Source organism: Cupriavidus sp. FW305-46 (assembly GCF_058787075.1).
Genome location: NZ_JBYSZI010000054.1, coordinates 1 through 48,170 on the forward strand (window position 1 = coordinate 1; position 48,170 = coordinate 48,170).

Here is a 48,170-nt window from a genome sequence, read left to right on the forward strand (position 1 = left end):
ACCCTGGCGAGACCCCGGCCCCGGCATGCGCAATGCGCACAGCCTCCGCGGCCCGCCCCACCGCTCTAGCGCATGTCCCTTCTTCACCAGGCCCGCTTCTTCATCACCGTGAACCACCTGCGCGACCTGCCCGCCACGGCCGTGCCGGAGGTGGCGTTCGCCGGCCGCTCCAACGCCGGCAAGTCCACGGCCATCAACATCCTGTGCAACCAGAAGCGGCTGGCGTTCTCGTCGCGCACCCCCGGGCGCACGCAGCACATCAACTATTTCTCGGTGGCGCCGGTCAAGGCGCCCGACCCGCTCGCCTTCCTGGTCGACCTGCCCGGCTACGGCTATGCCGAGGTCTCGGGCTCGGCCAAGTACCACTGGCAGGGACTGCTGAGCGACTATGTGCAGACGCGCCAGCAACTGTCCGGCCTGATCCTGATGATGGACGCGCGCCGTCCGTTCACGGATCTCGATTGCCAGATGGTGGAGTGGTTCCTGCCGACGGGGCGCCCCATCCACGTGCTGCTGACCAAGGCCGACAAGCTGACCAACAGCGACAACGCCAAGGCGCTGCGCGAAACCCGCAAGATGCTGCAGGGCTACGCCGAGCAGATGGAAACACCGGTGCCGATGACGGCACAGCTCTTCTCCAGCCTGAAGCGCCGCGGCATCGAAGAGGCGCAGGGCGTGATCGCCGGCTGGCTCAACCTGCCGGAAGCGCAGAAGGCCGAAGCCCGGTCCGCAGCGGAGAAGAGCGAGCCGCCTGCTGCCGATCCCGCAGTGTAATCACCAGGTCAGCACGCAAAAAAAGCCCCGCTGCAAGCAACGGGGACAAACTTTCCCGCCGCTGGGGCGGGTACCCGCTCAGGGAGGAGTAGCGGGAGACACCGCGCCACGCAGGGCGCAACGCAAAGTGTCCGCGAGTATGATAGCGGGCACGCTCAAAAGTTTAGTTTTTCTTCGGCCAGCGGCTTTGGACCGCGCTTTGCCGCGCGCGCCGTGCTTGCCGGCCCGCTTTCCTGTCCAGCCCTACAGTCAAGAAGCCCGCCATGTCCACCTTCCCCGAATACCGCCCGCGCCGCATGCGCCGCGATGATTTCTCCCGCCGCATGATGCGCGAGCATCGCCTGTCGCCGGACAACCTGATCTACCCCGTCTTCATCCTCGAGGGCCAGAACCAGCGCCAGGCGGTGGGGTCGATGCCGGGCGTCGAGCGCGTGTCGGTCGACCTGCTGATGCCGGTGGCCGAAGACTGCGTCAAGCTGGGCATCCCGGTGATCGCGCTGTTCCCGGTGATCGAACCGTCGCTGAAGACGCCGGACGGCATCGAGGCCACCAACCCCGAGGGCCTGGTGCCGCGTGCCGTGCGCGCGCTCAAGGACCGCTTCCCCGAGCTCGGCGTGCTCTGCGACGTGGCGCTCGACCCGTACACCAGCCACGGCCAGGACGGCGTGCTGGACGACAACGGCTATGTCATCAACGATGTGACCGTCGAGATCCTGGTGCGCCAGGCACTGGCACAGGCCGAAGCCGGTGTCGACATCGTGGCCCCGTCCGACATGATGGATGGCCGCATCGGCGCGGTGCGCACTGCGCTGGAAGACAACGGCCATATCCATACGCGCATCATGGCGTACTCGGCCAAGTATGCGTCGGCGTTCTACGGCCCCTTCCGCGACGCGGTGGGCTCGGCCGCCAACCTGGGCAAGGGCAACAAGATGACCTACCAGATGGATCCGGCCAATACCGACGAAGCCCTGCGCGAAGTGGCACAGGACATCCTGGAAGGCGCCGACATGGTGATGGTCAAGCCCGGCATGCCGTACCTGGACATCGTGCGCCGCGTGAAGGACGAGTTCCGCTTCCCCACCTACGTCTACCAGGTCAGCGGCGAGTACGCGATGCTCAAGGCCGCCGCGCAGAACGGCTGGCTGGACCACGACAAGGTGATGATGGAATCGCTGCTGGCCTTCCGCCGCGCCGGCGCCGACGGCATCCTGACCTATTTCGCGCGCGACGCCGCGCGGCTGCTGACGGCCTGAGCGGCCAACCGACAGAGCGCCTATGGAACTGCTAGGCTTCTCGGCCAGCCAGGTACACCCGCTCGCCTCGCTCACCGACGCGGGCAACTTCCTCGGCGGCAATGCCGCGTCACTGTTCGTCTGGGCGGATTTCTCCACCGAGGAAGTCACCGCCGCGCCGGATGCCTGGCGCGAGAGCGTGCGCAAGCTTGCCGGCGCGCCGATCCTGGACCTGCACCTGGCCGACGCCACCAATGCCGCGCATCCGTCGTATTTCGACACGACCAATGCGTACGACATGGTGATCTTCCGCAAGCTCACCTTCGAGACCAGCCGCGCCATCGCCGAGGCCGAGCCGCAGGACCCTGCGGCCGGCACGGCGAAGCCGTCCGCTGCCGAGTCCGCCGCCCGCCAGAAGCGCTATCCGCCCGGCTTCCTCCCGGCACTGGCCAAGATCGACACCCAGCCGGTCACGTTTTTCGTGTTCGACACGGTGCTGGTCACGGTGCGCTCGGGGCAATCGCGCACCGTTGACCAGGTGCGCCAGCGCCTGGTCGAGCTATGCCAGGCACCACGCCCGCAGGCCACGCCCGTGCGCGGCAACGGCCAGCCGCTGCTGCACGGCGTGCGCCCGCCCAGCCGGCCCGAGGACCTGATGCTGCGCCTGCTCAATGCAATGGTCGACCGTTACCTGGAACTGCGCGCGCCGCTGACGCGCCAGCTCGACCGCTGGCAGCGCGCGCTGCTCAATTCGCGCCGCAGCTTCTCAAGCTGGGAGGGACTGCTGGATGCCCGCATCCAGCTGCGCAAGCTGGAGCACCTGAGCGAAGAGCAACGCGACGCGCTGCAGGAATTCCGCGACAGCCTGCTCGACAACCGCTACAGCAGCGACCAGCCCGGCGGCCCGGCCAATGCGCCGGGGCGTGACGAGGTGCTGCTGGTGCGCATCAACGACGTGATGGAGCATATCCAGCGCGTGCTGGCGCACGCGCGCCGGCTGGAGGATTCGATCGAGTCGGCGGTGCAGATCCACTTCTCCGCCGTGGCGCACCGGACCAACCGCACCATGCGCGCGCTGACGCTGATCACGGCGCTGTTCATGCCGCTGACACTGATCACCGGTGTCTTCGGTATGAACTTCGACCGCATGCCCTGGCTGCGCGAGCCGCACGGGTTCTGGTGGTCGATCGGCCTGATGGGCGCCGTGGCGCTGGGGCTGGCCGCGCTGTGGGCGCTGGGGCGGCGGCTGGAACGGTAGCCGCAGCGCAGCACCAAGGTACGCCTCAGGTGCTGGTACGCGTGCCGAAGGCCCGCTCCAGGCTTTCCAGGAAGCGGTTGGCCGACTGGTAGCCGATCACGCGCACCGGGCGCTCGCGCCCGTCAGGCCCGAACAGGATGATGCCGGGCGGCCCGAACAGGCCGAAGCGCTTGAGCAGCGCCTTGTCGTCGGCATTGTTGGCGGTCACGTCCGCTTGCAGCAGCACGATCTCGGACAGCCGCGCGCGCACGCGCGGATCGACGAAGGTCATGCGCTCCATTTCCTTGCAGCTGACGCACCAGTCGGCGTAGAAATCCAGCAGCACCGGCTTGCCTGCGGCGGCGGCCTGCGCCACGCGGGCATCGAGCTCGGCCACGCTGCGCACGCGCTCGAAGCGCACCGCCTGCGCGCCGGCAGCGCCTTCTGCGCCACCGCGTCCCACGCTCAGGTGCGACAGCGGCTGCAGCGGATCGCGCCCGCCCGAGGCCACGCCGATCAGCACGATGGCCGCTGCGATCGCGAACAGCACGCCCACGCCCTTGCCCACCCGCGCCAGGTTGCGCGGATCCGGGCCCAGGCCGTCAAAGGCGCCCAGGAACACCGCCGCCACCAGCAGCAGCGCCGCCAGCGCCAGCATCGAGGCCCAGGCCGGCAGCACCGGCCCCAGCATCCACAGCGCCACGCCCAGCAGCAGGAAGCCGAAGAAGCGCTTGGTGACCTCCATCCAGCGCCCGGCCCGCGGCAGCAGGTTGCCCGCGCCCACGCCCACCAGCACCAGCGGCACGCCCATGCCCAGCGCCATGGCGAACAGCGCCGCGCCGCCGATCACGGCATCGCGGGATTGCGCGATATAGGCCAGCGCCCCGGCCAGCGGCGCAGTGACGCAGGGCCCGACGATCAGCGCCGAAATCGCGCCCATCGCCGCCGCACCCGCCACCTGGCCGCCCTGGCGGCGGTTCGACGATTCGGTCAGGCGGGTCTGCCAGCGCTGCGGCAGTTGCAGCTCGTACAGCCCGAACATCGACAGCGCCAGCGCCACCATCAGCGCCGCGAACAGGCCCAGCACCCACGGTGTTTGCAGTGCGGCCGACAGGCCCTCGCCCAGCAGCCCGGCAGCCACGCCAACCGCGGTGTACACCACCGCCATGCCCAGCACGTAGGCCAGCGACACCACCAGCGCACGGCCGCGCGTGACATGCTCGCCCACGACGATCGAGGACAGGATCGGCACCATCGGCAGCACGCACGGGGTGAACGTCAGCAGCAGGCCCAGCCCGAAGAACAGCGCGGCGATCAGGGCCAAGTTGCGGCTCGCCAGCGCGCCGGCGATGCGGTCGCTGTCGTCGGCGCGCAGCACCGCGGGGGCGGCTGGCGCAGGGGCAGGCACGGCCGCCGGCGCATCCGAGCGCCCGCGCTTGCCGAACAGGTCGGCAAGCCCGCTGCCGCCGACCTTGTACACGCTCTCCATCGGCGGATAGCACAGGCCCTTGTCGGCGCAGCCCTGCGAGGTGACCGTCAGCGACCACTTGCCGTCGGCCGGAGCCGCCTCCACCGGCACGCGGATGACCACGCTGTCGCGGTAGGTCTCCATCTCCTTGCCGAAGGTCTCGTCGAACTTGACCTTGCCGGGCGGATACGCCGGCGTTCCCAGTTTCACGTCGGCGGGTTGCGCGGCAAAGGCGAAGCGCTCGCGGTACATGTAGTAGCCGGGGGCAACCTCGAAGCGCACCTCGACCGTCTTGTCGTCAAGCTGGCTCGCGGCGAAGCGGAAGGCCTGCTCCGGCGGCAGGAAGTCGTCTTCGGTGGCGGCATGCACGCCGCCCGCCAGGCACACCCAGGCCAATGCCGCCAGCAGCGCTGCGGCAATATGCCGCGCCCAGTCCTGCCCGAGCGCGCGCTCCGGAAGTGCCAAACCAATGGTCATCTCGCTGTTTCCTGTCTGTCTTGAACTGGGGGGCCGGCGTACCTGCTGCTGCGCTGCGGGCGCGGTTGCCCCTACTTTGCCGGCGCTGAGGCGGTCTCGGTCTCGCTACGGACCCAGGCCAGGTACGGCGCGTAACCAGCCGTCACCGGCCACGCTATGAGTTCCGGCACGTCGTAGGGGTGATGTTGCCGGATCACGGCCTCCAGCGCAGCGTAACGTGCACGCGTGGTCTTGATCAGCAGCGGCCACTCCTGCGCGCGCTCCAGCTTGCCCTGCCACCAGTACTCGGACTCGACCGGCGCCAGGCGGTTCACGCAGGCGGCGGCGCGCGCCTGCAGCACTACCTGCGACAGGTGCGCGGCAGTCTCGGCATCGGGGGCATTGGTGATCACGACGATCACCTCGGCCGGGTCGGTATGACTTTGCATCGACACTCTCCTTGCGGCGTCCCAAAAACAAAAGAGCCAGGCGGATGCCTGGCTCGATTGTAAAGCGGTGTGCCCGGACCCGTCGCAGCGACGGGTCGGGAAACCAACCTTATTCCGCGGCTTCTTCAGCCGGGGCTTCGGTGATTTCCGGACGATCCACCAGTTCGACCAGCGCCATCGGCGCATTGTCGCCCTGACGGAAACCGAACTTCAGGATGCGGGTGTAGCCGCCCGGACGGGTGGCGTAGCGCGGGCCCAGTTCGGTGAACAGCTTGGTGACCATGTCGCGGTCGCGCAGGCGGGCGAAAGCCAGGCGGCGGTTGGCAACGGTGTCCTTCTTGGCCAGCGTGATCAGCGGCTCGACAACCTTGCGCAGTTCCTTGGCCTTGGGCACGGTGGTCTTGATCAGCTCGTGCTGGAACAGCGAGTTGGACATGTTGCGCAGCATCGCGAGACGGTGCGACGAGGTGCGGTTCAGTTTCCGCAGACCATGACGGTGACGCATGATGATTCCTTTCAGTTAAGTGTTTGACCAGCTCTTCTATCGTCCGATGCGGCTGGACGCGGGCCGGTAGTCATACGAGCCCTGGCGAGAAGCCAGGGCGGTTACCGCGGTGCGGGACCAATGCCCCGCGCCACAATTACTTCTCCAGACCTGCGGGCGGCCAGTTCTCGAGCTTCATGCCGAGGGTCAGGCCACGCGAGGCGAGGACTTCCTTGATCTCGTTGAGCGACTTGCGACCCAGGTTAGGAGTCTTGAGCAGTTCGTTCTCGGTACGCTGGATCAGGTCGCCGATGTAGTAGATGTTCTCGGCCTTCAGGCAGTTGGCCGAACGCACCGTCAGTTCCAGGTCGTCGACCGGGCGCAGCAGGATCGGGTCGATCTGCGGCGTACGGCTCGATGCAGCTTCGGCTGCCGACTCGGTGCCTTCCAGCGCTGCGAACACGGACAGCTGGTCGACCAGGATACGGGCCGACTGGCGGATCGCTTCCTCGGGCGAGATCACGCCGTCGGTTTCGATGTTCATCACCAGCTTGTCCAGGTCGGTACGCTGTTCCACGCGAGCGGATTCAACCGCGTACGAGACGCGGCGCACCGGCGAGAACGAGGCGTCCAGCACGATGCGGCCGATGACCTTGCCCGACTCGTCGCCGAACTTGCGCACGTTGCCCGGCACATAGCCGCGGCCTTGCTCGACCTTGATCTGCATGTCCAGCTTGCCGCCGGCCGACAGATGGGCGATCACGTGGTTCGGGTTGATGATCTCGACGTCGTGCGGCAGCTCGATATCGGCAGCCGTGACCACACCTTCGCCATCCTTGCGCAGCGACACCGTGACTTCGTCGCGGTTGTGCAGCTTGAACACCACGCCCTTCAGATTGAGCAGCAGGTTGACGACGTCTTCCTGCACGCCGTCGATGGTGGAATACTCGTGGACCACCCCAGCGATCGTGACTTCGGTCGGTGCATAACCGACCATCGACGACAGCAGCACGCGACGCAGGGCGTTACCGAGCGTATGGCCGTAGCCGCGCTCGAACGGCTCCATCACGACTTTGGCGTGATGGTCGCCCAGAGGCTCGACGGCGATGATTTTTGGCTTGAGGAGTGCTGTTTGCATTAGGTTGTCCTTTTCAATACCCTCGGCTCGTTACACCGATAAGGCTGACGTTTGGAACCTGAAAATCCCATCGCGAGATGGGCGAAGCCCGACCGCGCGTACAGCGCGTCGGGCTGGAAGGGAAGCTTTGCGGCGAACGCAAGCTCTGGGCCGTTCCGCTCGCGTGATTAACGCGAGTACAGTTCGACGATCAGGCTTTCGTTGATGTCGCCCGAGATATCGGCGCGATCCGGCACTTGCTTGAAGGTGCCTTCGAACTTCTTCGAATCCACGGCCACCCAGGTCGGGAAGCCCGACTGCTCGGCCAGCGACAGCGATTCAGCGATACGGACTTGCTTCTTCGACTGTTCGCGGATGGTGACGACGTCGCCAGACTTGATCTGGGCCGACGGCACGTTCAGGGTCTGACCGTTCACCAGAATCGCCTTGTGGGACACCAGCTGGCGCGCTTCAGCGCGGGTCGAGCCAAAGCCCATGCGGTACACGACGTTGTCCAGGCGCGATTCCAGCAGTTGCAGCAGGTTTTCGCCGGTGTTGCCCTTGCGGCGGTCGGCTTCGGCGAAGTAGCGGCGGAACTGGCGCTCGAGCACACCGTAGATGCGCTTGACCTTCTGCTTTTCACGCAGCTGGTTGCCATAGTCGGAGGTGCGTGCACCCGAGGTGCGGCCGTGCTGGCCCGGCTTGCTGTCCAGCTTGCACTTGTCGGCGAGCGAGCGACGGGCGCTCTTCAGGAACAGGTCGGTGCCTTCACGGCGGGAAAGTTTGGCCTTCGGGCCGGTATAACGTGCCACGTTGTCTTCCTTTGATCGATCGCGACGCCTTCAAGACGCGCCGCGAGTCCGTCAACGCAGTACCTCCGCAGTGCATTTCTGCACCCGGGAGACCGTGACGGACGGTGGGCTTATTAAGCGCGTCCCGTTGCCGGTACGACGCTGCAAGCATTTACGGTGCGCCGGCATGGGAATGTGCCGTAAGAGACATTCCCTCGACGCAAAACGAAAACCTGCCGCATTAAAATGCAGCAGGTCAACGCGCCATATTACCATATCCGAAACCGGCAGGTAAACCCACCGGGCCCGGACACACCAACGCTCAGATGCGGCGGCGCTTCGGCGGACGGCAGCCGTTGTGCGGAATCGGCGTGACGTCTTCGATGATCGCGATCTTGATGCCCAGCGCGTTCAGCGCGCGGACAGCCGATTCACGACCCGGGCCGGGGCCCTTGATGCGCACTTCCAGGTTCTTGATGCCCTGGTCTTGCGCCACGCGGCCGGCGTTCTCGGCAGCAACCTGGGCAGCGAACGGGGTCGACTTGCGCGAACCCTTGAAGCCCTGGCCACCGGCGGTCGCCCACGACAGGGCGTTGCCCTGGCGGTCGGTGATCGTGATGATGGTGTTGTTGAACGAGGCGTGGACGTGCGCAATGCCGTCGGCAACGTTCTTCTTGACCTTTTTACGCGCGCGAGCGGCGTTATTCGGACCTTTTGCCATTAGTTTCTTCCTCTGCCTTCGGCTTTACTTCTTCAGAGCCACGCCGGCCTTGCGCGGACCCTTGCGGGTGCGGGCATTGGTCCGGGTACGCTGACCGCGCATGGGCAGGCCCTTGCGGTGACGCATGCCACGATAGCAACCAAGGTCCATCAGACGCTTGATGTTCATCGTGGTTTCACGACGCAGGTCACCCTCGACCGTGACCTTGCCCACTTCGTCACGAAGCTTTTCCAGGTCGGCGTCGGTCAGATCCTTGACCTTCTTGTCAAACGGTACACCGGTGGCCTCGCAAATCTTGCGAGCGCGCGAGCGGCCGACACCATAAATGGCCGTCAGGCCGATTTCGGTGTGCTTGTGGTTCGGGATGTTAACCCCTGCGATACGTGCCATTCGTCAATCCTCTTTCCGATTAGCCTTGGCGTTGCTTGTGGCGGGGATCCGACGAGCAGATCACGCGCACGACACCGTTGCGCTTGATGATTTTGCAGTTGCGGCAAATGCGCTTAACAGAAGCCAGCACTTTCATAATTTTCCTCTTCCTTCAATTCCTGTTCGCTCACTTCGTCCGGAAGACGATTCGTGCGCGCGACAGATCATATGGGGTCAGCTCGACCGTCACCTTGTCACCCGGAAGAATCCGGATGTAGTTCATTCGCATCTTGCCGGAGATATGGCCCAGTACTACATGGCCATTTTCCAACTTGACCCGGAACGTCGCATTGGGAAGGTTTTCCAGGACCTCCCCCTGCATCTGGATGACGTCGTCTTTTGCCATACCTAGCCTGTACCGATCCGAAGTCAGCGCAAGGTCAGATTACCCTTGAAATTCGCCTTCTTCAGCAGCGACTCATATTGCTGCGACATCACGTAAGACTGAACCTGAGCCATGAAGTCCATCGTGACGACCACGATGATCAGCAGCGAGGTTCCGCCAAAGTAGAACGGAACGTTCCACCGCAGCACCAGGAATTCCGGCAACAGGCAGACCAGTGTGATATAGACCGCACCAGCCAGCGTCAGGCGCACCAGAATCTTGTCGATATAGCGCGTCGTCTGCTCGCCCGGACGAATGCCCGGAATGAAGGCACCGCTTTTCTTCAGGTTGTCTGCCACTTCACGGCTGTTGTACACCAGGGCCGTGTAGAAGAAGCAGAAAAATACAATCGCAGCAGCGTACAGCAGGATGTAGACCGGCTGGCCCGGCGACAGCGTGGCAGCCAGGTCCTTGATGAACCCGCCAACCGAACCCGTCGCGTCGGACGTGAACCAGCCCGCGATCGTCGCCGGGAACAGGATGATCGACGATGCGAAGATCGGCGGAATCACCCCTGCCATGTTCAGCTTCAGCGGCAGGTGCGACGACTGGCCGCCGTACACCTTGTTGCCGACCTGACGCTTGGCATAGTTCACCAGGATCTTGCGCTGGCCCCGCTCGACGAACACCACGGCGAAGGTCACACCGATCACGATCGCCACGATGAAGATCGCCGCGATGATGCTCATGGAACCCGTGCGGACCAGTTCGAACAGTCCGCCGATCGCGTTGGGCAGGCCCGCCGCGATACCGCCGAAGATGATGATCGAGATGCCGTTGCCCAGACCACGCTCGGTGATCTGCTCACCCAGCCACATCAGGAACATCGTGCCGGTCACCAGCGTAATCACTGCCGTGGCCCGGAACATCAGGCCCGGATCCAGCACCAGCCCAGGCTGCGACTCCAGCGCCACCGCAATCGACAACGCCTGGAACGTGGCCAGGACCACGGTGCCGTAGCGCGTGTACTGCGTGATCTTGCGTTGCCCTGCCTGCCCTTCCTTCTTCAGCGCCTCCAGCTGCGGCAGCACGATCGTCAGCAACTGCATGATGATCGACGCCGAGATGTACGGCATGATGCCGAGCGCGAAGACGGTAAAGCGCGACAGCGCCCCGCCCGAGAACAGGTTGAACATCCCGAGGATGCCACCCGACTGACTCTGGAAAAGCTTCGCAAGCTGCTCCGGATCGATACCGGGCACCGGAATATGAGCGCCGATGCGGTACACGATCAGGGCCAGCACCAGGAACATCAGCCGGCGCTTGAGGTCGCCGTACTTCGCCGTGTTCCTGGCTTGCGCGCTTGCATTGGGTTTCGCCGTGGCCAAACGATGCTCCGACTATAACTGCCTATGCTGCGATAAATGCCTGTCAGGCTGCGATCTGGCCGCCGGCGGCTTCGATCGCGGCCTTGGCGCCAGCGGTGGCGCCCAGACCCTTGATCGTCACCTTGCGGGTCAGTTCGCCAGCCTTGATGACCTTGGCGCTCTTGACCAGCTCGCCCACCAGGCCAGCTTGCTTCAGGACCAGCAGGTCGACTTCGGCCGCTTCCAGGCGCTCGATGTCACGCAGCGTGACTTCGGCGTTGAACGCCTTGGTCAGCGAGGTGAAGCCGCGCTTGGGCAGGCGACGATACAGCGGCATTTGACCGCCTTCGAAGCCCACCTTGTGGAAGCCGCCCGAACGCGACTTCTGACCCTTGTGGCCGCGACCGGCAGTCTTGCCCAGGCCGGAGCCGATACCGCGGCCGACGCGACGCTTGGCGTGCTTCGAACCGGCGGCCGGTTTCAGGTTGTTCAGTTGCATCTTGCTCTCCGAGTTCCCGGTATCAGGCCAGAACCTTGACCAGGTACGAGACCTTGTTGATCATGCCGCGCACAGCGGGCGTGTCCTGCAGCTCCGACACCGAGTTGATGCGGCGCAGGCCCAGGCCACGAACAGTGGCGCGATGATCCTCGCGCGTGCCGATCAGGCTGCGCACGAGTTGCACTTTTACGGTTTTCTGCGACATTGCGTTCACCTTAACCCAGGATGTCTTCGACCGACTTGCCACGCTTGGCGGCGATTTCGCCCGGCGTGCTCATCTTCTGAAGGCCGTCCAGCGTGGCGCGAACCATGTTGTACGGGTTGGTGGAGCCGTGCGACTTGGTCACCACGTTGGTGACGCCCATCACTTCGAAGATCGCGCGCATCGGGCCGCCGGCGATCACGCCGGTACCTTCCTTGGCGGGCATCATCAGCACCTTGGCGGCGCCGTGCTTGCCAACGACTTCGTGTTGCAGCGTGCCGTTCTTCAGCGAGACCTTGACCATCTTGCGACGGGCTTCGTCCATTGCCTTCTGAACAGCAACCGGCACTTCCTTGGCCTTGCCCTTGCCCATGCCGATGCGGCCATCGCCGTCACCAACCACGGTCAGCGCAGCGAAACCGAGAATCCGGCCACCCTTCACCACCTTGGTGACGCGGTTGACCGAGATCATCTTCTCGCGGAGGCCGTCGTCGCGTTCGTCCTGTTGGACTTTTGCTTGCATCTTTGCCATGACGTATCTCTCTCTATGCGCTTAGAACTTCAGGCCGGCTTCGCGAGCGGCGTCTGCCAGGGCCTTGACGCGGCCATGGAAACGGAAGCCGGCGCGATCGAACGCGACAGTTTCCACGCCGGCAGCCTTCGCCTTCTCGGCGATGCGCTTGCCAACCACGGTGGCGGCAGCGGCGGTAGCGCCCTTGCCATCCAGTTCCTTGCGCACTTCCACCTCGGCGGTCGACGCGGAAGCCAGCACCTTGGTGCCGCACTCCGAGAAAACCTGGGCGTAAATATGCGAATTCGTACGGAACACGGTCAGACGATTGACTTTCATCTCCGCGATCTTGGCGCGGGTCTGACGTGCACGGCGCAAACGAGCGTCTTTCTTGTTCATCATTGCACCCCTTACTTCTTCTTGGTTTCCTTCAGGATGACGCGCTCGTCCGAGTAACGCACACCCTTGCCCTTGTAGGGCTCAGGCGGGCGGTACGCGCGGACTTCCGCGGCAACCTGACCGACTTTCTGCTTGTCCGCACCCTTGATGATGATCTCGGTCTGCGTCGGCGTTTCCGCCTTCACGCCTTCCGGCATCTCATGGATCACGTCGTGCGAGAAACCAAGCTGGAGCTTCAGCGCAGCGCCTTGCAGCTGGGCACGATAGCCCACGCCGACGAGGTTCAGCTTGCGCTCGAAACCGGTGGTTACGCCCTTGACCATGTTGGCCACCAGAGCACGCATGGTGCCCTGCAGAGCATTTGCTTCACGCGATTCGTCAGCCGGGCTGAAGGTCAGCGTGTCGTTTTCGACATTGACCTTGACCAGGCTGTGAATCGGCTGCGACAGCGTACCGAGCGGGCCCTTTACGGAGAGCACGCCAGCCGCCACGTTCACTTCCGCGCCCTTGGGGAGCGCGATGGGAGCCTTACCTACACGGGACATGGTTCTCTCCTTAAGCGACGTAGCAGAGAACTTCGCCGCCCACGCCAGTGGCGCGAGCCTTGCGGTCGGTCATCAGACCCTGCGGGGTCGAAATGATCGCCACACCCAGGCCGTTCATCACTTGCGGGATGTCGCTGCGGCCCTTGTACACGCGTAGGCCGGGCTTCGAGACGCGCTCAATGCGCTCGATGACCGGACGGCCGGCGTAGTACTTGAGACCGATGCTCAGTTGTGCCTTGCCGCCATCTTCCTGGACGGCGTAGTCGTCGATGTAGCCTTCGTCCTTCAGGACCTTGGCGATTGCCACTTTCAGCTTCGACGACGGCATGACAACCGACGCTTTCTGCACGCCCTGGGCGTTGCGGATGCGCGTCAGCATATCGGCGATAGGATCGCTCATGCTCATACTGTTTCTCCTGTAGCCTGTGCGTAATTACCAGCTGGCTTTCGTCAGACCCGGGATTTCGCCCTTGAAGGCGATTTCGCGGATCTTGTTACGCGCCAGGCCAAACTTGCGGAAGGTACCGCGGGGACGACCGGTGATCGCGCAGCGGTTACGCTGGCGGGTCGGGTTCGCGTTGCGCGGGAGCTGTTGCAGCTCGAGACGCGCGCTGTAACGCTCTTCTTCCGACTTCTCTTGGTCGTCGATAATGGCCTTGAGGTTGGCGCGCTTGGCGGCATACTTCGCCACCAGCTTGGCGCGCTTCTTCTCACGTTCAATCAGAGCCAGTTTAGCCACGGTTACCCCTTAATTGCGGAACGGGAACTTGAACGCACCGAGGAGTGCCTTGGCTTCCTCGTCGTTCTTTGCCGTCGTCGTGATGCTGATGTTCAGACCACGCAGTGCGTCGATCTTGTCGTACTCGATTTCGGGGAAAATGATCTGCTCTTTCACACCGATGTTGTAGTTGCCACGACCGTCGAACGACCGGCCCGACACACCACGGAAGTCACGCACGCGCGGCAGGGCCACGGTAACGAAACGATCGAGGAATTCGAACATGCGCTCGCCGCGCAGGGTCACCATCGCACCGATGGGGTAGCCCTGACGGATCTTGAAGCCGGCGATAGCCTTCTTGGCCTTCGTCACGACCGGCTTCTGACCGGCGATCTTGGTCAGGTCGCCGACGGCGTTCTCAATGATCTTCTTGTCATTGATGGCTTCGCCAAGACCCATGTTCAGGGTGATCTTGGTGATGCGCGGCACTTCCATGACCGACTTGTAGCCGAACTGTTCGATCAGCTTCGGCACAACCTGTTCTTTGTAAAACTCTTGCAGACGTGCTGCCATGCTCAACTCCTATACGTGCCCAGAATCAAGCTGCCACGACGGCGCCGGTGGTCTTCAGCACGCGCACGCGCTTGCCGTCTTCCACCTTGATGCCGACGCGCGACGGCTTGCCATTGGCATCCACGAGCGCAACGTTGGAAATATGCAGGGGCATGACCTTGTCGACCACACCACCGGTAGTGCCCAGCATCGGGTTCGGGCGGGCATGCTTCTTGGCGATGTTCACGCCTTGCACCGCAACCTTGTCGCCCAGGACAGCTTGCACGGTACCGCGCTTGCCCTTGTCCTTGCCGGTCAGCACAATGACTTCGTCGCCTTTGCGAATCTTGTTCATGGCGGCTCCTTACAGCACTTCCGGAGCGAGCGACACGATCTTCATGAAGCGCTCGGTACGGAGTTCACGAGTCACCGGCCCGAAGATACGGGTGCCGATCGGCTCGAGCTTGTTGTTCAGCAGGACGGCGGCGTTGCCGTCGAACTTGATCAGCGAACCGTCAGCGCGGCGCACGCCCTTGGCGGTACGCACGACGACGGCGTTGTAGATGTCGCCCTTCTTCACGCGACCGCGCGGCGCTGCGTCCTTGACGGTCACCTTGATGATGTCGCCAACGCTTGCGTAGCGGCGCTTGGAGCCACCCAGCACCTTGATGCACAGCACTTCGCGCGCACCAGTGTTATCGGCTACTTCGAGCCGGCTTTCTGTCTGAATCATGGTGTTTGTCTTCCCAACTTAATCCGTCAGGTGCAAAAAGCGCCCATCGGTCAGTCTTGGTCCCGTCGGCTCCGGCATTGCGCCAGCTCCGTATGGGTTGATCAACTTTGAAGTCGGTAGGAACCAGGCGATCTCAACTATTTGTTGAGGGCGCTCGGTCCTGGCTCGCTTCACAGGCCCGCCCGGGTGGTAATGCAAAGGCGAACGCAACAAAGCGGAAGTCCAGGATTATAGCTACATAATCCTGGACTTGCAAGTCAAGCTAAGAACGTGTTGTTCTTAGATGACGCGTGCAGCCTCTACCAGCCGGGAAACCACCCAGGACTTGGTCCGCGACAGCGGACGGCCTTCCTGGATCTCGACCTTGTCGCCTTCCTTGTACTGGTTGGCTTCGTCGTGTGCGTGGTACTTCTTCGAACGCAGCACGTACTTGCCGTACAGAGGATGCTTGACGCGGTTTTCCACCAAGACCGTAACGGTCTTGTCCATCTTGTCGCTCACGACACGGCCGACCAGGGTACGGCGAAGCGACTTTTCCGTTTGTGCAGCTTCAGTCATTTCGCGTTTGCCTTTTGAGTCAGCACGGTTTGCACACGCGCGATGTCCTTGCGAACCTTCTTCAGCTGGCTGGTGTTCTGCAGCTGTTGGGTCGCCTTTTGCATGCGCAGGCTAAATTGGGCCTTCAGCAGCTCGGAGAGCTCCTGGTTCAGCCCGGCGGCGTCCTTGCCGCGAAGTTCGGATGCTTTCATCCCTGCTCTCCTTACGTCCCGACCTGGCGCACCACGAAATTGGTGGCGATCGGCAGCTTGGCGGCCGCGAGGCGGAACGCCTCACGTGCCAGGTCTTCGCTCACGCCATCCATTTCGTACAGCATCTTACCCGGCTGGATTTCAGCCACGTAGTACTCCGGATTGCCCTTACCGTTACCCATACGGACTTCGGCAGGCTTCTTCGAGATCGGCTTGTCCGGGAAAATCCGGATCCAGATGCGGCCGCCACGCTTGATGTGGCGGGTCATCGCACGACGTGCCGACTCGATCTGACGAGCGGTCAGGCGGCCACGGCCCATGGCCTTCAGGCCGAATTCGCCGAAAGACACGGCGTTACCACGGGTAGCCTTACCCGTGTTGCGGCCTTTCTGCTCCTTGCGGTATTTTCTGCGCTTCGGTTGCAGCATCGTTATTCTCCACTCTTCGCATCTGCGCCAGGCGCAGCGCGGCGACCGGCACCGGCACCGCCGCGGCGGTTGCCACCCGGACGGCCTTCGCCTTCACGGCGGCGGCCTTCCGGACGACCCGGGCGACGACGACGGTCGTCCTGCGGCTCTTCCACCACCGGCGCGTCGTTGCGGCCGAGGTGATCACCCTTGTAGACCCACACCTTGACACCGATGATGCCGTAGGTGGTTTCTGCTTCGGAGAAGCCGTAGTCGATGTCGGCGCGCAGGGTGTGCAGGGGCACACGGCCTTCGCGGTACCACTCGGTACGTGCGATTTCGATACCGTTCAGACGGCCGGCGCTCATGATCTTGATACCCTGGGCGCCCAGGCGCATCGCGTTCTGCATGGCGCGCTTCATGGCGCGGCGGAACATGATGCGGCGCTCGAGCTGCTGGGTGATCGAATCGGCGATCAGCTGAGCATCGGTTTCCGGCTTGCGGATTTCCTCGATGTTCACATGCACGGGCACGCCCATGCGACGCTGCAGCTCAGCCTTGAGCAGTTCGATGTCCTCACCCTTCTTGCCGATCACCACGCCCGGACGCGAGCTGTAAATGGTGATGCGTGCATTGCGGGCGGGGCGCTCGATCACGACGCGGCCAACCGATGCGTTCTTCAGCTTCTTCTTCAGGAAGTCCCGAACTTCGATGTCTTCCTTCAGCATGCCGGCGAACTTCGTGTTGCTGGCGTACCAGCGCGAAGCCCAGTTACGGCTGACAGCCAGGCGGAAGCCAGTCGGATGAATCTTCTGTCCCATCGTGACTCCTTAGTTGCCGAGCGTCACAGTGATGTGACAGGTTTGTTTCTCGATGCGGTTGCCGCGGCCCTTCGCCCGTGCGGTGAAGCGCTTGAGCGAGGTTGCCTTGTCGACGAAGATCGATTTGACCTTCAGTTCGTCGATGTCGGCGCCTTCGTTGTGCTCAGCGTTGGCGATGGCCGATTCGACCACCTTCTTCACGATCCCGGCAGCCTTTTTCGGGCTGAACGTCAGGACATTGAGCGCGCGCTCGATCGGCAGACCACGGATCTGGTCAGCGACCAGGCGCGTCTTCTGGGCGGAGATGCGGGCACCGCGATGAATCGCTTTCACTTCCATGATGGCACCTTACCTCTTCGCTTTCTTGTCAGCCGCGTGGCCCTTGAACGTGCGGGTAATCGCAAATTCACCGAGCTTGTGGCCAACCATGTTTTCCGTAACGTACACCGGCACGTGTTGACGGCCGTTGTGAACGGCGATCGTCAGGCCAATGAACTCCGGCAGAATGGTCGAGCGACGCGACCAAGTCTTGATGGGCTTCTTGTCCTTGCCGCTCGATGCGACTTCCACCTTCTTCAGCAGGTGGGCGTCGCAGAACGGACCCTTTTTAGCGGAACGAGTCATATCTTTAGCTCCTACCTACCGATTAACGCTTGTGGCGCTTCTGGACGATCATGCTGTCCGTGCGCTTGTTGCTGCGGGTACGGTAACCCTTGGCCGGGGTACCCCACGGCGAAACCGGATCGCGACCAGCAGCGGTCTTGCCTTCACCACCACCGTGCGGGTGGTCGACCGGGTTCATCACGACACCACGGACCGTCGGGCGGATACCGCGCCAGCGGGTCGCACCGGCCTTGCCGATGACGCGCAGGCTGTGCTCTTCGTTGCCCACTTCACCGATGGTGGCGCGGCACTCGATGTGCACGCGGCGCACTTCACCGGAGCGCAGGCGAACCTGGGCGTACAGGCCTTCACGAGCCAGCAGCACGGCGGAACCGCCGGCGGCACGTGCGATCTGCGAACCCTTGCCCGGCAGCATTTCCACGTTGTTGATCGTGGTACCGACCGGAATGTTGCGGATCGGCAGGTTGTTACCGGCCTTGATCGGCGCTTCCGAGCCGTTCAGCAGCTGCTGGCCGGCAACCATGCCCTTGGTGGCGATGATGTAGCGGCGCTCGCCGTCGGCGAACAGCACCAGCGCGATATTGGCGCTGCGGTTCGGATCGTATTCCAGGCGCTCGACGCGGGCGGGGATGCCGTCCTTGTCGTTGCGCTTGAAGTCGACCACGCGGTAGTGGTGCTTATGACCACCGCCCTTGTGGCGGGTGGTGATATGACCGTTGTTGTTACGGCCCGACTTCTGGAATTGCTTTTCCAGCAGCGGAGCGTGCGGGGCGCCCTTGTGAAGGTCCTTGTTGACCACCTTCACCATCGAGCGACGACCCGGGGAAGTCGGCTTGGTCTTGACGAGTGCCATGATTACTTGGCCTCCGCTTCAAAATTGATTTCCTGACCCGGCTTCAGCGAAACGTAGGCCTTCTTCACGTGGTTGCGACGCCCCATGAAACGGCCAAAACGCTTCTGCTTGCCCTTCTGGTTCAGGATCTGAACGGACTGCACCTCGACCTTGAACAACAGTTCGACGGCGGCCTTCACTTCTGCCTTGTTGGCATCGCGGGCCACTTCGAACACGACTTGTTCATTCTTGTCGGCGACCAGGGTTGCCTTTTCGGAAACCACCGGCGCGAGCAGCACCTGCATCAAACGATGATCGTTCTTGGCTACTTGCGTCATTTCAGCAACTCCTCGATCTGCGCGACGGCTGCCTTGGTCACCAGCACCTTCTTGTAGTGCACGAGCGACAGCGGATCAGCCTGGCGCGGCTCGACAACTGCCACGTGCGGCAGGTTGCGCGAAGCCAGGTAGAGGTTTTCGTCGAGGCTGTCGGTGATGATCAGCACCGAGTCCAGGCCCATGGCCTTGAACTTGTCGGCCAAGAGCTTGGTCTTGGGCGCGTCGACAGTGAAACCGTCCACCACGTTGATACGACCTTCACGTGCGAGCTGCGAGTAAATCGAGCGCATGCCGGCACGGAACATCTTCTTGTTGACCTTCTGGGTGAAGTTCTCTTCCGGCGAATTCGGGAAGATACGGCCGCCCCCGCGCCACAGCGGCGAGGAAGACATACCGGCACGAGCACGGCCCGTACCCTTCTGGCGCCACGGCTTCTTGGTCGTGTGCTTGACCTCTTCACGATCCTTCTGCTTACGGTTACCGCTGCGAGCGTTGGCCTGGTAAGCGACGACGATCTGGTGAACGAGGGCTTCGTTGTAGTCACGGCCGAACACTTCGGGCGAAGCGTCAACGCCCGCGCCGATCTGGCCATTGTCCTGGAGGAGCTTGAGTTCCATTACATGCGCTCCTTAAGCTTTGGCTTTGGCCTTGACGGCCGGGGTAACGATGACCTTGCCGTTCTTGGAGCCGGGGATGGCGCCCTTGACCAGCAGCAGCTTGCGCTCTGCGTCGATCTTGGCGATTTCCAGGTTCTGCACGGTGCGGGTGACATCGCCCAGGTGACCGGTCATGCGCTTGCCCGGGAACACGCGGCCCGGATCCTGCGCCATACCGATCGAGCCCGGCACGTTGTGCGAGCGCGAGTTACCGTGGGTGGCACGGCCGGAGGCGAAGTGATAGCGCTTGATGGTACCGGCGTAGCCCTTACCGATGGTCACGCCCTGCACGTCGATCTTCTGACCGACTTCGAACAGGTCGACCGACAGCGAACCGCCAGCTTGCAGTTCGGCAGCCTTGGCTGCATCGATACGGAATTCGCGGATGATTTCGCCGGCTTCCACGCCGGCTTTGGCGAGATGACCCGCCAGCGGCTTGGTAACGCGGCTTGCGCGTCGTGCGCCGAAGGTGACTTGAACCGCGGTATAACCGTCGGTCTCGTCCGTCTTGATTTGCGTCACGCGGTTGTCGCCGACCTCGACCACGGTAACGGGAATTGCTTCACCGTCGTCCGTGAAAATACGGGTCATGCCAACCTTGCGACCTACAAGGCCAAGGCTCATGGTTTGCTCCATTCCCAGCTGCGATTGGCCGGGGCTGATTGATACACGAAAACTGTGTTTGCTGTGGGCTTGCGCTAAAGAAGACTGCGCGCGGCCAAAGTGGCCAGCCCACTACCCGAGGAAACGGGTAGCCTTACACTATATCGCAGCGGTTTGGAAAGGGCAATATGAATTGCGGATTCGCCCGCAGTGTTGTAGGCAGGCGCGCCGCAGTAGTGGCGCTTGCGTTGCTTGGAGTGTGGTGTGGAGGCGACGGCTGGTAGTTGAAGTGCCGTGAAGCTCATCCGGGGATGGTTGCTCAGGCGGCGAGGCGCACGAAATCGCCGCCATAGAATACCAGCGGTTCGCCCTCCCCTGCCTCGAATGCCTCGACGGCGCCGACGATCAGCAGGTGATCGCCTACCGGGTCGGCCCGCTCCACGCGGCAGGCCATGGTCGCCAGCGCCTCGTCCAGGTAGGGCACGCCGCGCTCGCAGCGCCCGTGGGCGACGCCCGCGAACTTGTCCGCCGCCGGCGTGGCGAAGCGGCGCGCCAGTTCGCCATGGCCGGCACGCAGGATGCTGACGCCGAAAGGCGCGCCGGGCACGAACAGGCCCGCATTCGGCGAGTGCAGCACCAGGCTCCACAAGATCAGCGGCGGCGCCAGCGACAGCGAGGCAAACGAGTTCACCGTCAAGCCGACGGGCCGGCCCCGCGCCCCGCAGGCGCCGATAACGGCCACGCCAGTGGCATAGCGGCCGCAAACCCGGCGCAGTTCGCGGGGATCATGGACGGAAGTGGCAGGCGTGGCGGCGTGCATGTCAGGCGGCCTCGGCAACGTACTGGTTGATCAGCTGGTGGCAGGCCTGTGGATCCAGCCACCACGGGAAATAGTCCGGCGGATTGTCGAAGCCGTTGGCGATGCGCGCGGCCAGTGCCGGCGCCTGCCCCGCGGCGCCCAGCAGCGCCAGGATATGCGGCGGCGGCGGGGTCAGCAGCGAGTTGGTCCACGCCACCACATCACCCGCGTACTGCCAGTACTGGTCGAAGGTGCGCTCCATCCAGTCCTGGTCGAAGGGCTGGTCGCCGCGTGCCAGGATCGCATCGAGATAGACCTTGCAGCATTTGGCGGCGTTGTTCGAACCCTGCCCCGTGATCGGGTCGTTGACCACCACGGCATCGGCCATGCCGAACACCTGCCGCCCGGACGGCAGCGTCAGCACCGGCTTGCGCACCGTTGGCGCAAAGCGCCCGGCAAGGGTGCCGTTGTCGTCGGTCAGCGCGACCCGCTCGCAGCGCTCGGCCTCCCATGGCAGGTAGGTCTGCAGGATGCGCAGGCTTTCGGCCAGGTGCTGCGCCGGCGTGCGCGCCTCGGCCCAGCGGTCCATCGGGCCGCCCGGGATTCCTTCGAACACCATGATCTCGCACGGCCCCGACAGCGTCAGCGCGGGGAAGACGAAGTACTCACCCACGCCCGGGATCAGGTTGAAGCAAACCCGCGAGAACGGCGTGCGCGGCTGCATGCCGGTCACATAGGTCAGCGCCAGCGCGCGCTGCGGCTTGTCGAACGGGCTGCGGGAGGCATCGCGCTCGAAGCGGCTGACGATCTCGCCCTTGCCGGCGGCCAGCAGCACCAGGTCATGCTCGCGGGTCAGGCCCTCCAGTTCATCCAGGCCGACATCGGCGATGCGCAGGTCGCCGCCGCGTGCAACGAAGGCCTCCATCCACGCGGGCATCTTCAGGCGCTGGTCCACCGCCTGCGCCGGGCGGTCCAGCGGCGCGGCCCAGTCGATCGCGCGGGCACCGGCCTGCTCGGGATGCGGCACGGCCAGGCCGATGCCCTCCACCGGCGGGCAGGCATCGTCCCACCAGTTCAGCCCGAGCTCGCGCTCGGCCTGCAGCGCGCGGTCGAACATGCACTGGCTGGACATGACTTTCCCGCCGCGGATCTGCTCGGGGGTCCGGTTGGACAGCAGCGTGACCCGGTAGCCGTTGGCTTGCAGCCCGAGGGCCATTTGCAGGCCCGACTGGCCGGCTCCGACGATGGCGATGCGTTGGCTCATGATGTTTTCTCCTGAAGGGTCGTTCGACGGCGTTCAGCCGGCCAGCTTGCCGATGGCGGGCACGTTCTGCTCCGGCCCCATGGCGGAATAGCCGCCGTCGACGGCATAGTCGGCACCGGTGACGAAGCTGGCATGGTCGGAACAGAGGAAGAGCACCACCTGGGCCACCTCGTCGGGCTCGCCGACGCGGCCCAGCAGGTGGAACGGCGCGGCCACCGCATCGGTGCGGGCACGGTTGCCGCCGCTGACCTCGTCCATCAGCCGGCACCAGGTCCAACCCGGCGACACCGCGTTGACGCGGATGCGGTCCGGCGCCAGGTCCATCGCCATGCTGCGCGTCAGCTGCGCGATGGCGGCTTTCGACACCGGGTAGAGCCAGCGCCCGGTCTGCGCCACGTTGGCAGAGATGCTGGTGAAATTGACGATCGCACCGCCGCCGCGCGCCCGCATGTGCGGGTGCACCGCCTGCGCCAGCATCACGCCCGACACCACGTTGGCGTCGAGCGCCGCCAGCCAGTCGGCACGATTCGAGCGGAAGCCGTCATCGAGATAGGTGCAGGCCAGGTTGACCAGGCAGTCCACGCCGCCAAAGCGCTGCACCACCTGCGCCACGGCATCGCGAACCTGCTCGTCACGCGTGATGTCGGTGGCGATGAAGAGCGCGTTCGCCCCCAGCTGCGCGGCCACGCGCTCGCCATTGGCGGCATCGATGTCGAAGATCGCGACGCGCGCGCCGGCCTCGACAAAGGCCCGCGCCACGCCGGCGCCGATCAGCGTGGCGCCGCCGGTGACAATGGCGACCTTGCCCTGCAGTCCTTTCATGCTTGTCTCCTGTGCCGGCAACAGCCGGCGATGGTTGCGGGCGGGCCTCTGCGGGGCCCGTTCCGGATCGATGCCGCGGGCGCAGCCTACTTGCCTTCGCTCTGCTGCCAGCGCGCCATCAGTGTGTTCGACGGCAGGGTCTCGTCCAGCAGCTTGCGCGCGGTCTCCACGCCCGCGACCGGCAAACCCGCCGGGTCCAGCTTGCCGACCTGCACCAGCACGCTGGCCTGGTCCCAGTAGATATGCTCGTGGTACAGCTTGTCGCCGCGGAACTTGACGATGGCGATCAGCGGGATCTCCACGCGCTTGCCGGTGGGCGGCACGCCGGGCAGCATCCAGTCGATCTCGCAGCTATGCGTGAAGCAGAACAGCATCTCGTCGACGATCTGCGTGGCCCCGACCGTGCGCGACAGCGGGATCAGCGTGGTGTCGGGCGGATTGCTGTGCACGAAATGGTGCTGGTAGAAGCGCTGCAGCTGCGCGTAGCCGACCCCGCCGGTCATGGTCGGGATATGGTTCACATAGGGCTGCGGCACCATCGTCGCCATGGTGGCGTCGACATCGCGGGTGGCAAATTCGTATTCGCAGTGCTTGTCCCACAGCGCGGAGAAATCGTAGTGCGGACCCATTTCACCGCGCAGCGCCGCGATCGAGCGCTGGTGCGCCATCAGCGCCGAGGGCTTGTCGAAGTGCTCGCCACCGGTGCGGGCAAAGGCATGGTCGACGCCAGCGTAGACGTAGACCTCGATGTTCTCGCGCCCGGCCAGGGCTGCGCGGATCGCAGCCTGCGCCTGCGGCGGGCAGAATCCGTCTTTCTCGGCGATATGCAGCACCAGGCGGCCGCGCACGCTGGCGGCTTCGCCCAGCGCGTGCTCGATGCCCACGCCGTAGTACGCCACCGCACAGGCCACGTCTGGCAGCCTGCAGGCCGCCAGGTAGGCCAGCTTGCCGCCCAGGCAGAAGCCCAGCACGCCGGTCTGGCCGACGCATTCCGGCCGCGCACGCAGCGCTTCAAGCGCGGCGCCCACATCCTGCACGCCCGCGGCTTCGTCGAACTGCTGGTACAGGCCCAGCGCCCGCTGGAAATCCTCGCCGCGATCGGTCAGCTCGATCCCGGGCGCGATGCGCCAGAACAGGTCGGGCACCAGCACCGTATAGCCCTCCTCGGCGTAGTAGTCCGCCACCTGCCGCATGGTCGCATTGACGCCGAAGATCTCCTGGCACAACACGATGCCCGGGCCCTTGCCTGCCGCCGGGATGGCGAGATAACCGCTGAAACTGCCTTCGGGGGTCTGGATCTGGATGGTCTGGCCCATGGCCTGCGCTCCTTGTCGTTCTCTTTCCGGTGTCTGATGGGACTGCCGTGCTGGCCTCCATAATGGTGGCTCCGCACCGCAGCAAACTAGCCGCTGGGCGCAGCGGCTATCCGATTAGTGCAGGAAACTTCGGACTCGGTCAACGCCGTAGCGCTGACAGCGAGGTCATCCGCTATAGTGGATCGCGTGGGAAACCGTGCCCCGGCCGTCAAGCCGGACCGGCCCCGGAACCAGCGGCGCGCACGTTCACCGGCAGCGCCGCGGCCCCCGCCAGAGGAGCGAGACAATGCAGCTGCCCCCCGCCGCCGGACCGCTGGCGAGCGCCCTGCTAGGCGATCCCGCCCGGTGCGTGTTCGCCTCGACCGACCTGGCCGAGACGCGCGCCGCTGTCGGGCGCGTGTTCAAGCCGCACCGGCTCGAGATACGCGGCACCCGCTTGCAGGCACGCATGCATCATGCGCCGCTTGGCGCGGTCTCGTTCAACCGCCTCGCCTACGGCGCCGACGTCACCATCGACCCCGGCCCGCTCGGCGACTTCCTGCTGGTGCAGATGCCGCTGCAAGGACAGGCCGAGATCCGCTGCGGCGACCAGCACATCGTGTCCACGCCTGACTGCGCTTCGGTGCTGACGCCCAGCGATGCGCTGGCCATGCGCTGGAGCGCCGACAACGACCAGCTGATCGTGCGCATCGAACGCAGTGCGCTGGAACGCATCTGCGCCGCCCATCTGGGCCGCCGGCCCGAGCGGCCGCTGCGCTTTGCGCTCGGCATGGACTGGCGCAGCGGCGCGTGGTACGAGCTGATGCGCTATCTCGCCGCGATGCTAGAGACCGCGCCCGAGACCGCGTGCCATCCGCTGACCGCGTGCCAGCTGGAACAGCTGGTGATCGGCACGCTGCTGACGTCGCAGCCGCATAACCTGTCGGACGCATTGCGCGAGCACGGCAAGCCGCTGGCGCCGCGCCATGTGAAAGTGGTGGAGGAATATATCCACGCAAACGCCGCGGCGGAGCTGACGCCCGCCGTGCTGGCCGAGGTCGCCGGCGTCAGCGTACGCAGCCTGTTCGCCGGTTTCCGCGAGCATCGCGGCACCGGGCCGATGGCCTACCTGCGCACGGTGCGGCTGGAGCGCGTGCGGCACGACCTGCTGAACGACGCCTCGGTGCCGTCAGTAAGCGCGGCGGCGCTGCGCTGGGGCTTTGCCCATCTGGGACGGTTCAGCGCGGAGTACCGGCGCGCGTTCGGAGAGTGCCCCGCGCAGACCTTGCGGCGGCGCCGAGCGGGCTAGGCGTGTGTGAATTCAGTGCTGCCGCTTCGGGCGAGGCCGCCGCGATCGCTCAGCTCATCGCGCAACTGTAGCTGGCAGCAAGACTGGCATCCCCCGACCCCGAGTACTTCGGGAATTTCGGGTACACGCACAGCGTGCATGGTGCGCACCACGCTCTGCTGCGCGTCCCTTTTCGAGATCAACAACTGCTCAGGGGCGGCCGATTTCTCGACCCAGTCGCGTGAGTCCGATGGCCAGCGCCACGGCAAGGCCGATGGCATTGCCCGAGCGCGGCCGCATTGGCGCGGACGCACGGGTCCGGTGAGTCCTTTCAAACATGATTGTCTCCTCTGGGGGGCGCCACGCTTATGTTTGCGGCTTTGCCGATACGCCTGGAACGAGGTAAAGCCGTTGCGGGGGGAAGCACATGATTCAATCAATCAGCGTTTATGTATCACTTCACAGCGCGTGATGCCGGCGCCAAGCGGGTCGATCGTCGCCCTCGCTCGCGCGGCAGGGGAGCAGTCCGGGGAGCAAGGCTGCTGTATGCAAGCCTTGAAAACAAAAACGGCGAACCATACGGTTCGCCGTTTTGCTGCAGCAGGCCGCGGGCGCGGCCCGAAGCATGATTACACCTTGATCTCGACGTCCACGCCTGCCGGCAGGTCGAGCTTCATCAGCGCGTCAACCGTCTTGTCGGTCGGGTCGACGATGTCCATCAGGCGCTGGTGCGTGCGGATCTCGAACTGATCGCGGCTGGTCTTGTTGACGTGCGGCGAACGCAGGATGTCGAAGCGCTGGATGCGGGTCGGCAGGGGCACCGGGCCCTTGACGATTGCGCCGGTACGCTTGGCGGTATCCACGATTTCGGCGGCCGACTGGTCGATCAGGCGGTAGTCGAATGCCTTCAGGCGGATACGGATCTTCTGGTTCTGCATGATATTTCCTTAAAAGAGCGATTGGGCAACGTGCCCGTTGAATGGGGACATGCCCGACAGGCATGTCCCAGGAAGTGCTTAGTCGAGGATCTTTGCCACGACGCCGGCGCCGACGGTACGGCCACCTTCACGGATAGCGAAGCGCAGGCCTTCTTCCATGGCGATCGGGGCGATCAGCTTGACGGTGATCGACACGTTGTCACCCGGCATGACCATTTCCTTGTCCTTCGGCAGCTCGATCGAGCCGGTCACGTCGGTCGTACGGAAGTAGAACTGCGGGCGGTAGTTGTTGAAGAACGGGGTGTGACGGCCGCCTTCGTCCTTCGACAGGATGTACACCTCGCCGGTGAAGTGGGTGTGCGGCTTGATCGAACCCGGCTTGCACAGCACCTGGCCGCGCTCGACGTCTTCACGCTTGGTGCCGCGCAGCAGCAGGCCAACGTTGTCGCCGGCTTGACCCTGGTCCAGCAGCTTGCGGAACATTTCCACGCCGGTGCAGGTGGTCTTCACCGTCGGCTTGATACCGACGATTTCGATTTCCTCACCGACCTTCACCACGCCGCGCTCGATACGGCCGGTCACCACGGTGCCGCGACCCGAGATCGAGAACACGTCTTCCACCGGCATCAGGAAGGTACCGTCAACGGCACGCTCCGGCGTCGGGATGTAGGTGTCCAGCGCTTCGGCCAGGTTCATGATGGCCACTTCGCCCAGCTCGCCCTTGTCGCCTTCCAGCGCCAGCTTGGCCGAACCCTTGATGATCGGGGTGTCGTCGCCGGGGAACTCGTACTTCGACAGCAGCTCGCGAACTTCCATCTCGACCAGCTCGAGCAGTTCAGCGTCGTCCACCATGTCGCACTTGTTCAGGAACACGATGATGTACGGCACGCCAACCTGGCGGGCCAGCAGGATGTGCTCACGCGTTTGCGGCATCGGGCCGTCAGCGGCCGAGCAAACCAGGATCGCGCCGTCCATCTGGGCGGCACCCGTGATCATGTTCTTCACATAGTCAGCGTGGCCCGGGCAGTCAACGTGCGCGTAGTGGCGGTTGGCCGTTTCGTACTCGACGTGGGCGGTATTGATGGTAATACCGCGTGCCTTCTCTTCCGGCGCTGCGTCGATTTCGTCGTACTTCTTGGCGGCACCGCCAAACTTGGCTGCCAGCACCGTGGCAATCGCTGCGGTCAGCGTGGTCTTGCCATGGTCAACGTGACCAATCGTACCAACGTTCACGTGCGGCTTGGTCCGCTCGAACTTTTCCTTTGCCATTTCTTAACTCCTGATAGGAATGCAGTCTTGTTGTTTCATCGCGCCGCCGCACCGGCAGGCGCGGCGGCAAACTTCCAATTACTTGCCCTTGGCCGACATCACGGCTTCGGCGATGTTCTTCGGTGCTTCAGCGTAGTGCTTGAATTCCATGGTGTACGTGGCGCGGCCTTGCGTGGCCGAGCGCAGCGACGTGGAATAACCGAACATTTCCGACAGCGGGACTTCGGCCTTGATGATCTTGCCGCCGCCCACCATGTCGTCCATGCCCTGCACGATGCCGCGGCGGGACGACAGGTCGCCCATCACGGTACCCGTGTAGTCTTCCGGCGTTTCCACTTCCACGGCCATCATCGGCTCGAGCAGAACCGGGCTGGCCTTGCGCATGGCTTCCTTGAAAGCCATCGAGCCGGCCATGCGGAACGCGTTTTCGTTCGAGTCCACGTCGTGGTACGAACCGAACGTCAGCGTGACCTTCACGTCCACCACCGGGAAGCCAGCCAGGATGCCGTTCGGCAGCGTGTCGACGATACCCTTTTCGACCGCCGGGATGTATTCGCGAGGAATCACACCGCCCTTGATGGCGTCGATGAACTCGAAGCCCTTGCCCGGCTCTTGCGGTTCCAGCGTGATCACGGCGTGACCGTACTGGCCACGGCCGCCCGACTGCTTGACGAACTTGCCTTCAACGCCTTCGGCCGTCTTGCGAATGGTTTCGCGGTAGGCCACCTGCGGCGCGCCAATGTTGGCTTCCACGCCGAATTCGCGCTTCATGCGGTCGACCAGAATTTCGAGGTGGAGCTCGCCCATGCCCGAAATGATGGTCTGGCCCGATTCTTCATCGGTACGCACGCGGAACGACGGATCTTCAGCGGCCAGGCGGTTCAGGGCGATGCCCATCTTTTCCTGGTCAGCCTTGGTCTTCGGCTCGACGGCCTGCGAGATCACCGGCTCCGGGAACACCATGCGCTCGAGCACGATCGGTGCAGCCGGATCGCACAGCGTGTCGCCCGTGGTGGCGTCCTTCAGACCCACTGCAGCGGCGATGTCGCCGGCCAGCACTTCCTTGATTTCTTCGCGCTGGTTGGCATGCATCTGCAGAATACGGCCGAGGCGTTCCTTCTTGCTCTTGACCGGGTTGTACACGGTGTCGCCCGAATTGATCTTGCCCGAGTAGACGCGGAAGAAGATCAGCTGACCAACGAACGGGTCGGTCATGATCTTGAACGCCAGTGCCGAGAACTTTTCGTTGTCGTCAGCCTTGCGCTCGAGCTTCTTCTCGCTGTCGTCCTCGTCCGTGCCCGTAACCGGCGGAATGTCGACCGGCGACGGCAGGAAGTCGATCACGGCGTCGAGCATACGCTGCACGCCCTTGTTCTTGAACGCGGTGCCGCACAGCATCGGCTGGATTTCGCAGGCGATGGTACGGTCACGCAGCGCCTTGACGATCTCGGCGCGGGTCAGCTCTTCGCCGCCCAGGTACTTTTCCATCAGCTCTTCGCTGGCTTCGGCGGCGGACTCGACCATCTTCTCGCGCCATTCGTCAGCGGTGGCTTGCAGCTCGGCCGGGATGTCCTGGTATTCGAACTTCACGCCCTGGCTGGCTTCGTCCCAAATGATCGCCTTCATTTCCAGCAGATCGACGACGCCTTGGAAGCCGTCTTCAGCGCCGATCGGCACCACGACGGGCACCGGGTTGGCCTTCAGGCGGGTCTTCAGCTGGTCGTAGACCTTGAAGAAGTTCGCGCCGGTACGGTCCATCTTGTTGACGAATGCCAGACGCGGCACGCGGTACTTGTTGGCCTGACGCCAGACGGTTTCCGACTGCGGCTGCACGCCACCCACTGCGCAGTACACCATGCACGCGCCGTCCAGCACGCGCATGGAACGCTCCACCTCGATGGTGAAGTCCACGTGGCCCGGGGTGTCGATGATGTTGAAGCGATGCTCGGGGTAGTTGCCGGCCATGCCCTTCCAGAAGGCGGTGGTCGCAGCAGACGTGATGGTGATGCCGCGCTCCTGCTCCTGCTCCATCCAGTCCATGGTGGCCGCGCCATCATGCACTTCACCGATCTTGTGGTTCACACCGGTGTAGAACAGGATGCGCTCGGTCGTGGTGGTTTTACCCGCGTCAATGTGAGCCGAGATACCGATATTGCGGTAGCGCTCAATGGGAGTCTTACGAGCCACTTTAATCCTCTATTCGTCCGTGAGGCGCCGGCATCTCATGGCCCGCGCCCCTAACACAAACGGGCGAGATGTGTAAAAACACAGCCCGCCCGGCAACCAACAAACGCTATCGCGCGCTTAGAAGCGGAAATGCGAGAACGCCTTGTTGGCTTCGGCCATGCGGTGCACTTCGTCACGCTTCTTCATTGCGCCGCCACGGCCTTCCGATGCTTCCAGCAGCTCACCTGCCAGGCGCAGCGCCATCGACTTCTCGCTGCGTTTCTTCGCGGCCTCGCGCAGCCAACGCATCGCCAATGCCAGACGACGCGACGGACGGACTTCGACCGGAACCTGATAGTTGGCGCCGCCCACGCGACGGCTCTTCACTTCCACCACCGGCTTCACGTTGTTGATCGCAACGGAGAACACTTCGATGGGGGCCTTGCCTGCCTTCTTTTCGATCTGGTCAAACGCGCCATAGACGATACGTTCGGCAACCGACTTCTTGCCGTCCAGCATCAGCACGTTCATGAACTTGGCAACTTCAACGTTGCCGAACTTCGGATCAGGCAGAACATCCCGCTTGGGGACTTCACGACGACGTGGCATCTTCTTTCCTTTAGATTCAGTTGAGAGCGCGGTCAGTTGTTCCCGCTCTCCGGCCACCAACTAGCTTGCATGCAATAGACAGCAAATTCGCCGGGTGACCACTTACTCGACGGCACGGTTGCCAAAAAAAGGCGCTCCGTTGTACCGCCGCCTGGTGACAGCACCATGACTCGCGCCACAGGCTATCGTTTGTTTGCTGCTTCGGGTCTCGCAGACCCAGGCACCCTAAGCTTAGGCCGCCTTCGGACGCTTCGCGCCGTACTTCGAACGGGCCTGCTTGCGGTCCTTCACGCCTTGCAGATCCAGCGAACCACGGACGATGTGGTAACGCACACCCGGCAGATCCTTCACACGGCCGCCGCGGATCAGCACGACCGAGTGTTCCTGCAGGTTGTGGCCTTCACCGCCGATGTACGAAATGACTTCGAAACCGTTGGTCAGGCGCACCTTGGCAACCTTACGCAGTGCCGAGTTCGGCTTCTTCGGCGTCGTGGTGTACACGCGGGTGCACACGCCACGGCGCTGGGGGCAGTTCTCAAGCGCCGGGCTCTTGCTCTTGACGACTTCAGAGACGCGCGGCTTGCGAACCAGTTGGTTGATAGTTGGCATTGTTCAATCCAGCTTGGTTTGACGAAAAACGCCCCTCGCACCGGCATGCACCGAAATGGAGAGGCAACTACGGGTTTTGGGCGGGAGAGATGAGCGGACGCGCTCTGGAGACGGGACTGTGCGGTAACAGCATGCCAAAGAGCGCGAGCCGGCACCCGGATCCCGCGTCTGCCGCCACCGGTCCATGGAAACCCAGTCCGGAAGGCTTGCCGGCAGCGGCCTAAAGGCCACTTCTCCGACGGGGCGAGCGAAATCCAAAGCCAAAAACTCGAATCTGGCATCCTAGCAGGGGAATCGTATACCGTCAAGCTGTATACCCGACCCGGGACGCGCTGACGCTGCCCTCGGTCAGACCCCGCGGAGCGCTTCCAGGATGGACTGTCCGTAGCGCTCCAGCTTGGAGGCACCGATCCCGGGAATGCCCTGCATCGCCGACAGGGAGCCCGGCGCAGTCCGGGCCAGCTCCGCCAGCGTTGCGTCGTGGAAGATGACATAGGCCGGCACGCCGTGCTCGCGCGCGGCCTCGGTGCGCCAGCGGCGCAGCGCCTCCCAGTTGGCCAGCATGTCTGCGTCCATGTCGGCGGTGTGGTCGGTGCGGGTGCCGCGCGCGGCACGCTCGCCGGACTTGCCCGGCTTGGTGGCCTGGCGGCGCAGGATGATCTGGCGCTCGCCCTTGAGCACCACGCGCGCGTCCTCGCCCAGCAGCAGCGCGCCATGGCCGCCATGGTCGATGGTCAGCAGACCCTGGGCAATCAGCTGGCGGAACACCGTATGCCATTCATGCACCGAGCGGTCCTTGCCGATGCCGAAGGTGGACACCTTGTCGTGCCCCCACTGGCGGATCTTCTCCGAGCTGTTGCCGCGCAGCACGTCGATCAGGTGGGTGGCGCCGAAGTGAACCCGGCTCGCCTGCGCGGTGCGGTACACGCAGGACAGCGCCATCTGCGCCTCGCGCGTGCCGTCCCAGGTGGCCGGCGGCTCCAGGCAGGTATCGCAGTTGCCGCAGGGTTCACTGGCCTCGTTGAAATACGCCAGGATGCGCACGCGCCGGCAGCCCGCGGTCTCGCACAGGCCCAGCAGCGCATCGAGCTTGGACGACGACACGCGCTTGAAGGCCTCGTCCGCCTCGGACTCGTCGATCATGCGCTTCTGCTGCACCACGTCGCCCAGGCCGTAGGCCATCCAGGCATTGGCCGGCAGGCCGTCGCGGCCGGCGCGCCCGGTTTCCTGGTAGTAGCCTTCCATGCTCTTGGGCAGGTCCAGGTGGGCGACAAAGCGCACGTCGGGCTTGTCGATACCCATGCCGAAGGCGATCGTCGCCACCATCACCAGTCCTTCTTCCTCGCGGAAGCGGGCCTGGTGGTGCTGGCGCACCTGGGCATCCATGCCGGCGTGGTAGCCCAGCGCATTGATGCCCTGTCCGCTCAGCCACTGCGCCGTGTCCTCCACCTTCTTGCGCGACAGGCAATAGACGATGCCGCTGTCATGGTTGCCGTCGGCCGCAGTGTGCTCGGCCTTGATGAAGGCCAGCAGCTGCTGGCGCGCATTGTCCTTCTCGACGATGCGGTAGCGGATATTGGGCCGGTCGAAGCTGGAGATGAAGACGCGGGCGTTGTCCAGCGCCAGGCGCTCGATGATCTCGTTGCGCGTGAGTGCGTCGGCCGTTGCCGTCAGCGCGATGCGCGGCACGTACGGGAAGCGCTCGTGCAGCACCGACAACTGGATGTACTCGGGGCGGAAGTCGTGGCCCCACTGCGACACGCAGTGCGCTTCGTCGATGGCAAAGAGCCCGACCCGAATGCGCTCGAGCAAGTCCTGGAAGCGTGGCGTCATCAACCGTTCCGGCGCCACGTAAAGGATCTCGATGCGCCCGGCCAGCAGGTCGCGCTCGACCGCCGAGGCCTCGGACCCGGTCAGCGTCGAATTGAGCACTGCGGCGCGTACGCCCGCTTCAGTCAGCGCCGCGACCTGGTCCTGCATCAGCGCGATCAGCGGCGACACTACGATGCCGACGCCGTCGCCGGCACGCTGGCGCAGCAGCGCCGGGATCTGGTAGCACAGCGACTTGCCGCCGCCGGTCGGCATCAGCACCAGGCAGTCGCCGCCCGTCGCAACGTGGTCGATGATCTCGGCCTGGCGCCCACGGAAGGCGTGGTAGCCGAACACATCTTTGAGGATCGCCAGCGCGTGCGACATAGACAACGGAATTGCTGAAGCCGGAAAAGCCGTAACCATACCACTAAGGGGGCCGCTTCCGTGCCCGCCGGGCTAACAGTCCGAACATTCTCACGACAGGGCCGGCTGCGGGCGGAAAGAAAAAAAGCCCGGCTGGATCAGCCGGGCTTTCGGGCCGCCTTGCGGCGGCAAACAGCTTACTGCGATCAGACGTTGTCGCCTTCGCCTTCGGTCGTCGCCTGCACCACCGGCGCCGGCTCGATGAAGAGCGACTGCTCTTCTTCGGCGATCGCCTGGGCGCGTTCGCGCTCGGAGGCCTCGCGCGCCTTGCGGGCACGGTGGTAGGCCAGGCCGGTACCGGCCGGGATCAGACGACCCACGATCACGTTTTCCTTCAGACCACGCAGGTCGTCGGTCTTGCCCATGATCGCGGCTTCGGTCAGCACGCGCGTGGTTTCCTGGAACGATGCCGCCGAGATGAAGCTGTCGGTCGACAGCGACGCCTTGGTAATACCCAGCAGCAGGTTCTCGTAGGTCGCCGGACGCTTGCCTTCGGCGATCACGCGGTCGTTCTCGTCGAGCAGTTCCGAGCGCTCCACCTGTTCACCCGGGATGAACTTGGTGTCGCCCACGTCGGCGATCTGCACACGACGCAGCATCTGGCGAACGATCACCTCGATGTGCTTGTCGTTGATCTTCACGCCCTGCAGACGGTACACGTCCTGCACTTCGTCCACGATGTAGTGCGCCAGCTCTTCGATGCCCTTCAGGCGCAGGATGTCGTGCGGGTCCGCCGGACCTTCCACGATCATTTCGCCCTTGTTCACCACCTGGCCGTCGTGCACCAGCACCTGCTTTTCCTTCGCGATCAGGAACTCGTGGGCATTGCCGTCCAGGTCGGTAATGACCAGGCGCTGCTTGCCCTTGGTGTCCTTGCCGAACGAGGTCGTGCCGGTGACTTCCGCCAGCACGGCGGCGTCCTTCGGCGAACGCGCTTCGAACAGCTCGGCCACACGCGGCAGACCACCGGTAATGTCGCGGGTCTTCTGCGATTCGGTCGGGATACGTGCGAGCACTTCACCAACGTGCACTTGCTGGCCGTCCTTCACGGTAATCAGCGCGCCGACCTGGAAGCCGATGGTCACGGAGTGGTCCGTGCCCGGGATCTTCACTTCCTGGCCATTCGCGTCGAGCAGCTTCACCTGCGGGCGGATGCCCTTGGTTGCAGCCGTGCGGCGCTTGGCGTCGATCACCACCAGGGTCGACAGGCCCGTCACTTCGTCCATCTGCTTGGCGACGGTCACGCCTTCTTCGACGTTCTCGAACTTGGTCGTACCGGTGTATTCCGAAACGATCGGTCGAGTCAGCGCGTCCCACGTGGCCAGCTGCGTGCCAGCCTTGATGGCCTGGCCGTCCTGCACCAGCAGCGTGGCGCCGTACGGGATCTTGTGGCGCTCGCGCTCACGGCCGTGGTCGTCGGTGATCAGCGCTTCGCCCGAACGCGAGATGACGATCAGTTCGCCCTTCGCATTGGTGACGTAACGCATGGTCGCCGTGAAACGCACGGTACCGGTTGCCTTGGCTTCCACGCTCGATGCCACTGCCGCACGCGATGCCGCACCACCGATGTGGAACGTACGCATGGTCAGCTGCGTGCCCGGCTCACCGATCGACTGGGCGGCAATCACGCCCACCGCTTCGCCGGAGTTCACCAGCACGCCGCGGCCCAGATCGCGGCCATAGCACTTGCCGCACAGGCCGTAGCGCGTGTCGCACGACAGCGGGGTGCGGACCTTGACTTCGTCCACGCCGATGTTGTCGATCAGCTCGACCAGATCTTCGTCCAGCAGCGTGCCGGATTCGATCGCGGTTTCCTGGGTTTCCGGGTTCACCACGTCGGCCACGGTCACACGGCCGAGGATACGGTCGCGCAGGGCTTCGATCACTTCACCGCCTTCGACCAGGGCCTTCATGGCCACGCCGTTGGAGGTACCGCAATCGTCTTCCACCACGACCAGATCCTGGGTCACGTCGACCAGACGACGGGTCAGGTAACCCGAGTTCGCGGTCTTCAGTGCCGTATCCGCCAGACCCTTACGGGCACCGTGGGTCGAGATGAAGTACTGCAGAACGTTCAGGCCTTCACGGAAGTTCGCCGTAATCGGCGTTTCAATGATCGAGCCATCCGGCTTGGCCATCAGGCCACGCATACCAGCCAGCTGGCGGATCTGCGCGGCGGAACCCCGTGCGCCCGAGTCGGCCATCATGTAGATGGAGTTGAACGACTCTTGCTTCACGGTCTTGCCTTCGCGGTCGACCACGTCTTCGTGCTGGAGCTGCTCCATCATCGCCTTGCCCACCTGGTCGCCGGCGGCGCCCCAGATGTCCACGACGTTGTTGTAGCGTTCCTGGTCGGTCACCAGACCCGACATGTACTGCTTGTCGTATTCCTTCACCTTGGCCGAGGCCTCGGCGATGATCTTTTCCTTGGCGGGCGGCACCAGCATGTCGTCGATCGCGATCGAGATACCGGCGCGGGTTGCCAGGCGGAAGCCCGACTGCAGCAGCTTGTCGGCGAAGATCACGGTCTCGCGCAGGCCGCACTTGCGGAACGCGGTGTTGATCAGGCGCGAGATTTCCTTCTTCTTGAGCGGCTTGTTCAGCACCGAGAACGGCAGGCCCTTGGGCAGGATCTCGGACAGGATCGCGCGGCCGACCGTGGTGGCCTGCAGCGTGATCTTGGGTGCGAAACGGGCGTCGCCCTCGGCGTCCTTGTCGACCAGCTCATACTCGGTGATACGCACGTTCACGCGGGAAGCCAGCTCGACTTCCTTGTTCTCGTAGGCGCGAATCACTTCGCTGATATCGGCGAAGGTCATGCCCTCGCCGCGGCCGTTGATCTTGTCGCGGGTCGTGTAGTACAGACCCAGCACCACGTCTTGCGACGGCACGATCGACGGATCGCCGTTGGCCGGGAACAGCACGTTGTTGGAGGCCAGCATCAGGGTGCGGGCTTCCATCTGCGCTTCCAGCGACAGCGGCACGTGGACAGCCATCTGGTCACCGTCGAAGTCGGCGTTGAACGCCGCGCAGACCAGCGGGTGCAGCTGGATGGCCTTGCCTTCGATCAGCACCGGCTCGAACGCCTGGATACCCAGGCGGTGCAGCGTCGGCGCACGGTTCAGCATCACCGGGTGCTCGCGGATCACCTCTTCGAGGATGTCCCACACCACCGGGGTCTGGCTTTCGACTTCCTTCTTCGCCGCCTTGATGGTGGTGGCGATGCCCATCGTTTCCAGCTTGTGGAAGATGAACGGCTTGAACAGCTCGAGCGCCATCAGCTTGGGCAGGCCGCACTGGTGCAGCTTGAGCGTCGGGCCCACCACGATGACCGAACGGCCCGAGTAGTCGACGCGCTTGCCCAGCAGGTTCTGACGGAAACGGCCGCCCTTGCCCTTGATCATTTCGGCCAGGGACTTCAGCGGACGCTTGTTGGCGCCGGTCATCGCCTTGCCGCGACGGCCGTTGTCCAGCAGCGAGTCAACCGCTTCCTGCAGCATGCGCTTTTCGTTGCGCACGATGATCTCAGGCGCCTTCAGCTCCAGCAGGCGCTTGAGGCGGTTGTTACGGTTGATGACGCGGCGATACAGGTCGTTCAGGTCCGAGGTCGCGAAGCGGCCGCCGTCCAGCGGCACCAGCGGACGCAGCTCGGGCGGCAGCACCGGCAGCACTTCGAGGATCATCCACTCGGGCTTGATGCCCGAACGCTGGAAGGCCTCGAGCACCTTCAGGCGCTTGGCGAACTTCTTGATCTTGGCTTCGGAGCCGGTGGCCTGCAGCTCGGCGCGGATCTGTTCGATCTGCTTCTCGATGTCGATGCCGCGCAGCAGTTCACGGATACCCTCGGCACCCATCATGGCGACGAACTCGCCCTCGCCGTACTCGTCGCACTTCGCCAGGTAGTCGTCTTCGGACATGATCTGGCTCTTCTTGAGCGGGGTCATGCCGGGTTCGATCACCACGAATGCTTCAAAGTACAGCACGCGCTCGATGTCGCGCAGCGTCATGTCCAGGACCATGCCCAGGCGCGACGGCAGCGACTTCAGGAACCAGATGTGCGCGGTCGGCGCGGCCAGTTCGATGTGGCCCATGCGCTCGCGGCGCACCTTGGCCAGCGTCACTTCAACGCCGCACTTCTCGCAGATCACGCCACGGTGCTTCAGGCGCTTGTACTTGCCGCACAGGCACTCGTAGTCCTTGATCGGGCCAAAGATCTTGGCGCAGAACAGGCCGTCGCGTTCCGGCTTGAAGGTACGGTAGTTGATCGTTTCCGGCTTCTTCACTTCGCCGTACGACCACGAACGGATCTTCTCGGGCGAGGCCAGGCCGATCTTGATCGCGTCGAACTGCTCTTCCTGCTGTACCTGCTTAAAGAGATCGAGCAATGCTTTCATTGCAACTCCTTGTTTCGCCATCGCCCCGGAGTCTGTCCGGGTCGATGGCATTCATCCTGTGGGAAATCCTTCGCCTGTAGTGTCGACAGGGAGCCGGCCGCAACCGGCTCCCCTCACCTGCCCGATCAGTAGCGATCGAGGTCGATGTCGATACCCAGCGAGCGGATTTCCTTCACCAGCACGTTGAACGATTCCGGCATGCCGGCATCGATCGAGTGCTCGCCCTTGACGATGTTCTCGTACACCTTGGTACGGCCGTTCACGTCATCGGACTTGACCGTCAGCATTTCCTGCAGCACGTACGACGCGCCGTAGGCTTCCAGTGCCCAAACTTCCATCTCACCGAAACGCTGGCCACCGAACTGGGCTTTACCACCCAGCGGCTGCTGCGTCACCAGCGAGTACGGGCCGGTGGAACGCGCGTGCATCTTGTCGTCGACCAGGTGGTGCAGCTTCAGCATGTGCATCACACCCAGCGTGACCGGACGCTCGAACGCTTCGCCGGTGCGGCCGTCGAACAGCGTGACCTGCTGCTTGGAAGCGGTCAGGCCCTTCTCCTTCGCGATCTCTTCCGGATAGGCGAGGTCCAGCATGCGGCGGATTTCGTCCTCATGCGCACCATCGAACACCGGCGTCGCGAACGGCACGCCCTTCTTCAGGTTCTCGGCCAGCTCCAGGACTTCCGAATCCGACAGGCTGTCGAGGTCTTCGACCTTGCCGCTCTCGTTGTAGATCTGCGTGAGCAGCTTGCGCACTTCGGCTGCCTTGGCTTGCGCCTTCAGCATGTTGCCGATGCGCTCGCCCAGGCCGCGCGCGGCCCAGCCCAGGTGGGTCTCGAGAATCTGACCCACGTTCATCCGCGAAGGCACGCCCAGCGGATTCAGCACGATGTCGGCAGGCGTACCGTCGGCCATGTAGGGCATGTCTTCGATCGGGGTGATCTTGGACACGACACCCTTGTTGCCGTGACGGCCGGCCATCTTGTCGCCAGGCTGCAGGCGGCGCTTGACGGCCAGGTACACCTTGACCATCTTGATCACGCCCGGCGGCAGTTCGTCGCCCTGCGTGAGCTTCTTGCGCTTCTCTTCGAAGGCCAGGTCGAACTCGTGGCGCTTCTGCTCGATGGCTTCCTTGACGGCTTCCAGCTGGGCAGCCAGTTCTTCGTCGGCCGGACGGATGTCGAACCAGTGGTACCTGTCGATATCCGCCAGGTATTCCTTGGTGATCTTGGCACCCTTGGCCAGCTTCTTCGGACCGCCATTGACGGTCTTGTCGATGAGCAGGCGCTCCAGACGCTGGAACGCGTCGCCTTCCACGATACGCAGCTGGTCGTTCAGGTCCAGGCGGTAGCGCTTCAGTTCGTCGTCGATGATCGACTGGGCACGCTTGTCGCGGGTCACGCCTTCGCGGGTGAAGACCTGGACGTCGATCACGATGCCGCTCATGCCCGACGGCACGCGCAGCGAGGTGTCCTTCACGTCCGAAGCCTTCTCGCCGAAGATCGCGCGCAGCAGCTTCTCTTCCGGGGTCAGCTGGGTCTCGCCCTTTGGTGTGACCTTGCCAACCAGCACGTCGCCGGCTTCGACTTCAGCGCCGATGTAGGTGATGCCCGACTCGTCCAGGCGAGCCAGCTGGGCTTCGGCCAGGTTCGAGATATCGCGCGTGATTTCTTCCGGTCCCAGCTTGGTGTCGCGGGCAACGACCGACAGTTCCTCGATGTGGATCGAGGTATAGCGGTCTTCGGCCACCACACGCTCCGAGATCAGGATCGAATCCTCGAAGTTGTAGCCGTTCCACGGCATGAACGCCACCAGCATGTTCTGGCCCAGGGCCAGTTCGCCCAGGTCGGTCGAGGCGCCGTCGGCGATCACATCGTTGCGGGCAACGATATCGCCAACCTTGACCATCGGACGCTGGTTGATGTTGGTGTTCTGGTTCGAGCGCGTGTACTTGATCAGGTTGTAGATGTCCACGCCGACTTCACCGGCCACGGCTTCGTCGTCGTTCACGCGGATCACGATACGCATCGCGTCGACGTAGTCGACCACGCCGCCACGCATCGCCTGCACGGCCGTACCCGAGTCGACCGCAACGGTGCGCTCGATGCCGGTGCCGACCAGCGGCTTGTCCGGACGCAGGCAAGGCACGGCCTGGCGCTGCATGTTGGCGCCCATCAGTGCACGGTTCGCGTCATCGTGTTCCAGGAACGGCACCAGCGAGGCAGCGGCCGACACGATCTGCGACGGCGCCACGTCGATGTACTGCACGCGGTCCGGCGTGACCATGCGGGTTTCACGCTCGGAGCCTTCACGCGCCGACACCAGTTCGTCGGTCAGGTTGCCGTCGGCGTCAACGGTCGCGTTGGCCTGCGCCACCACGTACTTGCCTTCCTCGATCGCGGACAGGTAGTCGACCTGGTCGGTCAGCTTGCTGTCGACCACCTTGCGGTACGGCGTTTCCAGGAAGCCGTATTCGTTCAGGCGGGCATACAGTGCCAGCGAGTTGATCAGACCAATGTTCGGACCTTCCGGCGTTTCGATCGGGCACACGCGGCCATAGTGGGTCGGGTGCACGTCACGGACTTCAAAGCCGGCGCGCTCGCGCGTCAGGCCGCCCGGGCCCAGTGCGGAGACACGGCGCTTGTGCGTGATCTCGGACAGCGGGTTGGTCTGGTCCATGAACTGCGACAGCTGCGACGAACCGAAGAACTCGCGGATCGCCGACGAGATCGGCTTCGAGTTGATCAGGTCGTGCGGCATCAGGTTCTCGGTCTCGGCCTGGCCCAGACGTTCCTTGACGGCACGCTCCACGCGCGACAGGCCGGCGCGGAACTGGTTTTCGGCCAGTTCGCCGACGCAACGCACGCGACGGTTGCCCAGGTGATCGATGTCATCGACCTCGCCCTTGCCGTTGCGCAGGTTGACCAGGATCTTGATGGTCTCGAGGATGTCCTCGTCCTGCAGCACCATGGCGCCTTCGCCGGTCGGGCGGCCCAGACGGCTGTTGACCTTCATGCGGCCAACGCGCGACAGGTCGTACGACTCTTCGCTGTAGAACAGGCGCTGGAACAGCGCTTCCACCGCTTCTTCGGTCGGCGGCTCGCCCGGGCGCATCATGCGGTAGATCGCGATCCGCGCAGCGGTCTGGTCGGCGGTCTCGTCCACGCGCAGGGTCTGCGACATGTACGGGCCCTGATCCAGGTCGTTGGTGTACAGGGTCTGGATCTGCTTGACGCCGGCTTCGCGCAGGTTTTCCAGCAGCGTTTCGGTCAGCTCGTCGTTGGCGTTGGCAATCACCTCGCCGGTATCCGGGTCGATGATGTTCTTGGCCAGCACGCGGCCCAGCAGGTAGTCTTCCGGCACGCTGATCAGCTTGGTGCCGGCCGAATCCAGGTCGCGGATGTGCTTGGCGTTGATCCGCTTGTCCTTCTCGACCACCACGCGGCCGTTCTTGTCGGCGATGTCGAAGCGCGCGACTTCACCGCGCAGGCGCTCGGGCACGAACTCCAGCTGCGCGCCTTCGGCCTGCAGCGTGAAGTTGTCGAACACGAAGAAGTGCGCGAGGATCTGTTCCGGGGTCAGGCCGATCGACTTCAGCAGGATCGTCACCGGCATCTTGCGGCGGCGGTCGACGCGGAAGTACAGGATGTCCTTCGGATCGAATTCGAAGTCCAGCCACGAACCGCGGTAGGGAATGATACGTGCCGAGAACAGCAGCTTGCCCGAGCTGTGGGTCTTGCCCTTGTCGTGCTCGAAGAACACGCCCGGCGAGCGGTGCAGCTGCGAGACGATGACACGCTCGGTGCCGTTGATGACGAACGAACCGGTGGAAGTCATCAGGGGGATCTCACCCATGTAGACTTCCTGCTCCTTCACTTCCTTGACCTTGCCCGGGTTCTCGCGATCGTTGATGATCAGGCGAACCTTGGCGCGCAGGGCCGAGTGGAACGTCAGGCCACGCTGCTGGCACTCCTTGACGTCGAACGGCGGGTTGGACAGGTGATACGAGACGAACTCCATACGGGCAAGCCCGTTATGCGAGGAGATCGGGAAGATTGCGTTGAAAGCGGCCTGGAGGCCTTCGGTCTTGCGACGCGCGGTCGGCGTTTCCGCTTGCAAGAACTGAGTGTAGGATTCAATCTGGGTGGCAAGCAGGAATGGAACCTGATGTACCGTCGCGCGCTTCGCAAAGCTTTTGCGAATGCGCTTCTTTTCGGTGAAGCTGTACGCCATGGGATCTCCGAATCATCGCAGGGCTGGCTGGACCTGGCCGGACCTGAGGTGTTCAGCGACTGGGAGGGGATTTGGCGGTTGGCCGCTACCAACCTCTGGCTGACGGTGTCCGCACGCTGCGGGCGGTGTGGTCGTCGCATCAAGCGCAACGCCTGTACTCGCCCGGGGGACACCCGACCAAACTTGTCTTCTGCAGTCGGTTCAGAAGACAAACATCAGCAGCAACCACTTAGTGTGCCACTGATGTTTGGCCTCTGCTGAGACTCCGGCATGCCCAAGGGCATCGAGACTCGCAAACATCACTTTCTGTTGCGAAGAGTGCTTCTCAAAACACTTTCGCACAAGCGCAAAAAGGCTGGCGCCGGGAATTTCCCTTTGCCAGCCCCATCCGCGTGCCGAAAGGGCACGCGAGCAATGCCTTACTTGACGTCGACCTTCGCGCCAGCGTCTTCCAGCTTCTTCTTGGCTTCGGCAGCAGCAGCCTTGTCCACGCCTTCCTTGACGGGCTTCGGTGCGCCATCAACCAGGTCCTTGGCTTCCTTCAGGCCCAGGCCGGTGATTTCGCGAACAGCCTTAATCACGCCGACCTTGTTGGCGCCGACTTCGGCCAGGATCACGTTGAACTCGGTCTGCTCTTCAGCAGCGGCGGCACCGCCGGCGCCCGGGGCAGCAGCCACAGCCATGGCAGCAGCCGACACGCCAAACTTCTCTTCGAACGCCTTGACCAGGTCGTTCAGTTCCATCACGGACATCGCGCCAACGGCTTCCAGGATGTCGTCTTTGGTGATTGCCATTTGAAATACTCCTACTAGATTTGATTCGGTATCGGTAATGCGATCTTTCGATGCGAGGCCTGGATTGCCTTAGGCGCCAGCGGCTTCCGCTTCCGCGGGAGCGCCTTCGGCGTTCTTGGCAGCCAGTGCAGCCAGCAGACGGGCGAAGCCCGACACCGGTGCCTGCATCACGCCCAGCAGCTGAGCAATCAGTTCGTCGCGGCTCGGGATCGAGGCCAGCGCCTTCACGGCGGCAGCGTCGAGAACCTTGCCGTCATACGACCCGGCGCGCAGGACCAGCTTGTCGTTGGTCTTGGCGAAGTCGTTCAGAACCTTGGCCGACGACACTGCATCTTCGGAAATACCGTAGATCAGCGGACCGGTCATCTGCTCTGCGAGGCTTGCAAACGGCGTACCTTCGACGGCACGGCGGGCCAGCGTGTTCTTCAGAACACGCAGGTACACGCCTTGCTGACGAGCGGTGGAACGCAGCTTGGTCAGATCGCCAACCGTAATGCCGCGATATTCGGCCACGACGATGGTCTGGGCCTTGGCGACTTGCGCCGAAACCTCAGCAACGACGGCCTTCTTATCTTCAATATTGAGTGGCACGGTTAAGCTCCAAAATGACGCTAGCCCTCCGGCAATACCGGAGTCTTCACGTCAGCACAAACGAACGGCGTCCGATTGGCCCGAATCACCCGGGACAGGCCCGGATTCATCAATCCCTTCGGGTGCGCCATCTGCGCTGGTTGCCCGGGGTTGGTCATGCACGGCACCTGGCCCTGCTTGTACCTCCCGGCCGATTAAGCCCGCATGCCTGACTGCGGTCATGCGGACACCAGCGGTCTTTGATAACCAGCGGCGACTGCCTGAACACAACGTGTCCGACTGCCGCCACTGCCCAAAGCCTTGCTCCCTGTCCTTGTCCCGCCGCTTGGCAGAACCAGGTCCGGAGCCGATCCCCGCTTACGCCAGGATCTTCAATTCGCGGCCGACCGGTGCTATCGGGTCCGGTCAGCCCATGCCGTCAGCTCAGGCCGACAGCGAAGCTTGTTCCACGCGCACGCCAACGCCCATGGTGGACGAGACGGCGATCTTGCGCAGGTACACGCCCTTGCTCGTAGCCGGCTTGGACTTCACCAGGGCTTCCAGCAGTGCGGACAGGTTGCTCTTCAGCGCTGCGTCGTCGAACGAGCGGCGGCCGATGGTGGCGTGGATGATACCGGCCTTGTCGACACGGAACTGCACCTGGCCAGCCTTGGCGTTCTTCACGGCCTGGGCCACGTCGGGCGTCACGGTACCGACCTTCGGGTTCGGCATCAGGCCGCGCGGGCCCAGGATCTGGCCCAGCGTACCGACGATACGCATCGTGTCCGGCGAAGCGATCACGACGTCGAAGTTCAGGTTGCCGGCCTTGACTTGCTCGGCCAGGTCTTCCATGCCGACGATGTCAGCACCGGCGGCCTTGGCGGCTTCGGCCTTTTCGCCCTGGGCGAACACAGCCACGCGAACCGACTTGCCGGTACCTGCGGGCAGCACCACCGAACCACGAACCACCTGGTCCGACTTCTTGGCGTCAATGCCCAGCTGCACGGCCACGTCGATCGACTCGTCGAACTTCGCCGAGGCGCAGCCCTTCACCAGGCCCAGGGCCTCGTCGATCGGGTAAAACTTGGTACGCTCGATCTTCGCCTTGTTGGCGGCGACGCGCTTGGAAACCTTAGCCATTTACAGACCCTCCACGGTGATGCCCATCGAACGAGCCGAACCGGCGATGGTACGCACGGCGGCGTCCAGGTCGGCGGCGGTCAGGTCAGCGTTCTTGGCCTTGGCGATTTCTTCAGCCTGGGCGCGGGTGATCTTGCCAACCTTGTCGGTGTGGGGCTTCGGCGAACCCTTGGTGATGCCTGCTGCCTTCTTGATCAGCACGGTCGCCGGGGGCGACTTCATCACGAAGGTGAAGCTCTTGTCGGCGAAGGCGGTAATCACCACCGGCACCGGCAGACCGGGTTCCATACCCTGGGTCTGGGCGTTGAACGCCTTGCAGAACTCCATGATGTTCAGACCACGCTGACCCAGTGCGGGACCAACGGGCGGGGAGGGATTTGCCTTACCAGCCGGAATCTGCAGCTTGATAAAGCCAATGATCTTCTTGGCCATCTCTACTCCAATCCGGATCGCTCTTTCGGGATGCGATCCTGTTGAGTCGTAACGCGCTGTCGCCGCACCTTCGGCACGGCCTCACGCTCCTCTTGGCGCCGCCACCGGGGCGTCGCCGTTGCCAGTTGCCGCCCTTTCAGGCCGCAGCCGGCAAATTCCTTAAACCTTCTCGACCTGGCCGAACTCGAGCTCGACCGGCGTGGCACGCCCGAAGATCGTGACCGAGACGCGCAGGCGCGATTTCTCGTAGTTCACTTCTTCCACGTTGCCGTTGAAGTCGGTGAACGGGCCGTCCTTGACGCGCACCATTTCGCCCACCTCGAACAGCGTCTTGGGACGCGGCTTCTCGACCCCTTCCTGCATCTGGGTCATGATCTTGTCGACTTCGCGCTGCGAAATCGGGCTCGGGCGGTTGCGGGCGCCGCCCACGAAACCGGTGACCTTGCTGGTGTTCTTCACCAGGTGCCAGGTCTCGTCGGTCATTTCCATTTCCACCAGCACGTAGCCGGGGAAGAAACGACGCTCGGTGACCGACTTGTGGCCGCCCTTGATTTCCACGACTTCTTCGGAAGGCACCAGGATGCGGCCAAACTTGTCCTGCATCTCGGCGCGTTCGATGCGCTCCTGCAGCGCGCGCTGCACGCTCTTCTCCATGCCGGAATAGGCATGCACGACATACCAGCGCTTCTTCGACGAAGGCGATTCCGGCGCGGTGGTTTCCTGCTGAGCGTTATCCGTCATGTGCTACCTCTTATTTCCAGCCCAGCACGAGCGAGAAGACGACCCACTCGATGAGCTTGTCAGCCGACCACAGGAACAGCGCCATGATGACGACAAAGACGAAGACCAGCCCCGTCATTTGCCCGGCTTCCTTGCGCGTCGGCCAGACGACCTTGCGAACTTCCCGATACGATTCCTTGGCGAACCCGATAAAGTCCTTGCCTGGTGCCGACACCAGCGCAACTACGATACCCAGTGCAATACCACCGAACAGTGCGGCGCCACGTACATAAGACGGTTGCTGTGCCAGTGCATAGAAACCGATGACGCCCGCAACCACCAGCAGCACCGCCACGCCAAGCATCCACTTGCCGCTGCTGGCGTTCACGGTTTCAACATTGGGATTGGCCATGTTTCGCAAACGAGACTAAGCCGCGTCACGATTGCTCTTCGCGACGCGGCTGATTGATTTGGCAGGGGCAGAGGGAATCGAACCCCCAACCTTCGGTTTTGGAGACCGACGCTCTGCCAGTTGAGCTATACCCCTAAAACAACTGTGGGGCCGGCGCTGGCGCCAACCCCTTCTGGCAACGAACGCGGCCGGTTGGTGCCGCGTTCGCTATCAAACAACTTAGTCGAGGATCTTTGCCACGACGCCGGCGCCGACGGTACGGCCACCTTCACGGATAGCGAAGCGCAGGCCTTCTTCCATGGCGATCGGGGCGATCAGCTTGACGGTGATCGACACGTTGTCACCCGGCATGACCATTTCCTTGTCCTTCGGCAGCTCGATCGAGCCGGTCACGTCGGTCGTACGGAAGTAGAACTGCGGGCGGTAGTTGTTGAAGAACGGGGTGTGACGGCCGCCTTCGTCCTTCGACAGGATGTACACCTCGCCGGTGAAGTGGGTGTGCGGCTTGATCGAACCCGGCTTGCACAGCACCTGGCCGCGCTCGACGTCTTCACGCTTGGTGCCGCGCAGCAGCAGGCCAACGTTGTCGCCGGCTTGACCCTGGTCCAGCAGCTTGCGGAACATTTCCACGCCGGTGCAGGTGGTCTTCACCGTCGGCTTGATACCGACGATTTCGATTTCCTCACCGACCTTCACCACGCCGCGCTCGATACGGCCGGTCACCACGGTGCCGCGACCCGAGATCGAGAACACGTCTTCCACCGGCATCAGGAAGGTACCGTCAACGGCACGCTCCGGCGTCGGGATGTAGGTGTCCAGCGCTTCGGCCAGGTTCATGATGGCCACTTCGCCCAGCTCGCCCTTGTCGCCTTCCAGCGCCAGCTTGGCCGAACCCTTGATGATCGGGGTGTCGTCGCCGGGGAACTCGTACTTCGACAGCAGCTCGCGAACTTCCATCTCGACCAGCTCGAGCAGTTCAGCGTCGTCCACCATGTCGCACTTGTTCAGGAACACGATGATGTACGGCACGCCAACCTGGCGGGCCAGCAGGATGTGCTCACGCGTTTGCGGCATCGGGCCGTCAGCGGCCGAGCAAACCAGGATCGCGCCGTCCATCTGGGCGGCACCCGTGATCATGTTCTTCACATAGTCAGCGTGGCCCGGGCAGTCAACGTGCGCGTAGTGGCGGTTGGCCGTTTCGTACTCGACGTGGGCGGTATTGATGGTAATACCGCGTGCCTTCTCTTCCGGCGCTGCGTCGATTTCGTCGTACTTCTTGGCGGCACCGCCAAACTTGGCTGCCAGCACCGTGGCAATCGCTGCGGTCAGCGTGGTCTTGCCATGGTCAACGTGACCAATCGTACCAACGTTCACGTGCGGCTTGGTCCGCTCGAACTTTTCCTTTGCCATTTCGCGACTCCTGTCTCGGTAGCGATATTGCCAGTGCGTGGTATTTGGTGCCCATGGGCAGGATCGAACTGCCGACCTCTCCCTTACCAAGGGAGTGCTCTACCACTGAGCCACATGGGCGAAACTTGACGTACTACTCTGACAGCAACCGCGCGACTGGAGCGGGTGAAGGGAATCGAACCCTCGTCGTAAGCTTGGAAGGCTTCTGCTCTACCATTGAGCTACACCCGCCCGGTTCTTTCCTGCTTCTTCACCGGCACTGCCGGCTGCTGTCTTGCATTCTGGTGGAGAGGGCTGGATTCGAACCAGCGTAGGCGTAAGCCAACAGATTTACAGTCTGCCCCCTTTAGCCACTCGGGCACCTCTCCGCAGAGAACTATCGATTATGGGGCTTCTCACCTTGCCTGTCAAGCACTTTCCGTTGCGGATGCTGTACTTGGCCAGACCAGGGAAGGCGTTCCAGCGTGGCGCTTGAACCGCCTGATCACTCCCACAAGCGCAGTTTAGATTTCTGCGTTCTCACCCTATAGGGGCTTTCCAGCGTCGCTCCTGGAGGCTCTGAGGCCGCCTGGCAGGCCCCGCGAGGCCGCTCGCGACCACGAGCCGGAAAAGACAAAACCCCTCGCAGCACACGCTGTCGAGGGGTTTTGGGAATAAGAGCCTGGCGATGACCTACTTTCACACGGGAATCCGCACTATCATCGGCGCGGAGCTGTTTCACGGACCTGTT

The 48,170-nt window shown here is 63.6% G+C and carries 54 protein-coding genes and 4 tRNA genes; 5 read left to right on the top strand and 53 right to left on the bottom strand.

Going from position 1 to position 48,170, the window contains the following annotated elements; all coding sequences use genetic code 11:
• Positions 1–72 precede the first annotated feature (72 nt).
• The 3 genes from yihA (at position 73) to AC3WON_RS23455 (ending at position 3,267) form a co-directional block, all read left to right on the top strand.
• Positions 73–774, top strand: coding sequence for a ribosome biogenesis GTP-binding protein YihA/YsxC (yihA, locus tag AC3WON_RS23445; RefSeq protein ID WP_492294440.1), 702 nt, complete (start codon positions 73–75; stop codon positions 772–774).
• A gap of 263 nt (positions 775–1,037) precedes the next feature.
• Complete coding sequence (gene hemB, locus AC3WON_RS23450; protein WP_492352850.1) at positions 1,038–2,030, top strand: porphobilinogen synthase; 993 nt, start codon at positions 1,038–1,040, stop codon at positions 2,028–2,030.
• 22 nt (positions 2,031–2,052) lie between these two features.
• Positions 2,053–3,267 (top strand): magnesium transporter CorA family protein, encoded by a 1,215-nt coding sequence (locus AC3WON_RS23455; RefSeq protein ID WP_492352851.1) that lies wholly within the window; start codon positions 2,053–2,055, stop codon positions 3,265–3,267.
• Between the two features lie 25 nt (positions 3,268–3,292).
• Here AC3WON_RS23455 and dsbD read toward each other — a convergent pair whose 3' ends face one another.
• The 34 genes from dsbD to AC3WON_RS23625 all read right to left on the bottom strand — a co-directional run bounded on the left by dsbD (position 3,293) and on the right by AC3WON_RS23625 (position 24,243).
• Positions 3,293–5,191: a protein-disulfide reductase DsbD gene (dsbD, locus tag AC3WON_RS23460; RefSeq protein WP_492320435.1), complete on the bottom strand. Its 1,899-nt coding sequence runs from the start codon at positions 5,189–5,191 to the stop codon at positions 3,293–3,295.
• Positions 5,192–5,262: 71 nt separating this feature from the next.
• Positions 5,263–5,619: a divalent-cation tolerance protein CutA gene (gene cutA, locus AC3WON_RS23465; protein WP_492320436.1), complete on the bottom strand. Its 357-nt coding sequence runs from the start codon at positions 5,617–5,619 to the stop codon at positions 5,263–5,265.
• A 109-nt stretch (positions 5,620–5,728) separates the two neighbouring features.
• The gene (gene rplQ / locus AC3WON_RS23470) at positions 5,729–6,124 is read right to left on the bottom strand and encodes a 50S ribosomal protein L17 (RefSeq protein WP_010812373.1); all 396 of its coding nucleotides are present in this window, start codon (positions 6,122–6,124) and stop codon (positions 5,729–5,731) included.
• A gap of 136 nt (positions 6,125–6,260) precedes the next feature.
• Positions 6,261–7,241, bottom strand: coding sequence for a DNA-directed RNA polymerase subunit alpha (locus AC3WON_RS23475; protein WP_010812374.1), 981 nt, complete (start codon positions 7,239–7,241; stop codon positions 6,261–6,263).
• Between the two features lie 167 nt (positions 7,242–7,408).
• The gene (rpsD, locus tag AC3WON_RS23480) at positions 7,409–8,032 is read right to left on the bottom strand and encodes a 30S ribosomal protein S4 (RefSeq protein WP_013958240.1); all 624 of its coding nucleotides are present in this window, start codon (positions 8,030–8,032) and stop codon (positions 7,409–7,411) included.
• A gap of 301 nt (positions 8,033–8,333) precedes the next feature.
• On the bottom strand, positions 8,334–8,732 hold the full coding sequence (rpsK, locus tag AC3WON_RS23485; protein WP_010812376.1) for a 30S ribosomal protein S11: 399 nt from the start codon (positions 8,730–8,732) through the stop codon (positions 8,334–8,336).
• Positions 8,733–8,756: 24 nt separating this feature from the next.
• Positions 8,757–9,122, bottom strand: coding sequence for a 30S ribosomal protein S13 (rpsM, locus tag AC3WON_RS23490; RefSeq protein WP_010812377.1), 366 nt, complete (start codon positions 9,120–9,122; stop codon positions 8,757–8,759).
• Between the two features lie 19 nt (positions 9,123–9,141).
• On the bottom strand, positions 9,142–9,258 hold the full coding sequence (rpmJ, locus tag AC3WON_RS23495; protein ID WP_008642959.1) for a 50S ribosomal protein L36: 117 nt from the start codon (positions 9,256–9,258) through the stop codon (positions 9,142–9,144).
• 30 nt (positions 9,259–9,288) lie between these two features.
• Positions 9,289–9,507 carry a translation initiation factor IF-1 gene (infA, locus tag AC3WON_RS23500; protein WP_010812378.1) on the bottom strand — a complete coding sequence of 73 codons (219 nt, stop codon included), beginning with the start codon at positions 9,505–9,507 and terminating at the stop codon, positions 9,289–9,291.
• Positions 9,508–9,530: 23 nt separating this feature from the next.
• Entirely contained in the window at positions 9,531–10,874 is a 1,344-nt protein-coding gene (gene secY, locus AC3WON_RS23505; protein WP_010812379.1) for a preprotein translocase subunit SecY, read from the bottom strand.
• Between the two features lie 43 nt (positions 10,875–10,917).
• The gene (gene rplO / locus AC3WON_RS23510) at positions 10,918–11,352 is read right to left on the bottom strand and encodes a 50S ribosomal protein L15 (RefSeq protein ID WP_010812380.1); all 435 of its coding nucleotides are present in this window, start codon (positions 11,350–11,352) and stop codon (positions 10,918–10,920) included.
• 22 nt (positions 11,353–11,374) lie between these two features.
• Complete coding sequence (gene rpmD / locus AC3WON_RS23515) at positions 11,375–11,557, bottom strand: 50S ribosomal protein L30 (protein WP_010812381.1); 183 nt, start codon at positions 11,555–11,557, stop codon at positions 11,375–11,377.
• A 10-nt stretch (positions 11,558–11,567) separates the two neighbouring features.
• The gene (gene rpsE, locus AC3WON_RS23520) at positions 11,568–12,086 is read right to left on the bottom strand and encodes a 30S ribosomal protein S5 (protein ID WP_006160449.1); all 519 of its coding nucleotides are present in this window, start codon (positions 12,084–12,086) and stop codon (positions 11,568–11,570) included.
• A 21-nt stretch (positions 12,087–12,107) separates the two neighbouring features.
• Positions 12,108–12,464 (bottom strand): 50S ribosomal protein L18, encoded by a 357-nt coding sequence (gene rplR, locus AC3WON_RS23525; RefSeq protein ID WP_010812382.1) that lies wholly within the window; start codon positions 12,462–12,464, stop codon positions 12,108–12,110.
• Between the two features lie 11 nt (positions 12,465–12,475).
• Positions 12,476–13,009 carry a 50S ribosomal protein L6 gene (rplF, locus tag AC3WON_RS23530; protein WP_010812383.1) on the bottom strand — a complete coding sequence of 178 codons (534 nt, stop codon included), beginning with the start codon at positions 13,007–13,009 and terminating at the stop codon, positions 12,476–12,478.
• A gap of 10 nt (positions 13,010–13,019) precedes the next feature.
• Entirely contained in the window at positions 13,020–13,415 is a 396-nt protein-coding gene (rpsH, locus tag AC3WON_RS23535; RefSeq protein WP_010812384.1) for a 30S ribosomal protein S8, read from the bottom strand.
• A gap of 27 nt (positions 13,416–13,442) precedes the next feature.
• Positions 13,443–13,748, bottom strand: coding sequence for a 30S ribosomal protein S14 (rpsN, locus tag AC3WON_RS23540; protein ID WP_010812385.1), 306 nt, complete (start codon positions 13,746–13,748; stop codon positions 13,443–13,445).
• A gap of 9 nt (positions 13,749–13,757) precedes the next feature.
• The gene (gene rplE / locus AC3WON_RS23545; RefSeq protein WP_010812386.1) at positions 13,758–14,300 is read right to left on the bottom strand and encodes a 50S ribosomal protein L5; all 543 of its coding nucleotides are present in this window, start codon (positions 14,298–14,300) and stop codon (positions 13,758–13,760) included.
• A 25-nt stretch (positions 14,301–14,325) separates the two neighbouring features.
• Positions 14,326–14,634: a 50S ribosomal protein L24 gene (gene rplX / locus AC3WON_RS23550; RefSeq protein ID WP_010812387.1), complete on the bottom strand. Its 309-nt coding sequence runs from the start codon at positions 14,632–14,634 to the stop codon at positions 14,326–14,328.
• 9 nt (positions 14,635–14,643) lie between these two features.
• Positions 14,644–15,012, bottom strand: coding sequence for a 50S ribosomal protein L14 (gene rplN / locus AC3WON_RS23555; RefSeq protein WP_010812388.1), 369 nt, complete (start codon positions 15,010–15,012; stop codon positions 14,644–14,646).
• A 279-nt stretch (positions 15,013–15,291) separates the two neighbouring features.
• On the bottom strand, positions 15,292–15,570 hold the full coding sequence (gene rpsQ, locus AC3WON_RS23560; RefSeq protein WP_010812389.1) for a 30S ribosomal protein S17: 279 nt from the start codon (positions 15,568–15,570) through the stop codon (positions 15,292–15,294).
• Positions 15,567–15,761, bottom strand: coding sequence for a 50S ribosomal protein L29 (gene rpmC / locus AC3WON_RS23565; protein WP_010812390.1), 195 nt, complete (start codon positions 15,759–15,761; stop codon positions 15,567–15,569). Before rpmC ends, rpsQ begins: the two co-directional genes overlap by 4 nt.
• An 11-nt stretch (positions 15,762–15,772) precedes the next feature.
• The gene (gene rplP, locus AC3WON_RS23570; protein WP_010812391.1) at positions 15,773–16,189 is read right to left on the bottom strand and encodes a 50S ribosomal protein L16; all 417 of its coding nucleotides are present in this window, start codon (positions 16,187–16,189) and stop codon (positions 15,773–15,775) included.
• A 2-nt stretch (positions 16,190–16,191) separates the two neighbouring features.
• Complete coding sequence (rpsC, locus tag AC3WON_RS23575; protein ID WP_010812392.1) at positions 16,192–16,989, bottom strand: 30S ribosomal protein S3; 798 nt, start codon at positions 16,987–16,989, stop codon at positions 16,192–16,194.
• A gap of 9 nt (positions 16,990–16,998) precedes the next feature.
• The gene (rplV, locus tag AC3WON_RS23580; RefSeq protein ID WP_010812393.1) at positions 16,999–17,328 is read right to left on the bottom strand and encodes a 50S ribosomal protein L22; all 330 of its coding nucleotides are present in this window, start codon (positions 17,326–17,328) and stop codon (positions 16,999–17,001) included.
• A 9-nt stretch (positions 17,329–17,337) separates the two neighbouring features.
• Positions 17,338–17,613: a 30S ribosomal protein S19 gene (gene rpsS / locus AC3WON_RS23585; RefSeq protein ID WP_010812394.1), complete on the bottom strand. Its 276-nt coding sequence runs from the start codon at positions 17,611–17,613 to the stop codon at positions 17,338–17,340.
• A 22-nt stretch (positions 17,614–17,635) separates the two neighbouring features.
• Positions 17,636–18,466 (bottom strand): 50S ribosomal protein L2, encoded by an 831-nt coding sequence (gene rplB, locus AC3WON_RS23590; protein ID WP_492352852.1) that lies wholly within the window; start codon positions 18,464–18,466, stop codon positions 17,636–17,638.
• A gap of 2 nt (positions 18,467–18,468) precedes the next feature.
• The gene (rplW, locus tag AC3WON_RS23595; RefSeq protein WP_006576245.1) at positions 18,469–18,783 is read right to left on the bottom strand and encodes a 50S ribosomal protein L23; all 315 of its coding nucleotides are present in this window, start codon (positions 18,781–18,783) and stop codon (positions 18,469–18,471) included.
• Positions 18,780–19,400, bottom strand: a complete 621-nt coding sequence (rplD, locus tag AC3WON_RS23600) for a 50S ribosomal protein L4 (protein WP_010812396.1) — start codon at positions 19,398–19,400, stop codon at positions 18,780–18,782. The genes rplW and rplD overlap by 4 nt, the downstream gene beginning before the upstream one ends.
• 12 nt (positions 19,401–19,412) lie before the next feature.
• A complete protein-coding gene (gene rplC / locus AC3WON_RS23605; RefSeq protein WP_010812397.1) occupies positions 19,413–20,063 on the bottom strand; it encodes a 50S ribosomal protein L3 in 651 nt (216 codons plus the stop codon).
• 298 nt (positions 20,064–20,361) lie between these two features.
• Positions 20,362–20,862: a flavin reductase family protein gene (locus tag AC3WON_RS23610; RefSeq protein WP_492352853.1), complete on the bottom strand. Its 501-nt coding sequence runs from the start codon at positions 20,860–20,862 to the stop codon at positions 20,362–20,364.
• 1 nt (position 20,863) lies between these two features.
• A complete protein-coding gene (locus tag AC3WON_RS23615) occupies positions 20,864–22,105 on the bottom strand; it encodes a styrene monooxygenase/indole monooxygenase family protein (RefSeq protein ID WP_492352854.1) in 1,242 nt (413 codons plus the stop codon).
• Positions 22,106–22,138: 33 nt separating this feature from the next.
• A complete protein-coding gene (locus AC3WON_RS23620; protein ID WP_492352855.1) occupies positions 22,139–22,927 on the bottom strand; it encodes an SDR family oxidoreductase in 789 nt (262 codons plus the stop codon).
• 86 nt (positions 22,928–23,013) lie between these two features.
• Positions 23,014–24,243 (bottom strand): dienelactone hydrolase family protein, encoded by a 1,230-nt coding sequence (locus AC3WON_RS23625; protein ID WP_492352856.1) that lies wholly within the window; start codon positions 24,241–24,243, stop codon positions 23,014–23,016.
• 286 nt (positions 24,244–24,529) lie between these two features.
• On the opposite strand from AC3WON_RS23625, the gene AC3WON_RS23630 reads away from it, so the two are divergent.
• Positions 24,530–25,531 carry an AraC family transcriptional regulator gene (locus AC3WON_RS23630; protein WP_492352857.1) on the top strand — a complete coding sequence of 334 codons (1,002 nt, stop codon included), beginning with the start codon at positions 24,530–24,532 and terminating at the stop codon, positions 25,529–25,531.
• A gap of 608 nt (positions 25,532–26,139) precedes the next feature.
• Here AC3WON_RS23630 and rpsJ read toward each other — a convergent pair.
• The 8 genes from rpsJ to rpoB all read right to left on the bottom strand — a co-directional run bounded on the left by rpsJ (position 26,140) and on the right by rpoB (position 41,962).
• On the bottom strand, positions 26,140–26,448 hold the full coding sequence (rpsJ, locus tag AC3WON_RS23635) for a 30S ribosomal protein S10 (RefSeq protein WP_006160488.1): 309 nt from the start codon (positions 26,446–26,448) through the stop codon (positions 26,140–26,142).
• A 78-nt stretch (positions 26,449–26,526) separates the two neighbouring features.
• Positions 26,527–27,717 carry an elongation factor Tu gene (gene tuf / locus AC3WON_RS23640; RefSeq protein WP_492320443.1) on the bottom strand — a complete coding sequence of 397 codons (1,191 nt, stop codon included), beginning with the start codon at positions 27,715–27,717 and terminating at the stop codon, positions 26,527–26,529.
• Positions 27,718–27,795: 78 nt separating this feature from the next.
• Positions 27,796–29,904: an elongation factor G gene (fusA, locus tag AC3WON_RS23645; RefSeq protein ID WP_492320444.1), complete on the bottom strand. Its 2,109-nt coding sequence runs from the start codon at positions 29,902–29,904 to the stop codon at positions 27,796–27,798.
• 117 nt (positions 29,905–30,021) lie between these two features.
• Entirely contained in the window at positions 30,022–30,492 is a 471-nt protein-coding gene (gene rpsG, locus AC3WON_RS23650; protein ID WP_010810459.1) for a 30S ribosomal protein S7, read from the bottom strand.
• A gap of 231 nt (positions 30,493–30,723) precedes the next feature.
• Positions 30,724–31,101, bottom strand: coding sequence for a 30S ribosomal protein S12 (rpsL, locus tag AC3WON_RS23655; protein WP_010810460.1), 378 nt, complete (start codon positions 31,099–31,101; stop codon positions 30,724–30,726).
• Between the two features lie 348 nt (positions 31,102–31,449).
• Complete coding sequence (recQ, locus tag AC3WON_RS23660; protein WP_492352858.1) at positions 31,450–33,297, bottom strand: DNA helicase RecQ; 1,848 nt, start codon at positions 33,295–33,297, stop codon at positions 31,450–31,452.
• Positions 33,298–33,482: 185 nt separating this feature from the next.
• Positions 33,483–37,730 carry a DNA-directed RNA polymerase subunit beta' gene (rpoC, locus tag AC3WON_RS23665; RefSeq protein ID WP_492320445.1) on the bottom strand — a complete coding sequence of 1,416 codons (4,248 nt, stop codon included), beginning with the start codon at positions 37,728–37,730 and terminating at the stop codon, positions 33,483–33,485.
• Positions 37,731–37,855: 125 nt separating this feature from the next.
• A complete protein-coding gene (gene rpoB, locus AC3WON_RS23670) occupies positions 37,856–41,962 on the bottom strand; it encodes a DNA-directed RNA polymerase subunit beta (RefSeq protein WP_492320446.1) in 4,107 nt (1,368 codons plus the stop codon).
• On the opposite strand from rpoB, the gene AC3WON_RS23675 reads away from it, so the two are divergent.
• The gene (locus AC3WON_RS23675) at positions 41,843–42,223 is read left to right on the top strand and encodes a hypothetical protein (RefSeq protein WP_162166395.1); all 381 of its coding nucleotides are present in this window, start codon (positions 41,843–41,845) and stop codon (positions 42,221–42,223) included. The two genes, rpoB and AC3WON_RS23675, sit on opposite strands and share 120 nt — an antisense overlap.
• Before the next feature lie 158 nt (positions 42,224–42,381).
• Here the strand turns inward: AC3WON_RS23675 and rplL are convergent, their stop codons facing one another.
• The 11 genes from rplL to AC3WON_RS23730 form a co-directional block, all read right to left on the bottom strand.
• Complete coding sequence (rplL, locus tag AC3WON_RS23680; RefSeq protein WP_010810464.1) at positions 42,382–42,756, bottom strand: 50S ribosomal protein L7/L12; 375 nt, start codon at positions 42,754–42,756, stop codon at positions 42,382–42,384.
• Positions 42,757–42,825: 69 nt separating this feature from the next.
• Positions 42,826–43,347: a 50S ribosomal protein L10 gene (gene rplJ, locus AC3WON_RS23685; protein WP_010810465.1), complete on the bottom strand. Its 522-nt coding sequence runs from the start codon at positions 43,345–43,347 to the stop codon at positions 42,826–42,828.
• 423 nt (positions 43,348–43,770) lie between these two features.
• On the bottom strand, positions 43,771–44,466 hold the full coding sequence (gene rplA / locus AC3WON_RS23690; protein ID WP_010810466.1) for a 50S ribosomal protein L1: 696 nt from the start codon (positions 44,464–44,466) through the stop codon (positions 43,771–43,773).
• Positions 44,467–44,898 (bottom strand): 50S ribosomal protein L11, encoded by a 432-nt coding sequence (gene rplK, locus AC3WON_RS23695; protein ID WP_010810467.1) that lies wholly within the window; start codon positions 44,896–44,898, stop codon positions 44,467–44,469. It abuts the gene before it with no gap.
• 159 nt (positions 44,899–45,057) lie between these two features.
• The gene (nusG, locus tag AC3WON_RS23700) at positions 45,058–45,639 is read right to left on the bottom strand and encodes a transcription termination/antitermination protein NusG (protein ID WP_010810468.1); all 582 of its coding nucleotides are present in this window, start codon (positions 45,637–45,639) and stop codon (positions 45,058–45,060) included.
• 10 nt (positions 45,640–45,649) lie between these two features.
• Positions 45,650–46,030, bottom strand: coding sequence for a preprotein translocase subunit SecE (secE, locus tag AC3WON_RS23705; protein WP_010810469.1), 381 nt, complete (start codon positions 46,028–46,030; stop codon positions 45,650–45,652).
• A gap of 59 nt (positions 46,031–46,089) precedes the next feature.
• Positions 46,090–46,165: transfer RNA gene (locus AC3WON_RS23710), tRNA-Trp, on the bottom strand.
• 84 nt (positions 46,166–46,249) lie between these two features.
• On the bottom strand, positions 46,250–47,440 hold the full coding sequence (gene tuf, locus AC3WON_RS23715; RefSeq protein ID WP_492320443.1) for an elongation factor Tu: 1,191 nt from the start codon (positions 47,438–47,440) through the stop codon (positions 46,250–46,252).
• 45 nt (positions 47,441–47,485) lie between these two features.
• Positions 47,486–47,560 (bottom strand) — tRNA-Thr (locus AC3WON_RS23720).
• 37 nt (positions 47,561–47,597) lie between these two features.
• Positions 47,598–47,671 (bottom strand) — tRNA-Gly (locus AC3WON_RS23725).
• Between the two features lie 51 nt (positions 47,672–47,722).
• Positions 47,723–47,808 (bottom strand) — tRNA-Tyr (locus AC3WON_RS23730).
• Positions 47,809–48,170: the final 362 nt, after the last annotated feature.

What these genes read in the sequence shown, in the direction of transcription:
- rpsQ (WP_010812389.1), bottom strand. Translation starts at nt 15,570, where the DNA reads ATGACTGAAGCTGCACAAACGGAAAAGTCGCTTCGCCGTACCCTGGTC.
- AC3WON_RS23630 (WP_492352857.1), top strand. Translation starts at nt 24,530, where the DNA reads ATGCAGCTGCCCCCCGCCGCCGGACCGCTGGCGAGCGCCCTGCTAGGC.
- rpsH (WP_010812384.1), bottom strand. Translation starts at nt 13,415, where the DNA reads ATGAGCATGAGCGATCCTATCGCCGATATGCTGACGCGCATCCGCAAC.
- recQ (WP_492352858.1), bottom strand. Translation starts at nt 33,297, where the DNA reads ATGTCGCACGCGCTGGCGATCCTCAAAGATGTGTTCGGCTACCACGCC.
- rplP (WP_010812391.1), bottom strand. Translation starts at nt 16,189, where the DNA reads ATGCTGCAACCGAAGCGCAGAAAATACCGCAAGGAGCAGAAAGGCCGC.
- rplQ (WP_010812373.1), bottom strand. Translation starts at nt 6,124, where the DNA reads ATGCGTCACCGTCATGGTCTGCGGAAACTGAACCGCACCTCGTCGCAC.
- tuf (WP_492320443.1), bottom strand. Translation starts at nt 27,717, where the DNA reads ATGGCAAAGGAAAAGTTCGAGCGGACCAAGCCGCACGTGAACGTTGGT.
- rplA (WP_010810466.1), bottom strand. Translation starts at nt 44,466, where the DNA reads ATGGCTAAGGTTTCCAAGCGCGTCGCCGCCAACAAGGCGAAGATCGAG.
- rplE (WP_010812386.1), bottom strand. Translation starts at nt 14,300, where the DNA reads ATGGCAGCACGTCTGCAAGAGTTTTACAAAGAACAGGTTGTGCCGAAG.
- AC3WON_RS23620 (WP_492352855.1), bottom strand. Translation starts at nt 22,927, where the DNA reads ATGAAAGGACTGCAGGGCAAGGTCGCCATTGTCACCGGCGGCGCCACG.
- rpsK (WP_010812376.1), bottom strand. Translation starts at nt 8,732, where the DNA reads ATGGCAAAAGGTCCGAATAACGCCGCTCGCGCGCGTAAAAAGGTCAAG.
- rpmC (WP_010812390.1), bottom strand. Translation starts at nt 15,761, where the DNA reads ATGAAAGCATCCGAACTTCGCGGCAAGGACGCCGCCGGGCTGAACCAG.
- tuf (WP_492320443.1), bottom strand. Translation starts at nt 47,440, where the DNA reads ATGGCAAAGGAAAAGTTCGAGCGGACCAAGCCGCACGTGAACGTTGGT.
- secE (WP_010810469.1), bottom strand. Translation starts at nt 46,030, where the DNA reads ATGGCCAATCCCAATGTTGAAACCGTGAACGCCAGCAGCGGCAAGTGG.
- AC3WON_RS23625 (WP_492352856.1), bottom strand. Translation starts at nt 24,243, where the DNA reads ATGGGCCAGACCATCCAGATCCAGACCCCCGAAGGCAGTTTCAGCGGT.
- rpsJ (WP_006160488.1), bottom strand. Translation starts at nt 26,448, where the DNA reads ATGCAGAACCAGAAGATCCGTATCCGCCTGAAGGCATTCGACTACCGC.
- nusG (WP_010810468.1), bottom strand. Translation starts at nt 45,639, where the DNA reads ATGACGGATAACGCTCAGCAGGAAACCACCGCGCCGGAATCGCCTTCG.
- hemB (WP_492352850.1), top strand. Translation starts at nt 1,038, where the DNA reads ATGTCCACCTTCCCCGAATACCGCCCGCGCCGCATGCGCCGCGATGAT.
- AC3WON_RS23610 (WP_492352853.1), bottom strand. Translation starts at nt 20,862, where the DNA reads ATGCACGCCGCCACGCCTGCCACTTCCGTCCATGATCCCCGCGAACTG.
- AC3WON_RS23475 (WP_010812374.1), bottom strand. Translation starts at nt 7,241, where the DNA reads ATGCAAACAGCACTCCTCAAGCCAAAAATCATCGCCGTCGAGCCTCTG.
- rpmJ (WP_008642959.1), bottom strand. Translation starts at nt 9,258, where the DNA reads ATGAAAGTGCTGGCTTCTGTTAAGCGCATTTGCCGCAACTGCAAAATC.
- rpsE (WP_006160449.1), bottom strand. Translation starts at nt 12,086, where the DNA reads ATGGCAAAGATGCAAGCAAAAGTCCAACAGGACGAACGCGACGACGGC.
- rpsC (WP_010812392.1), bottom strand. Translation starts at nt 16,989, where the DNA reads ATGGGACAGAAGATTCATCCGACTGGCTTCCGCCTGGCTGTCAGCCGT.
- rplW (WP_006576245.1), bottom strand. Translation starts at nt 18,783, where the DNA reads ATGACGCAAGTAGCCAAGAACGATCATCGTTTGATGCAGGTGCTGCTC.
- rpsS (WP_010812394.1), bottom strand. Translation starts at nt 17,613, where the DNA reads ATGACTCGTTCCGCTAAAAAGGGTCCGTTCTGCGACGCCCACCTGCTG.
- rpoC (WP_492320445.1), bottom strand. Translation starts at nt 37,730, where the DNA reads ATGAAAGCATTGCTCGATCTCTTTAAGCAGGTACAGCAGGAAGAGCAG.
- rplD (WP_010812396.1), bottom strand. Translation starts at nt 19,400, where the DNA reads ATGGAACTCAAGCTCCTCCAGGACAATGGCCAGATCGGCGCGGGCGTT.
- rpmD (WP_010812381.1), bottom strand. Translation starts at nt 11,557, where the DNA reads ATGTCGCAGAAAACCGTAAAAGTGCAACTCGTGCGCAGCCTGATCGGC.
- rplC (WP_010812397.1), bottom strand. Translation starts at nt 20,063, where the DNA reads ATGAGCCTTGGCCTTGTAGGTCGCAAGGTTGGCATGACCCGTATTTTC.
- rplL (WP_010810464.1), bottom strand. Translation starts at nt 42,756, where the DNA reads ATGGCAATCACCAAAGACGACATCCTGGAAGCCGTTGGCGCGATGTCC.
- AC3WON_RS23455 (WP_492352851.1), top strand. Translation starts at nt 2,053, where the DNA reads ATGGAACTGCTAGGCTTCTCGGCCAGCCAGGTACACCCGCTCGCCTCG.
- dsbD (WP_492320435.1), bottom strand. Translation starts at nt 5,191, where the DNA reads ATGACCATTGGTTTGGCACTTCCGGAGCGCGCGCTCGGGCAGGACTGG.
- rpsG (WP_010810459.1), bottom strand. Translation starts at nt 30,492, where the DNA reads ATGCCACGTCGTCGTGAAGTCCCCAAGCGGGATGTTCTGCCTGATCCG.
- AC3WON_RS23615 (WP_492352854.1), bottom strand. Translation starts at nt 22,105, where the DNA reads ATGAGCCAACGCATCGCCATCGTCGGAGCCGGCCAGTCGGGCCTGCAA.
- rplK (WP_010810467.1), bottom strand. Translation starts at nt 44,898, where the DNA reads ATGGCCAAGAAGATCATTGGCTTTATCAAGCTGCAGATTCCGGCTGGT.
- rplO (WP_010812380.1), bottom strand. Translation starts at nt 11,352, where the DNA reads ATGCAACTGAACAACCTGAAACCGGCCGCCGGTTCGAAGCACGCCAAG.
- rpsL (WP_010810460.1), bottom strand. Translation starts at nt 31,101, where the DNA reads ATGCCAACTATCAACCAACTGGTTCGCAAGCCGCGCGTCTCTGAAGTC.
- yihA (WP_492294440.1), top strand. Translation starts at nt 73, where the DNA reads ATGTCCCTTCTTCACCAGGCCCGCTTCTTCATCACCGTGAACCACCTG.
- infA (WP_010812378.1), bottom strand. Translation starts at nt 9,507, where the DNA reads ATGGCAAAAGACGACGTCATCCAGATGCAGGGGGAGGTCCTGGAAAAC.
- rpsM (WP_010812377.1), bottom strand. Translation starts at nt 9,122, where the DNA reads ATGGCACGTATCGCAGGGGTTAACATCCCGAACCACAAGCACACCGAA.
- rplF (WP_010812383.1), bottom strand. Translation starts at nt 13,009, where the DNA reads ATGTCCCGTGTAGGTAAGGCTCCCATCGCGCTCCCCAAGGGCGCGGAA.
- rplV (WP_010812393.1), bottom strand. Translation starts at nt 17,328, where the DNA reads ATGGAAGTGAAAGCGATTCATCGCGGTGCCCGCATCTCCGCCCAGAAG.
- rplN (WP_010812388.1), bottom strand. Translation starts at nt 15,012, where the DNA reads ATGATTCAGACAGAAAGCCGGCTCGAAGTAGCCGATAACACTGGTGCG.
- rplB (WP_492352852.1), bottom strand. Translation starts at nt 18,466, where the DNA reads ATGGCACTCGTCAAGACCAAGCCGACTTCCCCGGGTCGTCGCTCGATG.
- cutA (WP_492320436.1), bottom strand. Translation starts at nt 5,619, where the DNA reads ATGCAAAGTCATACCGACCCGGCCGAGGTGATCGTCGTGATCACCAAT.
- rplX (WP_010812387.1), bottom strand. Translation starts at nt 14,634, where the DNA reads ATGAACAAGATTCGCAAAGGCGACGAAGTCATTGTGCTGACCGGCAAG.
- rpoB (WP_492320446.1), bottom strand. Translation starts at nt 41,962, where the DNA reads ATGGCGTACAGCTTCACCGAAAAGAAGCGCATTCGCAAAAGCTTTGCG.
- rplR (WP_010812382.1), bottom strand. Translation starts at nt 12,464, where the DNA reads ATGAACAAGAAAGACGCTCGTTTGCGCCGTGCACGTCAGACCCGCGCC.